Source organism: Streptomyces pimonensis (genome assembly GCF_041380215.1).
GTDB lineage: Bacteria > Actinomycetota > Actinomycetes > Streptomycetales > Streptomycetaceae > Streptomyces > Streptomyces pimonensis.
Genome location: NZ_JAHWZY010000048.1, coordinates 1 through 43,776 on the forward strand (window position 1 = coordinate 1; position 43,776 = coordinate 43,776).

Annotated in this window: 39 protein-coding genes and 6 pseudogenes; 32 read left to right on the plus strand and 13 right to left on the minus strand. The window is 71.2% G+C overall.

From position 1 onward, the window contains the following. Nucleotides 1-123: pseudogene (locus KYY02_RS30155) on the plus strand (IS6 family transposase); the annotation flags it as partial. A gap of 91 nt (nucleotides 124-214) precedes the next feature. Here the strand turns inward: KYY02_RS30155 and KYY02_RS30160 are convergent. Together KYY02_RS30160 and KYY02_RS30165 are read right to left on the minus strand one after the other, a co-directional pair. Continuing rightward, on the minus strand, nucleotides 215-934 hold the full coding sequence (locus tag KYY02_RS30160; RefSeq protein ID WP_371243507.1) for a DUF6461 domain-containing protein: 720 nt from the start codon (nucleotides 932-934) through the stop codon (nucleotides 215-217). 91 nt (nucleotides 935-1,025) lie between these two features. Beyond that, complete coding sequence (locus KYY02_RS30165) at nucleotides 1,026-1,457, minus strand: NucA/NucB deoxyribonuclease domain-containing protein (protein ID WP_371243509.1); 432 nt, start codon at nucleotides 1,455-1,457, stop codon at nucleotides 1,026-1,028. Between KYY02_RS30165 and KYY02_RS30170 the strand changes: the two genes are divergently transcribed. Beyond that, nucleotides 1,435-2,013 carry a class I SAM-dependent methyltransferase gene (locus KYY02_RS30170; RefSeq protein WP_371243511.1) on the plus strand — a complete coding sequence of 193 codons (579 nt, stop codon included), beginning with the start codon at nucleotides 1,435-1,437 and terminating at the stop codon, nucleotides 2,011-2,013. The genes KYY02_RS30165 and KYY02_RS30170 overlap by 23 nt on opposite strands. Before the next feature lie 307 nt (nucleotides 2,014-2,320). Then, complete coding sequence (locus KYY02_RS30175; protein ID WP_371243513.1) at nucleotides 2,321-2,512, plus strand: hypothetical protein; 192 nt, start codon at nucleotides 2,321-2,323, stop codon at nucleotides 2,510-2,512. A gap of 31 nt (nucleotides 2,513-2,543) precedes the next feature. On the opposite strand, the gene KYY02_RS30180 is transcribed toward KYY02_RS30175, so the two are convergent. Beyond that, complete coding sequence (locus tag KYY02_RS30180; RefSeq protein ID WP_371243515.1) at nucleotides 2,544-3,545, minus strand: LLM class oxidoreductase; 1,002 nt, start codon at nucleotides 3,543-3,545, stop codon at nucleotides 2,544-2,546. Nucleotides 3,546-3,800: 255 nt separating this feature from the next. Here KYY02_RS30180 and KYY02_RS30185 point away from each other — a divergent pair, with 255 nt between their 5' ends. The 13 genes from KYY02_RS30185 to KYY02_RS30245 all read left to right on the plus strand — a co-directional run bounded on the left by KYY02_RS30185 (nucleotide 3,801) and on the right by KYY02_RS30245 (nucleotide 18,920). Beyond that, entirely contained in the window at nucleotides 3,801-5,021 is a 1,221-nt protein-coding gene (locus tag KYY02_RS30185) for an IS701 family transposase (protein ID WP_371243517.1), read from the plus strand. A 205-nt stretch (nucleotides 5,022-5,226) separates the two neighbouring features. Continuing rightward, on the plus strand, nucleotides 5,227-6,861 hold the full coding sequence (locus tag KYY02_RS30190) for a carboxylesterase/lipase family protein (protein WP_371243518.1): 1,635 nt from the start codon (nucleotides 5,227-5,229) through the stop codon (nucleotides 6,859-6,861). A gap of 112 nt (nucleotides 6,862-6,973) precedes the next feature. Then, nucleotides 6,974-8,143: a 3-deoxy-7-phosphoheptulonate synthase gene (locus KYY02_RS30195; protein ID WP_371243520.1), complete on the plus strand. Its 1,170-nt coding sequence runs from the start codon at nucleotides 6,974-6,976 to the stop codon at nucleotides 8,141-8,143. A 56-nt stretch (nucleotides 8,144-8,199) separates the two neighbouring features. Next, complete coding sequence (locus KYY02_RS30200) at nucleotides 8,200-8,982, plus strand: 2,3-dihydro-2,3-dihydroxybenzoate dehydrogenase (protein WP_371243522.1); 783 nt, start codon at nucleotides 8,200-8,202, stop codon at nucleotides 8,980-8,982. 375 nt (nucleotides 8,983-9,357) lie between these two features. Next, nucleotides 9,358-9,981, plus strand: a complete 624-nt coding sequence (locus KYY02_RS30205; protein ID WP_371243524.1) for an isochorismatase family protein — start codon at nucleotides 9,358-9,360, stop codon at nucleotides 9,979-9,981. Then, entirely contained in the window at nucleotides 9,978-11,900 is a 1,923-nt protein-coding gene (locus KYY02_RS30210) for an anthranilate synthase family protein (RefSeq protein WP_371243526.1), read from the plus strand. Before KYY02_RS30205 ends, KYY02_RS30210 begins: the two co-directional genes overlap by 4 nt. Nucleotides 11,901-12,064: 164 nt before the next feature. Continuing rightward, the gene (locus tag KYY02_RS30215) at nucleotides 12,065-13,120 is read left to right on the plus strand and encodes a 3-oxoacyl-ACP synthase III family protein (RefSeq protein WP_371243528.1); all 1,056 of its coding nucleotides are present in this window, start codon (nucleotides 12,065-12,067) and stop codon (nucleotides 13,118-13,120) included. 10 nt (nucleotides 13,121-13,130) lie between these two features. Further along, entirely contained in the window at nucleotides 13,131-13,934 is an 804-nt protein-coding gene (locus KYY02_RS30220) for an arylamine N-acetyltransferase family protein (RefSeq protein WP_371243530.1), read from the plus strand. 5 nt (nucleotides 13,935-13,939) lie between these two features. Then, a complete protein-coding gene (locus KYY02_RS30225; protein ID WP_371243532.1) occupies nucleotides 13,940-15,559 on the plus strand; it encodes an FAD-dependent oxidoreductase in 1,620 nt (539 codons plus the stop codon). A gap of 80 nt (nucleotides 15,560-15,639) precedes the next feature. Beyond that, nucleotides 15,640-16,125, plus strand: a complete 486-nt coding sequence (locus KYY02_RS30230) for an RrF2 family transcriptional regulator (protein WP_371243534.1) — start codon at nucleotides 15,640-15,642, stop codon at nucleotides 16,123-16,125. Nucleotides 16,126-16,226: 101 nt separating this feature from the next. After that, nucleotides 16,227-17,711 (plus strand): MFS transporter, encoded by a 1,485-nt coding sequence (locus KYY02_RS30235; RefSeq protein WP_371243536.1) that lies wholly within the window; start codon nucleotides 16,227-16,229, stop codon nucleotides 17,709-17,711. Nucleotides 17,712-18,169: 458 nt separating this feature from the next. Continuing rightward, nucleotides 18,170-18,379, plus strand: a complete 210-nt coding sequence (locus tag KYY02_RS30240) for a hypothetical protein (RefSeq protein WP_371243538.1) — start codon at nucleotides 18,170-18,172, stop codon at nucleotides 18,377-18,379. After that, nucleotides 18,369-18,920: a hypothetical protein gene (locus KYY02_RS30245; protein ID WP_371243540.1), complete on the plus strand. Its 552-nt coding sequence runs from the start codon at nucleotides 18,369-18,371 to the stop codon at nucleotides 18,918-18,920. The genes KYY02_RS30240 and KYY02_RS30245 overlap by 11 nt, the downstream gene beginning before the upstream one ends. Nucleotides 18,921-19,175: 255 nt before the next feature. Here the strand turns inward: KYY02_RS30245 and KYY02_RS30250 are convergent, their stop codons facing one another. Both KYY02_RS30250 and KYY02_RS30255 read right to left on the minus strand, forming a co-directional pair. Further along, nucleotides 19,176-20,399, minus strand: a complete 1,224-nt coding sequence (locus KYY02_RS30250; protein ID WP_371243581.1) for a TolB family protein — start codon at nucleotides 20,397-20,399, stop codon at nucleotides 19,176-19,178. A gap of 176 nt (nucleotides 20,400-20,575) precedes the next feature. Further along, a pseudogene (locus KYY02_RS30255) lies at nucleotides 20,576-20,784 on the minus strand (IS1380 family transposase); the annotation flags it as partial. A 135-nt stretch (nucleotides 20,785-20,919) separates the two neighbouring features. Here KYY02_RS30255 and KYY02_RS30260 point away from each other — a divergent pair. Next, nucleotides 20,920-21,099, plus strand: a pseudogene (locus KYY02_RS30260) (IS5/IS1182 family transposase); the annotation flags it as partial. 28 nt (nucleotides 21,100-21,127) lie between these two features. Here KYY02_RS30260 and KYY02_RS30265 read toward each other — a convergent pair. Together KYY02_RS30265 and KYY02_RS30270 are read right to left on the minus strand one after the other, a co-directional pair. After that, complete coding sequence (locus tag KYY02_RS30265; protein WP_371243542.1) at nucleotides 21,128-21,469, minus strand: hypothetical protein; 342 nt, start codon at nucleotides 21,467-21,469, stop codon at nucleotides 21,128-21,130. 33 nt (nucleotides 21,470-21,502) lie between these two features. Continuing rightward, nucleotides 21,503-21,947, minus strand: a pseudogene (locus KYY02_RS30270) (transposase family protein); the annotation flags it as partial. 567 nt (nucleotides 21,948-22,514) lie between these two features. On the opposite strand from KYY02_RS30270, the gene KYY02_RS30275 reads away from it, so the two are divergent. The 4 genes from KYY02_RS30275 to KYY02_RS30290 all read left to right on the plus strand — a co-directional run bounded on the left by KYY02_RS30275 (nucleotide 22,515) and on the right by KYY02_RS30290 (nucleotide 28,733). Further along, a complete protein-coding gene (locus KYY02_RS30275; RefSeq protein WP_371243544.1) occupies nucleotides 22,515-25,637 on the plus strand; it encodes a Tn3 family transposase in 3,123 nt (1,040 codons plus the stop codon). A gap of 137 nt (nucleotides 25,638-25,774) precedes the next feature. Beyond that, a complete protein-coding gene (locus tag KYY02_RS30280; protein ID WP_371243547.1) occupies nucleotides 25,775-26,509 on the plus strand; it encodes a MerR family transcriptional regulator in 735 nt (244 codons plus the stop codon). Then, nucleotides 26,506-27,345 carry a hypothetical protein gene (locus tag KYY02_RS30285; protein ID WP_371243549.1) on the plus strand — a complete coding sequence of 280 codons (840 nt, stop codon included), beginning with the start codon at nucleotides 26,506-26,508 and terminating at the stop codon, nucleotides 27,343-27,345. Before KYY02_RS30280 ends, KYY02_RS30285 begins: the two co-directional genes overlap by 4 nt. Before the next feature lie 377 nt (nucleotides 27,346-27,722). After that, nucleotides 27,723-28,733 (plus strand): recombinase family protein, encoded by a 1,011-nt coding sequence (locus tag KYY02_RS30290; protein WP_327286462.1) that lies wholly within the window; start codon nucleotides 27,723-27,725, stop codon nucleotides 28,731-28,733. A 533-nt stretch (nucleotides 28,734-29,266) separates the two neighbouring features. On the opposite strand, the gene KYY02_RS30295 is transcribed toward KYY02_RS30290, so the two are convergent. Further along, nucleotides 29,267-30,205 (minus strand): alpha/beta hydrolase, encoded by a 939-nt coding sequence (locus tag KYY02_RS30295; protein ID WP_371243577.1) that lies wholly within the window; start codon nucleotides 30,203-30,205, stop codon nucleotides 29,267-29,269. Nucleotides 30,206-30,312: 107 nt separating this feature from the next. Here KYY02_RS30295 and KYY02_RS30300 point away from each other — a divergent pair, with 107 nt between their 5' ends. Further along, nucleotides 30,313-30,948, plus strand: a complete 636-nt coding sequence (locus KYY02_RS30300; protein WP_371243551.1) for a TetR/AcrR family transcriptional regulator — start codon at nucleotides 30,313-30,315, stop codon at nucleotides 30,946-30,948. Between the two features lie 119 nt (nucleotides 30,949-31,067). Here the strand turns inward: KYY02_RS30300 and KYY02_RS30305 are convergent, their stop codons facing one another. The 3 genes from KYY02_RS30305 to KYY02_RS30315 are packed head-to-tail and all read right to left on the minus strand — an operon-like array spanning nucleotide 31,068 to nucleotide 33,063. Further along, on the minus strand, nucleotides 31,068-31,298 hold the full coding sequence (locus KYY02_RS30305) for a tautomerase family protein (protein WP_189292379.1): 231 nt from the start codon (nucleotides 31,296-31,298) through the stop codon (nucleotides 31,068-31,070). 29 nt (nucleotides 31,299-31,327) lie between these two features. After that, nucleotides 31,328-32,239 (minus strand): SDR family NAD(P)-dependent oxidoreductase, encoded by a 912-nt coding sequence (locus tag KYY02_RS30310; RefSeq protein WP_371243554.1) that lies wholly within the window; start codon nucleotides 32,237-32,239, stop codon nucleotides 31,328-31,330. Nucleotides 32,240-32,280: 41 nt separating this feature from the next. Further along, nucleotides 32,281-33,063, minus strand: coding sequence for an SDR family oxidoreductase (locus KYY02_RS30315; protein WP_371243556.1), 783 nt, complete (start codon nucleotides 33,061-33,063; stop codon nucleotides 32,281-32,283). Nucleotides 33,064-33,222: 159 nt separating this feature from the next. Between KYY02_RS30315 and KYY02_RS30320 the strand changes: the two genes are divergently transcribed. From KYY02_RS30320 to KYY02_RS30365, 10 genes and pseudogenes are all read left to right on the plus strand, one after another. Beyond that, nucleotides 33,223-34,128: a helix-turn-helix transcriptional regulator gene (locus KYY02_RS30320; RefSeq protein ID WP_371243558.1), complete on the plus strand. Its 906-nt coding sequence runs from the start codon at nucleotides 33,223-33,225 to the stop codon at nucleotides 34,126-34,128. A 39-nt stretch (nucleotides 34,129-34,167) separates the two neighbouring features. Beyond that, nucleotides 34,168-34,704, plus strand: a pseudogene (locus KYY02_RS30325) (recombinase family protein); the annotation flags it as partial. Between the two features lie 47 nt (nucleotides 34,705-34,751). Beyond that, nucleotides 34,752-35,933, plus strand: coding sequence for an MFS transporter (locus tag KYY02_RS30330; RefSeq protein WP_371243560.1), 1,182 nt, complete (start codon nucleotides 34,752-34,754; stop codon nucleotides 35,931-35,933). A 117-nt stretch (nucleotides 35,934-36,050) separates the two neighbouring features. Beyond that, nucleotides 36,051-36,665 carry a flavodoxin family protein gene (locus KYY02_RS30335; RefSeq protein ID WP_371243562.1) on the plus strand — a complete coding sequence of 205 codons (615 nt, stop codon included), beginning with the start codon at nucleotides 36,051-36,053 and terminating at the stop codon, nucleotides 36,663-36,665. An 18-nt stretch (nucleotides 36,666-36,683) separates the two neighbouring features. Continuing rightward, nucleotides 36,684-37,067, plus strand: a complete 384-nt coding sequence (locus KYY02_RS30340; RefSeq protein WP_371243564.1) for a YybH family protein — start codon at nucleotides 36,684-36,686, stop codon at nucleotides 37,065-37,067. A 188-nt stretch (nucleotides 37,068-37,255) separates the two neighbouring features. Then, complete coding sequence (locus KYY02_RS30345; protein WP_371243566.1) at nucleotides 37,256-37,903, plus strand: NAD(P)H-dependent oxidoreductase; 648 nt, start codon at nucleotides 37,256-37,258, stop codon at nucleotides 37,901-37,903. A gap of 186 nt (nucleotides 37,904-38,089) precedes the next feature. Further along, the gene (locus tag KYY02_RS30350; RefSeq protein ID WP_371243568.1) at nucleotides 38,090-39,718 is read left to right on the plus strand and encodes a class I adenylate-forming enzyme family protein; all 1,629 of its coding nucleotides are present in this window, start codon (nucleotides 38,090-38,092) and stop codon (nucleotides 39,716-39,718) included. Nucleotides 39,719-39,748: 30 nt separating this feature from the next. Further along, complete coding sequence (locus tag KYY02_RS30355; protein ID WP_371243570.1) at nucleotides 39,749-39,913, plus strand: hypothetical protein; 165 nt, start codon at nucleotides 39,749-39,751, stop codon at nucleotides 39,911-39,913. A 159-nt stretch (nucleotides 39,914-40,072) separates the two neighbouring features. Beyond that, nucleotides 40,073-40,657 (plus strand): NADPH-dependent FMN reductase, encoded by a 585-nt coding sequence (locus KYY02_RS30360; RefSeq protein WP_371243572.1) that lies wholly within the window; start codon nucleotides 40,073-40,075, stop codon nucleotides 40,655-40,657. Nucleotides 40,658-41,080: 423 nt separating this feature from the next. Beyond that, nucleotides 41,081-42,217, plus strand: a pseudogene (locus KYY02_RS30365) (IS701 family transposase); the annotation flags it as partial. Between the two features lie 148 nt (nucleotides 42,218-42,365). On the opposite strand, the gene KYY02_RS30370 reads toward KYY02_RS30365, so the two are convergent. Beyond that, nucleotides 42,366-42,920: a TetR/AcrR family transcriptional regulator gene (locus KYY02_RS30370; protein ID WP_019711140.1), complete on the minus strand. Its 555-nt coding sequence runs from the start codon at nucleotides 42,918-42,920 to the stop codon at nucleotides 42,366-42,368. Between the two features lie 133 nt (nucleotides 42,921-43,053). Then, a complete protein-coding gene (locus KYY02_RS30375; protein WP_017568687.1) occupies nucleotides 43,054-43,521 on the minus strand; it encodes a nuclear transport factor 2 family protein in 468 nt (155 codons plus the stop codon). Between the last annotated feature and the right edge of the window lie 255 nt (nucleotides 43,522-43,776).

A 43,776-nucleotide genomic window follows, 5' to 3' on the forward strand; every position in this document is an offset into this window, starting at 1 on the left:
CCACCCCACTTTCGGCCCCGCCGCCATCTCATGAGCGCACCCGACTACCGGGCCGAGATGACCATTCGCTTCGCGATCTGGGACCACATCACCGGCCCCAGGAGCCCGCCCACCACAGCCTGAACACACGCCCGGGCCAAGGCCCACCAGGCCTCGACGCGCCGTCAGACAGTCGTCTACTCAACAACGTGACAACGCCTACGGGCCCGCTTCTCTACTCCTCGACTCTGACACCGTGGGTGCGCCGGGTGGTGGGGGCGTTGCCGGCTTGCCCTATGGCGGGTGGCAGGGGTGGCCCAGGTCGGGCGGGGCCGAGCCGCACACCCGCTGGAGGGCGGGGTACTTGTAGGCGAGTTGGAGGGTCAGGGGTCAGGTCGCTGTCTTCGAGCCGCAGGGTGAGCAGCGGGCCGTCGAGGGTGTCCGTGTCGAGTACGACCCCGGTGTGGTGCGCTGTCGCTTCCAGTACCGGGACCAGGCCGGGGTACTCCTCGCCCGTTGCGTCGAGCCGCTCCTGTACCGCATCCCACCAGGGGTGCGGGGGACGCGGTTTGGTGCTGGCGGCGCCCGGCTCGAACCACTCGGCGCACTGCCCGTCCCGCCAGCACTTGAAACCGTTCATGCCGTCCCCGCCCCGCAGGACGCTGAAGGTCTCCGTGCCGCGGGACAGCGCGGACAACGGGCCGGGCATGCACCCCATGACTCCGTAGTCCTCGAAGCAGAACGACCAGTCGCCCAGCTGTCCTGCCCGGAGTACCGACCCGTCCGGCCGGTCCATGCCGGCCAGCTGGGCGGCCTGCTGCCGGGTGAGAAGCCTGGCGGTGCGGGCGTCGGCCCCGTACCGGGCGAGCACCTCTTCAGGAGTGACGCCACGGGTGAAGGTCACGCACCACATCACGGCGCGCGGATCGTCGGCCCATGCCCACGGCCCTGTCATGGAGTCTTTCACTGGCGTCCCTTCGGGTTCTGCCGGGCGGGACCCCGAGCATCATCTTCGGGACCCCGGCGTGGTGCTGCTGTGTCCTCTGTCAGTCGACGACGGAGACGCTGTACTTCTCGGTGTCGAGAATGCGCGCGTTCCTCACGAGCGAACCGTACTTGCCGCCAGCAGACGTGTTGGCCTCCAAGGCGACATGGGCACGCACACACGGCTCGTCGTAGGTGATCGGCTTGTCAGCGCGAGCCGCATAGATCCACCACTGCCCGTCCTCGTACCGCGGGATGATGTCGGCGCACAGAGCGCCGTCGGTTCCCCCCTCGAAGGAACCGGCGAAGGGGAACTCGTCGCACGAGTCCGTCGGGATTTCGTCGTACATCTTCACGAACGGGTCGCTGCTTCCCTCCTCGCAGGTACGATACCGGTTGGCTTTGTTGAGGTCGTCCGCCCGGGACAGCGGAGCCCAGTCCCGCAGGTAGCCCTGAGCGAAGCTGTAGGTCGTGACGACTGGAGTCGGCGACATCCGCAGGGATCCGTGGCTCAAGGCGTCGATCGACGCCTTCGCTGACACCGTGCGCGGGCTCGGGCCTGTCCTCGATGTTGGCTGCGGGCCCGGAACAGTGACCGCCTACCTCGCCGAACGCGGACTCGACGTGTCCGGGGTGGATCTCTCTCCTCGCATGATCGAGAACGCACGCCGCCTTCATCCGGAGTGCCGCTTCGCTGTCGCTTCCGCCACCGAGCTCGACCTCGGTGAAGCGTCCCTGGGCGGCGTGCTCGGCTGGTGGTCGCTGTTCAACCTCCCCCGTGACGTCCTTCCCCAGGTCCTCGCCCTCTTCGCGCGCGCGTTGAAGCCAGGCGGACACTTCATCACCGGAACACACGTCGGCGACGAGGACGCGGTGCGCACCGAGGCCTACGGAGACGTACCCGTGCGCTGGACGACCCACAAGTGGCGGCCGGAACAACTCGTCAACCTGATCGAGCAGGCCGGCCTGAACCCGGTCGCCGAATTGCGGCTCCCCCCGACGGAGTACAGCGGGCCCGGTCTGGTCGTCATGGCCAAACGCCCCGGCTGACGATCAGGCGTCGAAGTGGCGCAGGGTCTTCGGCCGGGATCCATGACCTGAGGCCTACCGCTGTTTTCCGTTCGGATACTCCCCGAGGGCCGTCTCCCGGTCTCGGCAAAGCGGCGCGTCCGTGCTCCGTCCCGGGACGACGCGCCCCGCCACCGTCGCGGCCCTACGGCTCCCACGGCCACCGCACGTTCCGCCGGGCCAGGTCGTTGGTCGTGGCTTCACCGTGCCTGGACCGGACGGGTCCACTGTGGGCGAGGCGGTCCCGTCCGGACGCGCCGGTACGGCACGGTCCAGGTGAGGAGGCGGTATGCGGCACGAGGAGCACGAGAGGACACCGGCCCGCTGGCTGATGGTGCCCGCGGGGGTGGAGATCGACCTCGACCCGCCGTGCGGGTCCGCCCGGCCCGCGGGCCGGCACCCGGGCGAGGAGTACGCGGTCCGGCACGCGGCCGTCTGCCGCCGCTGCGGCGCACCGCAGCCGTCGCGCAACGGAACCTGAGCCAACGGAACCCGAGTCAGGGGCCCGGGCCTCAGGCGGCGGACGTCGCCGGCGCCTGCTCGCGCGTCCCGTGCGCGGGAAAGTGCGGCAGGACGTACTCGCCGAGTTCCTGCAGCACCTCGGCGGCCGGCCTGCGGCCGTGCCGGAGATTGAGCACGACGTGGTGCACTCCGGCGTCCCGCAGCCCCTGCAGATGACTGCGCAGATAGCGCCGCCCGGTCCGGTAGCCGAACGGGACGGCGCTGGGGCGGGCGTCGGGCCGGTCGACGAGGTCGAGGTGGAGCGACTGCGCGAACGGCTTGCGGGGCTCGCCCGCGTCGTGGACCGCCTTCTGCCACAGGGCCGTCGTACGGCACTGCTGGATCAGCGGGCGCGGCTCCATGAGCCAGCCGTCGGCGTGCTCGGCGATCCAGGGCACGCTCTGCCGGCTGTGGCCCGTCACCAGGACCGGGATGCGGCCGCCGGACGGCTTGGGCAGCACGTCCGCGTCACCGGAGGCGCCGTGGGGCGGGTCGACGGCCGGGAAGTCCTTCGTCCACAGGCGCCGCAGGGTGGAGACGGCGGTGCGGAACAGCGCCCCGCTGTCGTCGCGGTCGAGCCCGTAGGCGGGGAACTGCACGCCCCGGTCCCCGGCGGCCGCGCCGAGCACCAGGCGCCGTCCGCTGAGCAGGTCCAGGGAGGCGGCGGACTTCGCGGTGTCGATGGGATGGTGCAACGGCAGCACGGTCGAACCGGTGGCCAGGGCGATGCGTGAGGTGCGCGCCGCTATGTGGGTCAGCCAGATCCAGGCGTCGTAGATCTGCCCGGCGTCGCCGGACGCCGGGTCCAGCAGCGGGATGTCACGCGCCCACAGGGCCGCGAACCCGGCGCGCTCGGCCTGGACGGCGCGTTCGGCCTGCTCGGTGACGTCCATCCGGGCCACCGGCCCGTCGTACGACTCCAGCGGGAAGAACACGCCCAGGGTCAGGGCGCCGGGGCGGAACATGCGCGCGTAGCCGGGGCGCGATGCGAACCGTGAGTCGAAGCAGGACATACGGCCTCCGTGGAGAGTTCGCCCACCGCCACCAGTTTCCGTACGTCAACGTAGGGGCCGCTCCTGGCCCCGTCTGCCGAAACCGCGCACCGTACCTGGCCTGTCCGCGCACCGCGCCGCCGTGCCCGCCCGCTTCCGCCTAGCCTCGAAGCATCCTCTTGACCAGCACGTTTGCCGCGCCTTGGTCTCGTCTTGGACGCCCCGTCCGAGGCTGCCTGAGCACGCAGTCGGGAACGAGTGGCGAGGTGGGACGGAATGCAGACCAGGCTGCACAGGCGCACCATGCAGGACGAGCTGTTCCCCCCGGCACCGGGGGTCTCCCCCGGGAGTGTCCTGGAGGAGCTGAGCACGGTGCTCTTCGAGTCCCTGCCGCGCAGCGACCAGCGGCGCCGGGGCATGGAGTACGTACAGGGCCTGCTCGGTGTCGAGGGCCGCAAGTCGATACGGAACATCTCCTCGTTGTTCGGCGGTGAGGCGGCGGAGCAGAGCCTGCACCACTTCATCAGCGGTTCCACCTGGGACTGGAGCCCCGTCCGCCGCGCCCTCGCCCGCCACCTGGAGGAGATCGTGCCGGCCCGCGCCTACGTGCTGCGGCCGATGGTGATACCCAAGGCGGGCGACAGTTCGGTCGGTGTGGACCGGCGCTTCGATCCCGCCCGCGGCCAGATGACGAACGCGCAGCAGGCCGTCGGCGTGTGGGCGGTGTCGGACGAGCACAGCACTCCCGTCAACTGGCGTCTGCACCTGCCGGAGGCGTGGCTGGACGACGCCACCCGGCGCCGGCAGGCGTCGATCCCGGAGAGCGCCTCGCCCGAGACCATGGACCAGTGCTGCGTGGAGGCCTACTGCGGCACCGTCCGGGAGTGGGGCCTGCCGGCCCGCCCGGCCGTCATGGACGCCCGTGAGGCCGACGTCGCGGGCGTCGTGGGCGGGCTGCGGGCCGCGGGCGCGCCGATGCTGCTGCGGGTCAGCGCCAATCTGCGGCTGGCCGCGGTCGATCCGGGCCTGCCCCGTACGACCGCCGAGACGGAGATGACGGCGCACCAGCTGATGCTGGTGGCCCGTCCGCTGCGCCAGCCGGTCATCCAGCGCGGGCCGGACGGCGGCGGTGTGCACGCGGGTCTGACCGCGGCCGTCAAGGTGCGGCTGCCCCAGCGCGCCTCCCGCCGGCCCTCCCGGCACGGCGGCCTGGTGCTCCTGGGCGTCGGCGAGAACGGCGGGCGCTGGCCGGGTGAGCTGTGGCTGACCAACATCACCGACCTGCACCCCGCCCAGTTGCTGCGGCTGACCCGGGCGACCCGCCGCGTGGAGCAGGTCTTCGCGGGGATCGCCGAGCGGGTGGGCGTGAAGGACTTCTCCGGCCGCTCCTTCAACGGCTGGCACCGTCACGCCACCCTCGCCTCCGCCGCCCACGCCGTGGCGGTGCTGTCCGGCACGGCCGAGCCGGCGGCGGAGGTGACCTCCGTGCCCGCGTGAGCGCGGGGAGCGGCGCAGTGTACGGACGGGTCGAGGCCCTGTCCGGAAACCATCGCCCGTTGTGTCAGCTCACCGGCCGATCCGGCCGGTGAGCTGACGGACTCTGCGGGGCAGCTGACGGATTGCCGGAACGGTCTTTGGCGACCTCCGAAGCGGCGGAACAGGATCGGCGGACCGATCCGTCCGAGTGCCCGAGGAGTCCACCATGGCCAGCCAGCCGCAGGCCGCAGGCAAGCGTCCGGGGGTGTCCGCCGCCGTCGCGGACCCGTCCCGCGCCGCGACCGGGAACCGGGTCGTGGTGCGCACATCGGCCGGGCGGGTGGCCGGCGAACGCGCCGGCCGCGTCGCCGTCTTCCGCGGGGTCCCGTACGCCGCGCCGCCGGTGGGCGCCCTGCGTTTCGCCTCCCCGCGGCCCCCCGCGCCCTGGTCCGGCGTGCGTGAGGCCGTGCGCTTCACCGACGTCTCCTTCCAGAGCGTCATCCCCAACCGGCCGGTGCCGCCCAGCAGCGAGGACTCGCTGTACGCCAACGTCTGGACGCCCGACCCCGGCGGCAGCCGGCCGGTGCTGGTCTACGTCCACGGCGGCGGCTGGCAGGCCGGGGCCGGCAGTCTGCCCGCGTACGACGGGGCGCGGCTCGCGCACCGCGGCGACCTGGTCGTCGTCACCTTCAACTACCGTCTCGGCGCCCTGGGGTTCGGCCTGCACGAGGACCTGGCCGACCCGGAGACCGGGCACTTCGCCAATTGGGGGCTGCAGGACCAGGAGGCGCTGCTGCGCTGGGTGCGCGCCAACGTCGCCGCCTTCGGCGGGGACCCGGGCAACATCACCGTGTGCGGCACCTCGGCGGGCGGGGCCACGGCCTGGCAGCTGGCGCTGCTGCCCGCTCTGCGCGGCCTGATCCGGCGCATCGTGTCGATCAGTCCCAGCCACGTCACACCGCCCGCCACCTCCCTGACGCCCCAGGACTCCCGTACCGCCTACGAGGCCGTGGCCCGCCGGCTGGGCACCACCGTCGCCGGGCTGCGGGCCGTGCCGGCCGCGGCGCTCGCCGGGGCCTGGGAGGAGATCTTCGCCCCGCGGCCCGAGGACCGGATCGTCGGCAGCGGCCGCTGGTACCGCGGCCCGGTCGTGGACGGGCGCACCATGCCCACGTACGACCACCGGCTGCCGACGCCCGACGTGCCCGTGCTGTCGGTCCACACCAGCACCGAGGGGTCCTTCTACACCGGCCCGAGCTCCCCGCAGCCCGCGCCCGCCCCGCGCGACGACGCAGAGCTGGTGCGGGTCGTGCGCGAGGTGCTGGACCTGGGCCGGCCGGGCGCCGGTGACGATCTCGCGGACGCCTGCGCCACCGCCTACCGGGCCGCGGCCCGGGACGCCGGCCTGCCGGCCGATCCGCTGTCCCTGTGGACCGAGGTCCTGGGGGACGCGTTCTTCCGGCACCAGGTCGTCCGGTTCGCCGAGCGCCACGCCCGGCTCGGCGCCACCCCCCTGTACGCGATGGAGTTCGCCCACCCGGCGCTGCCGCCCCACTTCGGCACCCCGCACGAGGCGACCTCGCCGTTCCTGTTCGGCACCCACCGGCTGCCGCAGTTCGCCCCGGTCTTCGGCGACGGGCCCGTCGAGCGGCTGCTGTCCGACATCTTCGTCGACGCCGTGGCCGCCTTCGCCCGTACGTCCGCCCCCCACACCCCGAACACGGCCGACTGGCCGCCGTTCACCCCCGGGGCACCCAGCACGCTCGTCCTCGGCGGACCCGGCATCGCCGAGGTCGCCCGCACCCCGAAGCTCGCCCAGCTCGGCTTCTGGGACACCGTCGGCTGGGAGCCCCGCCTCTGACCCGCCGTCACGCACGGCGCATGGACCGGCTCCGTTTCCGGGCCGGTCTCCCCACCACCCGCGTGCCCGTATGCGTGGGCGCACTGCCCACTTCTTGCGTCTGGAGAGATTCGTGGACAACTCGCTCGTTGATATCGAACTCAAGTTCGCTCCCCAGCAGCCGCCCTGGGACGACCCCGATCAGGTGCGCCGGGTCCGGTCGGACCTCGCGAGCCGGCCCCCGCTGGTGCGCGGTGACGACGTGCGCACCCTGCGCCGCCAGCTCGCCCGGGTCGCGGCCGGCGAGGCCCTGGTGGTGCAGGCCGGGGACTGTGCGGAGGACCCCAACGAGAGTTCCGCCGGGCACGTCGCCCGCAAGGCGGCCCTGCTCGACCTGCTGGCCGGCGCGCTCCGGCTGGTCGCCGCCAAGCCGGTGATCCGCGTGGGCCGCATCGCGGGACAGTTCACCAAGCCGCGTTCGCAGTCCACCGAGCAGGTCGGCGGTCTCGAACTGCCCGTCTACCGAGGTCACATGGTCAACGAACCCGATCCCACGCCCGAGGGCCGCCGCCCCGATCCGCTGCGCCTGCTGACCGGTTACATGGCGGCCGACGACATCATGAGCCACCTCGGCTGGAACCGGACGTCCGGACCGGACCGCATCGACCCCGCGATGTGGACCAGCCACGAGGCCCTGCTGCTCGACTACGAGGTCCCGCTGCTGCGGAACGAGGAGGACGGGACCCTGCTGGCCTCCACGCACTGGCCGTGGATCGGCGAGCGCACCCGGCAGCCGGACGGCGCGCACGTCGCCCTGCTGGCCGGCGTGACCAACCCCGTGGCCTGCAAGGTGGGCCCGCGTACCACCACGGACGAGGTGCTCCAGCTGTGCCGGCTGCTGGACCCGCGGCGCGAGGCGGGGCGGCTCACCCTCATCGCCCGCATGGGAGCCGACACCGTCGCCGACGCCCTGCCCCCGCTGGTCGAGGCGGTCCGCGAGGCCGGCCACCCGGTGATCTGGCTGACCGACCCGCTGCACGCCAACACCGTCACCACCCCCGGCGGATTCAAGACCCGTTACGTGGAGGCGGCCGAGCGCGAGGTCGTCGCGTTCCACCAGGCGGTCGTGGACCACGGCGGCGTCGCCGGCGGTCTGCACCTGGAGGCGACCCCCGACGCCGTCCTGGAGTGCGTGGCCGACGAGACGGAGGCCGCGAGGGTCGGCGACGCCTACGAGAGCTTCTGCGACCCGCGGCTCAACGCCGGCCAGGCCATCTCCGTCGTCTCCGCGTGGCACATATGAGCCGCCCCGGGCGTGGCGGTCCGCACCCGCACGGCAGTGAAGGAGGAAGGCACGACATGCAGCACACGAGCGAGAGCAGACTGGCCCTGGTCACCGGCGCCGCCGGCGGCATCGGCACGGCCGTGGCCCGCGTCCTGGGCGAACGGGGTGTCGCGGTGGCCGCGGTGGACCGCGACGCCGGGCAACTCGACGAGGTGACCGAGAAGATGGGCGCGGACGGGCTGCCGGTGTCGCCCTTCGCCGCGGACGTCACCGACAGCGCCGCGGTGGAGACCGTCGTCGCGGAGATCGAACAGCGCCTCGGCCCCGTCGACTACCTCGTCAACGCCGCCGGAGTGCTGCGCCTCGGCGAGGTGAGCACCTTCAGCGACGACGACTGGAACAGCACCTTCGCCGTCAACACCACCGGCGTCTTCCACCTGTCGCGCTCCGTGGTGGGCCGCATGGTGTCGCGCGGCCGCGGAGCCGTCGTCACCGTCGCGTCCAACGCGGCCGTGACGCCCCGTTCGGGGATGGCGGCGTACGCGGCCTCCAAGGCGGCCGCGGAGATGTTCACCAAGAGCCTCGGCCTGGAAGTGGCCCGGCACGGCATCCGCTGCAACATCGTCGCGCCCGGCTCCACCGACACCCCGATGCTCAGCTCGATGTGGCAGGACGCGTCCGGTCCGCACGCCACCATCGCCGGGAACCCGGAGGCGTTCCGGGTCGGCATCCCGCTGGGCAAGCTAGCCCGGCCCGCCGACGTCGCGCACGCCGTCGCCTTCCTGCTCTCCGACGAGGCCTCCCACATCACCCTGCACACCCTGACCGTCGACGGCGGGGCCGCCCTGGGTGCGTAGGGGGTGCCGTCCGGATCCTGTCGGGGGCGCGGGCCCTGGCACCGCTCCCCCACGCCCGGCTTCGCTCACGCGGGAGAACCCCACCGCCGCGTCGTCGTCGGCTGCCAGGGCTCCGCCCCGGCGCCCTCCCCCGCCTTGCGATGCTCCCCCACCGCCTGAAGGGCGTGGGGCACCCCACCACCAGCCCCCGCTCGGCCCGGCTGCGAGGCACCACTCACCGGAGCCGACCTGATCCGAACGACGTCCCCCGGCACCCGCCGAGCACGGCCGGGGAGGAACGCGGTCCGGCGGACCGCGGACCCCACCGGCCGTGCTGCTCCCCCGCGCCCCCTCGGGGCGCGGTCCGCACCGACGAGATAAGGACACCGAACCCGCATGACCGGCCTCCCGCCCATCGAGTCCTACCCCCTGCCCACCGCCTCCGAGCTGCCGGCGAACACCGCTCCGTGGATCCCCGATCCCGCCCGCGCGGTGCTGCTCGTCCACGACATGCAGCGCTACTTCCTCCAGCCGTTCCCCGAGCCGCTGCGCGGCCAGCTCGTGCACAACGCGGCCCACCTGCGCGAACGCTGCGCCGACCTCGGCGTCCCCGTCGCCTACACCGCCCAGCCCGGCGGCATGACCACCCACCAGCGGGGTCTGCTCAAGGACTTCTGGGGGCCGGGCATGCGTCCGGCGCCCGCGGACCGCGCCGTGGTCGACGCCCTCGCCCCCCGCGACGGGGACTGGCTGGTCACCAAGTGGCGCTACAGCGCCTTCCACCACACCGACCTGCTCACCCGGATGCGCTTCCACCAGCGCGACCAGCTCATCGTCTGCGGGGTCTACGCCCACGTCGGCGTGCTGATCACCGCGGTGGAGGCGTTCAGCCACGACATCGAGACGTTCCTGGTCGCCGACGCCGTCGCCGACTTCGAGGAGAGCCGCCACCGGATGGCCGTCGAGTACGCGGCCGCGCGCTGCGCGGTCGTCACCACCGCCAAGGAGGTCTTCGCATGACCGGCACCCGCGCCGGACGCCCCCACGAGGGCGGTCTGCTCGACGAGATCCTCGGTCCCACGCCGCCGCCGTTCGCCCTGCTGCACCGCCCCGAGGCCACCGGCCCCGGCGTGCTCGACGTCCTCGTCGGCGAGGTGTCGCACCCCGGGACCCTGGCCGGCGTCCCGTTGCCCGGGCCGTCCGGGGCCACCGGCGTCCCCCGGCACGAGGTGCTCGCCCTCGTCCCCTACCGGCAGATCACCGAGAGGGGCTTCGCCGGCCACGACGACGGCACCCCGCTGGTGGCGCTGAGCGTCGCCCGGCAGGAGACCGCCCCGCTGGCCGCCGTACTGCAACGGCTGCCCGACGAGCCCATCCGCACCACCGGAGCCCGCTTCGACGTCGACGACGACGCCTACGCCGGGACCGTCCGGCGGATCATCGAGGACGAGATCGGCACCGGCGAGGGCGCGAACTTCGTCATCAAGCGGACGTTCACCGTCGACATCTCCGGCTACACCCCGCGCAGCGCCCTGACCTTCTTCAAACGGCTCCTGGAGAACGAGAAGGGCGCGTACTGGACGTTCGTCGTGCACACCGGCGAGCGCACCCTGGTCGGCGCCACGCCCGAACGGCACATCAGCGTGCACGGCGGCACCGCGGTGATGAACCCGATCTCCGGCACCTACCGCTACCCGGCCACCGGCCCCACCCTCCCGGAGGTGATGGACTTCCTCGCCGACCGCAAGGAGGCCGACGAGCTGTACATGGTCGTCGACGAGGAACTGAAGATGATGGCCCGGATCTGCCCCGGGGGCGGCCGGGTGACGGGCCCCTTCCTCAAGGAGATGGCCCGGCTCGCGCACACCGAGTACTTCATCGAGGGGGAGACGGCCAGCGACCCGCGCGAGGTGCTGCGCGAGACCCTGTTCGCGCCGACGGTCACCGGCTCCCCGCTGGAGAGCGCCTGCCGGGTCATCGGCCGGTACGAGCAGGAGGGCCGCGGCTACTACAGCGGCGTCCTCGCCCTGATGGGCCGTGACGCCGAGGGCGGCTCGGCCCTGGACTCCGCGATCTGCATCCGCACCGCCGACATCGACGCGCGGGGCACGGTGCGCATCGGCGTCGGGGCCACCCTGGTGCGCCACTCCGACCCGCTGTCCGAGGTGGCCGAGACCCATGCCAAGGCCGCCGGGCTGCTCGCCGCCCTCGAGGGCGGGGGCGCGGCCCGGTTCGCGGCCCACCCCGAGGTGTGCCGGGCGCTCGAGGCCCGCAACGCGACCATCGCCGGGTTCTGGCTCGCGGACGGGGCGCGGCCCGCCGGGCGGACGGCGCCGCCCTCGGGCCGCCGGGTCCTGGTGGTGGACGCCGAGGACACCTTCACCTCGATGATCGGGCACCAGCTGCGCTCGCTGGGCCTGGAGGTGACCGTCACGCGCTTCGACGAGCCGTACCGCGTCGAGGGGTACGACCTGGTGGTGATGGGTCCCGGCCCCGGTGACCCGCGCGACCTGTCCCACCCCAAGATCGCCCACCTGGACGGCACGATCGCGAGGCTGATCGGGGAACAGCGGCCGTTCCTGGCCATCTGCCTCAGCCACCAGGTGCTCAGCCGCCGTCTCGGCCTGGACCTGGTGCGCCGGTCCGTGCCCAACCAGGGCGTCCAGCGGGACGTCGACCTGTTCGGGCGGCGCGAACGCGTCGGCTTCTACAACACGTTCGCGGCCTCGAGCGCCGAGGACAAGGCCGAGGCGGACGGGGTCGGCATCGTCGAGATCGCCCGCGATCCCGGCAGCGGGGAGGTCCACGCGATGCGCGGCACCCACTTCGCGTCGATGCAGTTCCACCCGGAGTCCGTGCTCACCCAGAACGGGGTCGCCATCACCGGCGAGCTGGTGCGCGGCCTGCTGAGCGGATCCCCGCTGGCACCGGTCGCGTGACGCCCCGGCGGCCGGCCCGGCGCGCGAGGCGCCGGGCCGGCCGTCATCTGACGTACTCCCCCGCGACCTGACGGCTTCGGCGTCCGGCCTTTGCCCGGGACGGGGCGGGCTCGGGAGCATCGGCCTGCGCGGAAAGGCCCGAACTCTGACGGAAGGGTCACACAATGATCACCACGGGCATGGCCCGGTCCGGACGGACGAGCGCAGGCATCGCGATCCTGGGAACGGGGTCCTGCCTGCCCTCGCACGTCGTCGGCAACGACGAGGTGGGAGCCGCCGCCGGGGTCACCGACGAGTGGATCCGGCGCAAGACCGGGATACGCAACAGGCGCCGGGTCAAACCGGACGAGGCCACCTCGGACCTGGCGATCGCCGCGGGCCGGGCCGCGATGGAGGCCGCCGGCGTCGTCGCCGCCGACCTCTCGCTGATCGTGGTGGCGACCTCCACCCCCGACCAGCCGCAGCCGCCGACCGCCAGCGTGGTCGCCGACGGCCTCGGCGCGGGCCACGGCGCCGCCGCGTTCGACGTCAACGCCGTCTGCAGCGGCTTCGTGTTCGCGCTGAACGCCGCCCAGCACGTCCTGGCGGGCTCCGACTCGCCGTACGCGCTGGTCATCGGCGCGGACGTGTACTCCCGCATCCTCGACCCCGCCGACCGGCGCACCGCCATCCTCTTCGGCGACGGCGCCGGGGCGGTGGTGCTCGGCCCGGCCCGGCCCGGACGCGGCGTGCTGGCCGGACGGCTGGCCGGATTCGGCGCCGAACGCGACCTGATCGAGGTGCCGGCCGGGGGCAGCCGCCTGCCGGCGAGCACCGAGACCCTCGCCGAGGGCCTGCACTACTTCACCATGAACGGGCGCGGAGTGCGCGACTTCGTGAACGCCACGGTCGCCCCGGCCATCACCGCCTTCGTCGAGGAGGCCGGCTTCACCGCCCGCGACGTCGACCACTTCGTGCCGCACCAGGCCAACGGGCGGATGCTCGAGGACCTCTCGGCCACGATCGGCATCGCGGACGGCCACACCCGCTTCAGCTACGAGGACTTCGGCAACACCGGAGCCGCCTCGGTCCCCGTCACCCTCGACCGGGCGGCCCGCTCGGGAGAGCTCGACGACGGGGACCTCGTCCTGCTGGCCGCCTTCGGCGGCGGCATGGCGATGGGCCTGTCACTGCTGCGCTGGCAGCGCCCCCACCCCTCACTCAGCACCACGTACGCCTAAGGAGACGGTGATGTTGGACGGCATCATGGACGACTACCTGCGCCGGATCGGCGCGACACGGCCCGAGCGCGCGGACCTCGAAGGGCTCCGCCACCTGATGGAGCGCCACCTCCTGTCGGTCCCCTTCGAGAACCTCGGCTACCACCTCGGCGAGGACATCTTCATGGACGAACGCGTCCTGCAGAAGATCGTGCGCGACCACCGCGGCGGCGGCTGCTTCGAGGTGAACCCCGCCTTGTCGTTCCTGCTGACCTCGCTCGGCTACGAGGTCGACATCCTGCCGGGCTGGGTGCACCGCCCGGGCGGGGTCCTCGGCCCCTTCCTCGGCCACCTGGCACTGCGCGTCAAGGCCGACGGCGAGGAGTGGCTGGTCGACGTCGGCTTCGGCCGCAACAGCCGTTTCCCGCTGAACCTGGCCTCGCGCGAGGTCCAGCACGACCCGCACGGCGACTACCAGCTGCACGACGTGAGCGACGGCGTCGTCGACGTCCACCTCGCCGGCAAGCCCCTGTACCGGGTCGCCGACCGGCCGGTGACGGTCGCCGACTTCGCCCCCGCGCTGTGGTGGTACCGCACCTCGCCCGACTCGTCGTTCCTGCAGGGCCTGTTCTGCTCCATGCGCACCCCCGACGGCCTGGTCACCCTCAAGGGCAACCGCCAGGTGAGCATGGTCGCCGGCGAGGAGCGCTCCAAGTTCGCCCTTGACGGCGGGCCGGACGCCCTGGAGGCGTACAAGAAGTACTTCGGCATCACCCTGGACCGGCTGCCCGACGAGCCCGCCGGGGGCGTCACCGCCGGCGTGCGGACGGATTGAGCACAATGGCCGAGAACACCGAGAACACCGAGAACACCGAGAACCCCCAAACCCCCGCGACCGCGGCCGGCACGTCCGACCTGGACGTGCTGGTCGTCGGCGCCGGGCCCACCGGGCTGCTGACCGCAGTGGAACTGATGCGCCGCGGCATACGGGTGCGCGTCATCGACCGCGCCGAGAAGCCGTCGACCACCCCCAAGGCGCTGTCCGTGTGGCCCCGCGCCCTCGACATCCTGGAGGACGCGGGACTCGCCGACGGCGTCATGCGCGAGTCCGGCCTGGTCAACCGGCTCAGCTACTTCTCCGAACGCAAGCCGCTCGCCTCCTTCGCACTGACCGAGGACACCGCCTGCCGCGTGCTGCCGCAGCACGTGACCGAGCGGCTGCTCGCCGAGCGCTTCGCCGGGCTCGGCGGCAAGGTGGAGCGCGGGGTGCGGCTGCTGGCACTGGAGGGCGTGGACTTCTCCGGCGACATCGGCGCGAGCGACGGCGTCACCGCCGTCGTGGAGCTGCCCGACGGAGGCCTCGACCGCATCCGGGCGCCCTTCGTGGTCGGCGCCGACGGCGCCGGCAGCGCGGTGCGCGGCCAGCTCGGCATCGGCTTCCAGGGCAGCACGTACGAGATGGCCTTCGCGCTCGTGGACGCGCGGATCGAGGGCGAACTCCCTTCGGACGAGTGCCTGTTCTACCAGGCGCCCAGCGGCGCCCTGGTCGTCGTGCCGATGCCCGGCGGCGTCTACCGCTTCCTGTCCGTCATGCCGCAGGGCCGCCACGAGGTCTCCCTGGAGATGATGCGGGGGATCCTCGAGGAGCGCGGACCGCGCGGGGTGCGGCTGACCGAGGCCGTGTGGCAGGCGGTCTTCCGCGTGCACGCCCGGCACGCCTCCGACTTCAGCGTCGGACGCGTCTTCCTCGCCGGCGACGCCGCGCACGTGCACAGCCCGGCCGGCGGCCAGGGCATGAACAACGGCCTGCAGGACGCCCAGAACCTGGGCTGGAAGCTGGCCGCCGTCGTCCGCGGCGAGTCACCGGTGTCGCTGCTCGCCGGCTACGGCGCCGAGCGCTCGGAGGCCACCCGCCAGATCGTGCGCGACACCGACCTGCAGACCCGTGCCTGGGTGGCGAACAGCCGGGCCAAGGTGCTCGCCCGGGACGCCGCCTTCAGACTGCTCGACCGCACCGGAGCCGTTTCGCGGTTCTACACCCCGGTGATGGCCGGACGGCGCCTGGCCTACCCGCCGGTGCGCGACACCCAGCTGCCCTCAAGGCTCGCCGGCTGCCGCGTGCGGAGCCGGATCCCCGGCGGGCTGAAGGACGGCGCCGTCTTCCCGCGGCGGCATGCCCTCGCGTACGGTGTCAGCGGGCCCGACGTCGACCCGCACGCCTGGACCCTGGTCCTCGCGCCGCCGTCGAAGGCCTGGAGCGCGGAGGCCGGGCACGCCGTGGCCCGCCACGGCGAGGTGGTGCGCACCGTGGTGCTGCGACGCCGCGAGAGCGCCTTCGCCACCGGCTGCCGCAGCGCCGGGTACTGGCTGGTGCGGCCGGACGGACATGTCGCGGCACACGGCCACGAGGCCGATCTCGGCCGTCTGGAAGCCGAGCTGAAACAGGTCCTGAACAGCTAGAACGGGTGCACCCGGGGCGACTTGACATTAAAAGAGGCGGGCCCTTCTGGTGGACATTGCCGATGCGTAATGTCCACAACATGAAGCTGCGAGAGGGCGTGGAGTGGGCGGTGCACTGCTGCATCAACCTGTCCTGGATGTCGCCTGACAGGGCGGTTCCGGCCGCCCGGCTGGCCGAGTTCCACGGCCTGCCCGCCGCTTACCTGAACAAGCAGCTGAACGCACTGGGACGGGCCGGCCTCGTCTCGTCCCGCTCCGGACCTCGCGGCGGATTCCGTCTGGGACGCGAACCGGAGGAGATCACCCTGATGGACGTGGCGGTGGCCATAGACGGTTCGGCACAGGCCTTCCTGTGCACGGGCATCCGCCACCAGGGTCCGGCCGCCGGCATCACCGGCCCGGCCGCCCACCGCACCCCCTGCACCGTGGCCCAGGCCTTCTCCCACGCAGAACTGGCCTGGCGGCACAACCTGGCGAGCCGGACCATCGCCGATCTGGCGGACCTGGTCCGGCGGGCCACCCCCGCAGCACCGGACCAGGTACGCCGCTGGTTCGACCGGACCTGAACCGGAACCGAGAGCGCACCCCCCATACGTGCCGGGGCCTTCCCGGCGGTGGCGCCCAGCGCGCCCGTCCCATCCATGACCCCGTAGTGAAAGGCACAGTCATGCCGTCTTCGGCCACAGGCGCCGCCACCGAGGCACCGCGTCGGCGCCTTGGACTTCTCCTGGCGCTGCTGGCGTTCGCCCAGCTGATCATCTCCATCGACTACAACATCGTCTACGTCGCACTCCCCGAGATCGGCGACGGACTCGGCTTCTCCGCCCACACCCTGCAGTGGGTGATCAGCGCCTACGCCGTCGCGTTCGGCGGGTTCCTGCTGCTCGGCGGCCGGGCCTGCGACCTGTGGGGGCCCCGCCGCATCTTCATCCTCGGCCTGGCCCTGTACGGGGTGTCCTCGATGCTCGGCGGCCTGGCCACCGACCCCTGGGTGCTGGTCATGGCCCGCGCGGTGCAGGGCATCGGCGGCGCGTTCCTCTTCCCGGCCACGCTGACCCTGGTCTCCACCAAGTTCGCCGAGGGCAAGGAGCGCAACCGCGCCTTCGCCGTCTGGGGCACCGCCGGCGGTTCCGGAATGATCCTCGGCTCCCTGCTCGGCGGCGTCCTCACCGAGGCGTTCGGCTGGGAGTCCGTCTTCTACGTCAACGTCCCGCTGGCCGTCCTCGCGATCCTGGCCGCCCTTCCGCTGATCGCCCCCGACGCCAAGAGCGGCAGCCGCCGCTCCTTCGACCTGGCCGGTGCGCTGACCTCCACCGTCGGCACCACCTCCGTCGTCTTCGCCCTGGTCCAGGGTCCGGAGTCGGGCTGGGGCTCGGGTCTGATCATCGGCGCGCTCGTCTTCGGCGCGGCCCTGCTGGCGGCCTTCGTCGTCATCGAGAAGCGCAGCAGCGACCCGCTGATGCCGCTGCGCCTGTTCCGCAACCGCAACCTGAGCACCGGCGCCGGCGTCACCTTCTTCTACATGGCGACCTTCGGCACCCTGCTCTACTTCCTGACCGTCTACTTCCAGGGCGTGCACGGCTACAGCGCTCTGGAGACGGGCCTGGCGTTCCTGGTCCCGATGGTCGCCATCGCCATCGGTGCCCAGACGGCCGGCCGCCTGGCCACGAAGTACGGCCTGCGCGCCATCATGATCGCCAGCCTGGTGGTGGGTCTTGTCGGCACCGTGATCCTGGGTCTGACCCTGGCCACCGACGGCTCCTACGTCGCGCTGATCCCCGGCATGGTCGTCATGGGCCTCGGCCAGGGCGCCGGCTACACCCTGATGTTCGGCGCCGCCACGGTCGGCATCGACCCGATGGAGCAGGGCATCGCCTCCGGTTGGGCCTCCACCACGCAGCAGATCGGCGGCGCGGTCGGCCTCGCCGTCCTGGTCGCCGTCGCCAACTCCGGCCTCGATGGCCTCACGGGCGAGGCGCTGCGCTCCGCCACCACCGACGGCCTGCGCACCGCGGTGCTCATCGCCGCGGCCGGCATCGCGCTGACCGCGCTGGTCGCCCTCGGCCTGGAGAAGCCGAAGAAGCGGACCGTCTCCCAGGGCGGCGAGGCCACGCCCGTCGTCTCCGAGAAGCCGCAGGCCGCCCAGGTCTGACCCCCACTCCGGCACGCCCACCCGGACGTGCCGGCCGCCGGCCCCTCGCACCGACCATTCCCCCGCGGGTGCGGGGGTCCGGCATGTCCGCCCCCTTCGGACGGCGAGCCCCCGCCGAGTCCCGTTCCGGATCAGCCTTCCGGAACGGGACGCGGCGGGGGCGCCCCTGTCGGAGGGGGTCTCAAGGGCGTCCCCCGCTCGGGGGCAGGTCACCTGTCAGGTGTGACACCCGGCAGCGGTGTTGGGCCGGTCAGCCGGCTGGACCGCGGAGCCCTTGTCCGCAGTCGCCCGACGGGGGCGGTCGTTCGTCGCCGTAAAGCGCTTCCTGTCACCCCGAAGTTGGTAACTATTCCATCATTCGGGGCATACCAATAGCGAGATCTGTCCTGTGTGGTTCACGCTGTCAGACCTGTGCGACACACTTGCTACGCCACATGCCGTCTGGGGGGACAACAGCGATGGCTGTGATCGAGCAGTGGGCGACGGACCATGACGACGAGACCGTGATCGTCGTGTCTGCGGAGGATTTCCGCGCAGCAGCACGTCAGGCTCTCGATGAGCTGGGGCTGACGTATGCGGAACTCGAGGAGCAGGCCCGCGAGCGGGACTTCACGTCCGCGCGTGCGCACGCGCTGTGGGTGTCGATCGGCGGCACGGTTGACCTCTGACCTGGAGCGGAAGGCCTACGAGTTCGCCCAGGAGTTGCAGAGCACGCTGAACGCCACGATCTGCCGTGACGTGCGGATCAAGGCTGTCCAGCGGCCGTTCGAGATCACTCCGGTGTTCACTGTGGGCAGTGGTCCGTCGCGGCAGAACCTGACCCAGCCAAGGGGCTTTCCCGTACGGATCGACCACAAGAAGCTGCGGGTCTGGATGAACCTGAGCCACCAGGTGCGTCTGGACGCCGAAGCGAAGTACCTGACCGTCTACAAGTCCTACTGCGGCATCTTCTCCGACGAGGAACTGGAGACCTGCCTCTGCCACTTCGACTACGAGCGCGAGAAGGACAAGTACACCAGCGCTCACCTACAGGTTCACGGCCGTTCGCCGGCGCTCGAGGTGTTGAACCGGAGGGGGACGAGAAGCGTCCGCTGGAGAAGCTGCACTTCCCCGTGGGCGGGAAGCGCTTCCGGCCCACCCTTGAGGACATCATCGAGTTCCTGGTCTGCGAACGCCTGGTCGACGCCCGTGAAGGCTGGCAGCAGGTGATCGAGGAGGGCCGCGACCGGTTCCAGCGCCGGCAGTTGCGGGCCGCGATGCGGCGGAACACCGCACTGGTGGCGGAGTTCATGCGCGAGCAGGAACCGCAGGCCTGACCGTCCACGGCGGACGCCCCGCACCCCGGGTCGGGGTGCGGGGCGTCCGCCGTGGGCTACGGGACGACTCCAGCCGTCCTCTTCGAAGTGCCGGCGCACCGGTACGGCTCAGGCGCGATGCCTCGCACGTCCTCGTGCCGCGGGTGTCTCAGGACGCGGACGGAAGGGTCCGCACGAAGATGTCCCAGGTGCGGTTGGTGTCGCCGGGAACGATGTCGGAGTCGAGCGATCCGAAGGCGAACGTGCGGCCGTCCCCGGTCATCGCCACCTTCCCGGGATAGCCGGTGGCCGGACCGCCGTCCCTCGTGACGGTCACGAGCTCCTTCCGGTCCGTCTCCCGGTCCCACTGGAAGACCGGTGGAAGCGGCGTGCTGGGACCCACGGCGCCCGCCATGAAGAGCACGAAACGACCGTCGGCGCTGAGCGATCCGTGGCTGGTGGGCTGGCTGAACGGGATCGGCCGGGTGGTGCCGGTCGACAGCTCGCGGACGAAGGTGGTCGACTTCTGGTCGTTCGCCGTCACCGGACTTCCGTCGGAACGGTGGAAGAGCACCAGGCTGCCGTCCGCGTTCAACGACAGCCCGCCCACGGCTCGCTCCGGCGTCGATCCGTCGTACGAGACGTCCACCGTCTGCCGTTCGCCGGTGCTCCGGTCGATGAGGTAGGCATGGCCCTTCCCGGGGCCCTTGGGGAAGTACCTGATGTCGGTGTACGCGATGCGCTGCCCGTCGTCGCTGATGACGGGCCAGCCCGCGTAGTAGGTCTCGGCAGCAGTGTTGGGGTGGCTCACCCACTGCGTCGTGCCGTCCAGCAGATCGCGCACGTAAACCCTCGAGCCCTCGGCCGCCGTCGACCCCAGGGGGCGGCTCTGCGTGAACACGACGTAGCGGCCGGAGCCGCTGATCCGGGCGCCGGACGGGGAGCCGCCGGTGAACTCACCGAGGTCGAGGTCCACCCGCTGGGTGAGGCCCGTCGGCAGATCGCGCACGTACAGGCCGTTGAGCGACCTGATCAGCATCCGGTCCCCCGAGGCGCTGAAGTCGTACACCTCCGCCGGGGCGCCGTCGAGGGTCACCCGCTCCAGCAGGCCTTCGTGCAGGTCGCGCAGGTACGTCTGGTGAGGAACGGACGGGACCGGATCGGAGGGCACGAGGTTCGTCGCCCGCGAGACGAAAGCGATGTAGCGGCCGTTCCTGCTGATCACCGAGTCGAACGACGTGTCGTTGCTCTGCGTCCCGTCGACGGCCACGCTGATCCGCGCCGTCCCGGTACCACTGTCCCCGGTGCCGGCGCTCGCCGTCCCCATCGGCAGCAGCGCCACCAGCAGACCGGTCCCCAAGGCGCCCGCCACCGCGGGTAAAAGTCTTCGCACGTCCCCTCCTGGACATTCGTGGACCCCACCCCCTGCGAGGTACTCCGCGATACAAACCCAGCAGGCCCGGCGCGGGCAATCAGTTCGATTACGTACAACCCTGGACGCGCTTCCGGCGTCGGGGTCGCCAGGGCCGTTGGATTCTCGGTGACCAGGACCGGGATCCCCGCCCAGGGGGCGGTCGCGAGCGCGATGTCCAGCAAGACCTTGCCTGGGCCGTGCGCCGCCCGCGGCTTGCACACGGTGCCGGCGCCGCCGATGTCGCCGCATCCAGCCCGGTCCTGCGGACCGTCTCCATCAGCAGCGCGGCCCCGGCCTGCGGGACCACCGAACGGCCACCGCCCTCGACGCGGACACGCGGGTAGGACCCGATACGCTTCCTCATCTGGGAAGTGCTTCTCCCCCGCAGCCGACAGGACCCTCAGCACGTCCTATCGCTGCAGGTCAGGGGCGTTTTCCGGGTTCTGATCAGCCCTTGGACAGCCCACCTCGTGAAAACGCGAGGCCAGCGCCCCGAGTCATGTCCCACCCATCCGGGCTGCATCTGTCCACTCCCGCGCTGCGGCGGGGACTGGCCGCCCGGCGACGTCGGATCGGCACCCGGCGGCGGCTGACCTGCGACCGCCAGGCGCTGACGCCCCCGGCCCACCTGGGCTGCGGCCACACCTTCGCCGAGTTCGCAGCCAGATTCCGCGAGGGCCCGCCCCCAGCCGTACCGCCGCGCGAGGTCAGGAATCAAGCTGCGGAGGAATGCCTGATCGCACGAGGCGGACTCGCGCGGCTGGTATGCGGCTGGGCAGGTAGAAGAATCCGTCGCCGTTGTCGAGGAGTAACCCCTCATCGACGCCGTCCACGGACCAGAGATCAACCGGCCCGCCGGTGTTGTTGATGTGAAGGAAGAACTCTGCTGCCGCCTCTCCCTGACAGACGAAGATCCCCTCCACCTCAGGGCGGTGGCTTCCGGCGATTCCCGGTGCGGCGCCCATCCGGGTCCAATCCAGGCCATGCTGTGCGATCGACCGCCGATTGAGCACGGACGAAACGTGGAAGAAGTTCGACGTATCAGACACGCCAGGAGTATAGGAGGCAGTGAGGCTTCCTCCTCAGGTCGAGGCGGTCAGCTCCAGGGTGAGGACGGCCTTGACCAGGTCGGTGGACGCGGGTGGTGCCGCAGCGGAGCTTCCGCGGCAGGCGCCAGGACTTCAGGGTAGCCATGGCCTGTTCGCCGAGTGCGCGGATCTTCACATGGGCGCGGTTGACGGCCTTCTTCCCGGCGGAGAGCTTGTTCCGGCGGCCGCGGAAGGGGACGCGGACGGCGGGGCCGGAGCCCTGGCACACCGTGTCGGCCCAGCATCGGATGCCGCCGGTGTCGAGGGCGTCGAGCAGGCCGTGGGAGCGGGCTGCCCCGATGTCGTGGACCGCGCCCGCCAGGGCCGGCGAAACCCGGATGAGCTTCCCGAACGGGCCGGTGGGGACTTGGACGTTCATGCCGTGCCCATGGTGCTTGCCGGAGCAGAAGGGGCGGTCGGCCGCGACACGGTCGATGGGCGGCTGAAGCACGCGAAGCTCCGGGCGGGGAAGGTTGATCTCGGTCGACCACCATCCACCAGGAGCTTCGACGTTCCGCCACGCCCCCAGCCGTGCTGGAAAGGGCTCACTGCCCGCTGCCCTTCTGCGCCCACTTCGCAGCGTCGACGGTCTTTGAGCCCTGGCGGGCCCTCCTGGGTGACCCGGTCACGCCGCCGGCGCACGGTGTCCGAACTCGGACCCGTCTCCCGGGCGACGCCTGCGTGGGAGCGTTCATGCGCGGCGTGCCGCACCACCTGTGTGCGCACCCTCGGCCGGTGCTCGGTCCTGTGGCGTGAGCCGCCTTCTTCGACCGCACGCGTTCGGCGGCACTCGGGGCTGTCGGGCAGGGGGCGGGCGGGCAGGGCGAACGAACGAGCCGATCGGCCGGAGCGGATCACCGGTGCCCTGCAGCCTCGGCCTTGGGGAACATCGGTACAGCCGTTGGCGCTGAGAACGATCAGGTCGGCTAGCACAGCGATCGTGCCCAGAACGGGGGTTCGCCGAAAGATCGTCGATCACGGGTGGGGCCTGGCTACGGTCCGCGTCATGCCGGTGGAGTTCTTAACTGATGATCAGGCCGAGGCGTACGGGAAGTTCGCTGAGGAGCCGACGAGACCTGAGCTGGAGCGGTTCTTCTTCCTGGACGATGTCGACCGGGATCTGATCGCGCTGCGGCGTACGAAGTATCACCAGCTGGGCTTCGCCCTCCAGATGTGCACGGTCCGCTACGTGGGGCTGTTCCTGGAGGACCCCCTGGCGGTGCCGTGGCCGGTAGTCGAGCACCTGGCCGCGCAACTCGGTGTCGAGGACCCGTCGTGCGTGAAGCGGTACACCGAGAGGCTGAAGACGGCGTACGAGCACGCGTGGGAGATCCGGGACGCCTACGGCTACCACCCGTACGACGATCCGGAGTGGGGTCGGAAGTTCCGTACGTTCCTGCACGGCCGGGCGTGGACGCACGCGGAGGGGCCGGTAGCGCTGTTCAACCAGGCGGTGGGCTGGCTACGGCGGAACAGGGTGCTGCTGCCGGGTGTCTCGGTGCTGGCCCGGCAGGTGTCGGAGGTTCGCACGAGCGCGGAGAAGCGGCTGCACGCCACCGTGGCCAGGGCGGCTCACCGCGCGGACCCGGCGCTGCCGGCGGACCTGGTGGCCACGCTGGTGACGCCGGAGGGCGGCCGGTACTCGGAGTTGGAGCGGCTGCGCCGGCCTCCGACGCGGACGACGGGCACGGCGTTCGCACGGTCGCTGGAGCGGGTCGATGAGATCGGCGCGTTCCAGCTGGGGCGGTTGAAGCTGTCGCAGATCCCGCCGAACCGGCTCGCGTCGCTGGCCCGGTACGGGCTGGGGTCAAAGGCCGCGAGCCTGGAGCGGGCCGCGGAGCCCAAGCGCACGGCGATGCTCACTGCGGTGATGCGCCACCTTGAGGCCAAGGCGATCGATGAGGCGCTGGACCTGTTCTCGGTGCTGATGGCGACGAGGCTGATCAGCACGGCGAAGCGGGCCACCGACAAAGAACGGCTCTCGACGCTGCCGCAGCTGGAGAAGGCGTCGCGGACCCTGGCGCGGGCGGCGAAGGTGCTGTTCGAGGAACTGGAGCTGGTCGAGGCACACGGCACGGATCTGGACGCGGCGGCACTGTGGCGGGCGTTGGAGGAGGTCGCGCCCCGGGCCGTGGTGATGAGTGCGGCCGCGTTGGTGGTTTCGCTCGTGCCGGAGGACGAGGACTCGGCGGCCGTCGCGATGCGGGCGGCGTTGGCCACCCGGTACAACACGGTGCGGCCGTTCCTGTCGCTGCTGGGCGAGTCGAAGGCGCTGGACGCGGCGACCGGTGGGAAGCGGGTGCTGGCCGGGGTGAAGCGGCTGCCCGCTCTGGCGCGGCGGCGGGTGAAGGAGAAGCCGCTGCTGCCGCGCGAGGTCGATGACAAGCTGGTGCCGGCTGCGTGGCGCAGGGTGGTGTACGCCAACGCCGAGCTGCCGCCGGGGTCCGTGGACCGGGACGCATACGTGGTGTGTGTGCTGGAGCAGCTGTACCGCGCGCTTCAGCGCCGGGACGTGTTCGCCTCTCCCTCGCACCGCTGGTCCGACCCGCGCGCCCGGCTGCTGGACGGCACGGAGTGGGAGGCCGTGCGGGAGGACGTCCTGGCCGGGCTGAGTCTGGACATGCCGGTCGAGGAGCATCTGGCCGCGCTGGTGACGGCGCTGGATGCGGCGTGGAAGCAGATGGCGGAGCGGCTGGAGACGGCCGGGCAGGACACGAAGGTCATCATCGAGGTCCCGCCGGGCGGCCGGGCGAAGCTGAACGTGTCCAAGCTCGGTGCCCTGGGCGAACCGAAGTCCCTGACGTGGCTGCGGGGGCGGGTGGAGAAGATGCTTCCGAAGATCGACCTGCCGGAGCTTTTGTTCGAGGTGCACGGCTGGACCGGGTTCCTGGATGCCTTCGTGCACCTGGGCGACGGCACAACCCGCATGAAGGACCTGACCACCTCCCTGGTGGCCCTCCTGGTATCGGAGGCGTGCAACATCGGCATGACACCGGTCATCAACCCCGCACATGAGGCGCTTCACCGTTCCCGGCTGGTGCACGTCGACCAGTTCTACCTGCGGGCCGACACCATCGCCGCGGCGAACGCCGCACTGATCGAGGCGCAAGGTCAGGTGCCGATCGTGCGGTATTGGGGAGACGGGCTGTTGGCCTCGGTCGACGGACTGCGGTTCGTCGTCCCCGTCCGCACTATCAACGCCGCCCCGTCGCCGAAGTACTTCGGGTTCAAGCGCGGCATCACCTGGCTCAACGCCGTCAACGACCAGGTCGCGGGCATCGGGCAGATGGTGGTGCCGGGCACCCCTCGCGACTCCCTGCACATCCTGGACGCCCTGCTGAACCTCGACGGCGGGGTGAAGCCGGAGATGGTTGCCACCGACAACGCTTCGTACAGCGACATCGTGTTCGGCATCTTCCGCATCCTGGGCTACAACTTCAGCCCCCGGTTCAAGGACCTGGACGACCAACGATTCTGGCGCGCGTCCCTTCCCGGAGTAGAGACAGGCACGTACGGGCCGCTGGAGCCGCTGGCCCGCAACCGGGTCAACCTGAACAAGGTGATCACTCACTGGCCGGACATGCTCCGGGTCGCCGGTTCTCTGGTCACCAACCAGGTTCGCGCCTACGACCTGCTGCGGATGTTCGGACGCGAAGGCCACCCGACCCCGCTGGGGCAGGCATTCGCCGAGTACGGCCGGATCGCCAAGACCGAGCACCTGCTCCGCGTTGTCGACCCGGTCGACGACACCTACCGCCGCCAGATGAACCGCCAGCTCACCGTGCAGGAGTCCCGGCACAAGCTGGCCCGCGACGTGTGCCACGGCAAGCGCGGCACCATCCATCAGGCGTACCGGGACGGGATGGAGGACCAGCTCGGCTCACTGGGCCTGGTCCTCAACGCCGTGGTGCTCTGGACCACCCGGTACATCGACGCCGCCGTCGCCCGGCTCCGTGCCGAGGGCCACGAGGTCCGGGACGAGGACATCGCCCGCCTGTCCCCGCTCAAGCACCGCAACCTCAACGTCCTGGGCCGTTACAGCTTCACCGCCTCCACTCCGGCTGGCGGCGCCCTACGCCCGCTTCGCGACCCGGACACAGTGGAACTCGACGAGGACGACGAGGGGTAGCGGGAGTGGACCCTGGCCAGATACTTGCGCTGGCGAGGACATACCACTCCGGTGTGTAGACGCGCTTGAATCGTTTTGCGCCCGACGATACTTTCAGCGCTTGACCTTGACGCAACGGCAGGGTTTCTACTGGCGGCATGCGAATCGGAGAGATCGCCGCGCTCGTGGGGCTCACCACCCGGGCGATCCGGCACTACCACCATGTCGGGCTGCTTCCGGAACCGGAGCGGCGCCCCAATGGCTACCGGGCCTACAGCGTCCGCGACGCCGTCCTGCTCGCCAGGGTGCGCAGGCTCACCGAACTCGGCCTCAGCCTCGATGAAGTGCGCGATGTCCTCGCCAACGATGCCGGGCGCGAACTGATCGAGATATTGGAAGAACTCGACGCCGACCTGGCCCGCCAGGAAGCCGACATCAGGGAGCGCCGCTGCCGGCTCGGCGCCCTGCTCGCCGAGCCGCCCGGCGCGACCGGGCCCGTCTCACCCGCCCTCGCCGCACTGCTGGCACAGGCCCCCCGAACAGACTCGCCAAGCGCGGCCAAGGATCGCGAGTACCTCGCGCTGCTGGACGCCACCAGCACCGGTAACCAAGAGATGCTCGGGCTGCTCGGGACGCTGGTCGCCGATCCCGCGGTTGTCGAACTGTATGAGCGCCTCGACGCTCTCGCCGAAGCCCCCACCGACGATCCGCGGATCGCACCCCTGGCAGCTGACCTGATGGCAGCCGTCCCCGCGGAGTTGTTCGCCGCGATCCCCGAGGACGGGGTGGTCGTGACCGGGTTCAAGGAGGCGCTGCTCGCCGAGTACACCCCCGCGCAAGCGGAAGTCGTGGGCCGGCTCATGGAGGCTTTCGTTGAAAGGGGCCGGGGATGAGCGGCCGGCCAAGGGGCGTACGGGCGGCGCGGGTCGCGGTCGCCGCCGTGCTGCCGGGGGAACTGGCCCTGGCGGCCTGCCTGGTGGCTGGGGTGCGGCCTCCCGGGTGGGCGCTGGCGGGCGCCGAGGCGCTGGTGCTCGCGGTGCTGCTGTTGGAGGCATGGGTGCTGCGCTCGCTGTACGTCGCCGCGCGCGCCCGCGGCGCGGACCGCCGGGCGGCGCGGCGGTCCGCCGTGCAGGAGGCGGTGCCGGTGACGGTCCGCCGCCTGGTCCTCCACGAACTGCGCGCCCTCGCCTCCCTGGGGCGGTGGGTCCGGCGCGGCACGCACGGGGTGCGCCCCGGGGACCACGCTGCCGCGTACACCGGGCCCCAGACCGCGATGATGTACGGGCTGCTCTTCGTGATGGTCATCGAGACGGTGGTCCTGGCCTTGCTCATCCCTTGGCCGGTGGTCCACCGGGTGATCCTGGTACTCGACCTGTATGGCGTCGTCCTCGTGCTGGCCCTGCACGCCGCCTGCGTCACCCGACCGCACGTCGTGCGCCCCGACGGCTCTCTGCGGATCCGCTACGGAGCCCTCTTCGACCTCGCCGTACCGCCGGACGCGGTCGCCTCGGTCCGGGTCGACCGGCGCTACCCCGAAGGCAGCCTGATCACCCTCTCCGAGGACGGGGTCCTCGACCTCATCGTGGGCAGCCAGACCTCGGTGACCCTGGAGCTGAACCGGCCACTCCCTTTCACCCGCCCGCTCGGTGCAACGGAAGAGGCCCACACCATCCGCTTCCACGCAGACGACCCGCGCGCACTGGTCAGCGCACTCCGTCAGCCCGCCTGAGCACACAAATCGGTTCCGACCACACAGACAGAGCGGTAGACAACTTCGCCCTCTGTTAACCAATTCCGCGAAGCCGACGACTCCTGGCAGACCCTCCAGCCCAACGACACTCCCTGGCCACCATCACACTCACCATGCATGAGCAGCACTACGGCGACGTGCAGGAGGTCGGACGCCCGCGGCCTTCGCCGCGACGTGGCGTCCGGCAAGGCGCTCCGATCGGGCGCCCGCGTTCGACTGCTCGGCATTCTCACAAATGAACATCTGTGAGAGTTCTGCGAGAGCGCCGGAAGCGATCACGTTTCCGCAGGTCGCCACTCGCAAAAGCCCTCTCGAAACCCGCATGTTGTGCGAGGCACTTCTGAGAGACTGCCGCCATGGATCTCACGCCCGATCAGGCCGCATTGGCGGTAGAACGTCACGACTGCCCGAACTGTGACGCGCCCGCCGGTAGCCCCTGCCGCACCCGGGGCGGGAAGACCGCCGCGAAGTACCACACCCCGCGCTTCGTCCTCGTTCCCGCGCTCCGCGAAGAACTGGAGATCCCCGTCCCCGCCGACCGGCACCCGGGCCGCGCGTGGAAGCAGGGCCCGGCGCTCGCCATCGTGCCCGCGCCCCGTACCGAGCGGCCGGTCCGGATCGGGTACGCAAGGACATCGACCGCCCGGCAGGAGCTGGCGAGCCAGCTCGAAGCTCTCCATCGGGCGGAGTGCCACAAAGTCTTCAAGGAGCAGATCAGCACCCGCATCAAGGTGCGGCCCGAGCTGGAGAAGGCGCTTGCCCTGGCCCGCCAGTTCAAAGAAGCCGCACCCGAGACGCCGGTCATCTTCACCGTCCACGAGCTCAAGCGCCTCGCGCGCAACGCCGCCGAGCTGATGACGCTGTCCGCCGAGCTTCAGGCCGGCGGCATCCAGCTCGAACTCCTCACAGGCCCGCTCACCGGCATCTACGACCCCAACGGCATGGGCGCCATGTTCTTCGCCGTGCTCGCCGTGGCCGGGCAGATCGAGCGCAACTACATCCGGGAAAAGACCCTCGAAGGTCAGGTCACCGCTGCGGCCAAGGGCAACCACGGCGGAAGGCCGAAGGTCATCGACGACGACATGCTTACCTTCGCCATCGCACTCAAGGAAAAGGGCGTCCCCGTCCCGGAGATCGCCAAGAAGCTGGTCATCAAGACCGGGAAGAACGCGGGCAAGAACCCCTCGGTCGCCTCGCTCTACCGAGCGTTGGCCGAAGCTGAGGAAGCCGCCGCGGACGACAGCCTGCCGGTGCGGCCCAAGCCCGTCCGCATCCGTCGGCCCGGGGACCCGCTCACTCCCGAGGAGATCGACCTCCGCGAACGCCTCCAGGCCCAGCCTCACCCGAACACGGAGATCCGCAGCTAGACCTCATGATCAATCTCAGCGCCAACGGCTGTACCGATGTTCCCCGAGGCCGAGCCTGCCCCGCCGGTCACCGCCCCAGCCTCTGCGATGATCGGTGCGGGAGGCCGCTTGGACAGGGAAAACGCAACTTCGACATGGCCCGCGCGGACAGCTGCCTTCACCTGGTCTTCGGCGATCGCCCACGGTCGCGCAGGAGTTCCCTCGGCCTGAGCCCTCCGCGACGGGATGAGTCGGCGTGCCCCACGAATCCTCGCCCCGGGCGCAGACCACCGAACCGGAAACCTCCCTCTGGGCTGGGCGGGGTCCGTTCCGGCTCTCCGGGTGTGAGGGTCCGCCGTTCGGTGAGCGGTCACCGTGACCGGTTGCCGAACGGCTCATCGGTCGAAACGGCCACGAGCTGCCGCGGACGAAGCGGCCGGTCCGGGGCTGCTCGGCCCGGCCTCTTCACCGCGGGGGTCAGCACAGTGGTGGTGGTCGCTGTCCTGCTTGCGGGCGGCAGAGGATCGGCGACTGGCGAGGCCGTGCAGGCCGGGTCAGTTGAAGGCCGCGGCCACGGCGTCCGAGAGCTGGTTCAGTATGTCCCGCGAGAGTTGCACCGAGCCGGTGAACGAGAGGAAGCCGTGAACGGCTCCCTCGACCGGGAGGTGCTGGACCGGCACGCCGGCGTCGGCCAGCTTGCGGGCGTAGTGGGCGCCCTGATCGCGCAGGGGGTCGTTCTCGGCGGTGACGATGACGGCGGGAGCGAGTCCGGCCGGTTCGTCGAAGCGCGCCGGCGAGACCCGCGGGTCGGCGCCCTGGTCAGGGGTGCTGAGGTAGGCGCCCCAGAACCACTCGAGGTAGGAACGGGAGAGGACCGGTCCCGCCATGTTCTCGTACATCGAGGGGCTGTCGTCGAACCGGTCGACCGCCGGGTAGGCGAGCACCTGGAGCGTGATGCGCGGTCCCCCGCGGCGCAGGGAGTCCTGTGCGAGAACCGCGGCGAGGTTGCCGCCGGCGCTCTCGCCGAACACGGCGATGCGCTCCCCGTCGCCCCCGAAGCCGGCGGCGTTGTCCGCGACCCAGGTCAGCGCGGCGTAGGCGTCGTCGACCGCGGCCGGGAAGCGGTGCTCGGGTGCCAGCCGGTAGTCGACGGAGACCACGATCGTGCCGGAGCGGCCGGCCACGGTGCGGGCGATGTTGTCCTGGGTGTCCAGGTCACCGAAGACCCACCCGCCGCCGTGGAGGAAGAGCGTCACGGGCAGCGGCCCGGCATCCGGCCCGGTGGCGGGCCGGTAGATACGGACGGGTGTGTCACGGCCGTCGGCGACGGCCGTGGTGTCCCGGACGTCGGCGACCGGTACGGGAGCCCCGGCCAGGCCGCCGAGGGCGCGCCCGAACGCGCGGTTCTCCGCCACCGTCAGAGTCTCGGGCGCGGGTCCGCCTTCTGCGGCCACTTGCTTGAGCAGGGTCTCGATCTGCGGGTCGAGGTGCATGGCACTCACCTATCCGAAGAGACGGCCACTCGGTATGGAATGACCTTTCCAGGATCATCGACGGCACATAGTTGGAATGTCAATTCCAACTTTGGTAGCGTGGGCGCATGGACACATCAGTGAAAGCCGGAGGTCCGGAGAGGCAGCGGCTCACCAAGGGCGGTCGCAGGACTCGCGAACGCATCATCGAGACCGCTGCGGAGCTGATGTTCCACCGGGGCGCGAGGGGCACGAGCATCCCGGACATCCAGGCAGCCGCCGGGGTCAGCGCGTCGCAGATCTACCACTACTTCGGCGACAAGCAGGGCTTGGTCCTGGCGGTCATCGACCATCAGACGGACACCCAGCTCGCCCGGCAGCGTCCGCTGCTGGACAGCCTGGACAGCATCGAGGCCCTGCGCGAGTGGTGCGACGGGGCAGCGAGCCGGCAGGACGACAGAGGATGCGAAGGCGGCTGCGAGATCGGCTCGCTCGCCAGCGAACTCGCCGACAGCGACCAGTCGGCACGGACCAGGCTCGTCTCCGCCTTCGACCGGTGGGAAGGCCCCATCAGGTCGGGACTCGCACGCATGCAGGCGCGCGGCGAGCTGAGCGAGCACGCTGACACCGCCGCGCTCGCCACCGCTCTGCTGGCCGCCATCCAGGGCGGCATGCTGCTGTCCCAGGTCCGCCGGTCGAGCACCGCCTACCGGCAGGCCGTGTCAGCGGTGCTCGACCACATCGAGAGCCACCTCGTCCGATAGCGGCTCAGGGGTGTCAGCTCCCCGCCGGCCCCCGGATGAACGAGGCCGTGTGGCCGGACGCCCGACCCGGCGGCCCTCGGTTTCAAGGTGCTGTCTCGGCCGGATGACGGCCGGTGCGGTCAGGCGTCGCTGGTGTCGGTCGGTGCCGCCTCGCCGAGCATGGCGAGGGTCAGCACGTTGCCGGAGATGCCCCAGCCGCCGTCGGCGACCTCCTCGACCAGAACCATGGTGTTGTTACGGGCGCGCTCGCCGTAGATCTCGACATATAGCTCGGTGGTGCGGGTGACGATCTCCTCCTTCTGCTTCGGGGTGAGGGTCTTCTCGGGGACCTTGAAGTTCGCGAAAGGCACGGCTGGTTGTTCCTTCTCTCAGTGGGGCGTTACGGGGAGCTGCCTGCGGTGAGCAGGCTGTCCAGTCCGATGCGGCGGAAGAAGTCGGCGCGGAGGCGGTCGGCGACCGCGGAGACGACTTCGCTGCCGTCTCGGCTGGGGTCCATGTGGGTGTGCAGAGGCCGAGCGCCACGCTTCATCGCGACCAGTCGCGCGACGGCTTCAGCGACCTCGGTCACATCGGCGTCCGAAGGGATGAGCGCGGCCAGGCGCTTGCCCAGATCACCCGTCAGGGGTCGGTGACGCAGGTCGTAGGCTTCCGCACGTCGACGTTGGCGGGGGCGCCCGCGTTGGCGAAGTGGTTGGTGCCGGTGGTGAACGCACCGGGCACCACGATCGCGGTGCCCGGTGTCGAACGGGAGCACCTCGGCGGCGTAGCTGACGGCCAGGGTGCCCATCGCGGCCTTGGCGGCGAAGTACGGGGCCAGGAACGGGGAGCAGCCACCGCGGGTGCTGGAGCTGCCGATCCACACCAGCAGTCCCGAGCCCTGCTCACGCAGCTTCGGCAGGGCGGCGCGGTTGACGCGCTGGGTGTGCAGAACATTCACGTCGTACAGGTCCGCGAACTGCTCTGCGGTGAACGCCTCGGCGGCGCCCAGAACCATGTGCCCGGCGTTGTGCACGACCGCGTCCAGCCGGCCGCGCTCGGCGAAGATCCGGTCGACTGCGGCGTCGGCGGAGTCCTGGGAGGTGACGTCCAGCTCGACGGTGTGCACGTCGGCCCGGTGGTCGGTGCCGTAGCGCGTCGGGCCGGCCGCCGCGGTCGCGTTGCGGGTCGCGATCTGGCGGATGACCGCGTACACGGTGTGACCGGCGAGGGCCGGTGCACGCACGGACAGTGCCCCGATGCCGCTGGAGGCCCCGGTGAAGAGGACGGCCTTCTCTGTTTCGTCGTTCCTCATGACAGGGCCTTTCGTTGACCGACGGGGTGGCTGCGGGCGGTTCAGATGATTCCGCCGTTGGCGCGGATGACCTGTCCGTTGATCCAGTGGCCGGCCGGGGAGGCCAGGAACACGACGACCTCGGCGATGTCGGCCGGGGTACCGAGGCGCTCCAGCGGGGGCTGGGCGGCCAGGCGGGCGATGATCTCCTCGTCCTTGCCGTCCAGGAACAGGTCGGTGGCCGTGGGGCCGGGCGCGACGGTGTTGGCGGTGACGTCCCGGCCCCGCAGCTCCCGGGCCAGGATCAGCGTCAGCGCCTCGACCGCGCCCTTGCTGGCGGCGTACGCGCCGTAGCCCGGGAAGGCCAGCCCCACCACGGACGTGGAGAACGTCACGATCGCGCCGCCGGGGCGCACCCGACGGGCGGCCTGCTGGACGACGACGAACGTGCCGCGGATGTTGGTGCGGTGCAGGTCGTCCAGGACGGCCAGGTCCAGCTCGGCGATCGGCGCCAGGTGCATCCGCCCGGCCGCGTGCACGACGACGTCGACCCCGCCGAACTCCGCTTCGGCAGTGTCGAACAGGGCCGCGACCGCACGTTCGTCGGCGACGTCTGCGCGCACTGCGACAGCCCGGCCACCGCCGGTGACGACCTCCTTCACGGCGGCTTCGGCCTCGTCCTGGTTGTTGGCACAGCCGACCACGACGGCGTACCCGTCGGCGGCCAGCCGGCCGACGGTCCGGCGGCCGATGCCGCGCGAGCCGCCGGCGACGATCGCGACACGGGGTGAGGCGGAGGGCTGGGCCGGGGCAGCGGTCCCGTCGAGGGAAGCGGGGATAGGCATAGCTGACTCCTGTGGTGGATGGGGGGCCGGGCCGCGGCCTTGCCGTCGCCCTGCCGCGTCCTCCACGATCGGCCGGTCCCCCATCCCCAGCCAGGGCTGCGTCTACCCAGGGGATGCCACCCCCTGGCTGCGCTCCGGCGTACGAGCGACCATGGAGGGGTGAACCTTCCAGAACTCGGTGCCTTCCTCAGGACCCGCCGCGACCGTATCCGCCCCGCCGAGGTCGGTCTCCCCCAAGGCCCGCGCCGACGCGTCCCCGGACTGCGCCGCGAGGAAGTCGCGCAGCTGGCAGGGCTGTCAGCCGACTACTACACCGAGCTGGAACGCGGCAGCGCAAAGAACGGCGTGCAGCCCTCGACCCAGACACTGGCCGCCCTCGCCCGAGCCCTGCGCCTGAACGGCGACGAGCGCGACCACCTGTTTCACCTGGCCGGACGGCCGGTCCCTCCGCCCGCACACGGAACATCGGCACACGTGCAGCCCGCGCTCCTCGGACTTCTGGACCGGCTGTCCAACACCCCCGCGCGCGTCATCACCGACCTGCACGAAACCCTGGTGGAAAACGACCTGGCGCTGACCCTGCTCGGCAAGTCCCCGGCACACCGCGGCCCGGCGGCGAGCTTCGTGTACCGCTGGTTCACCGACCCGCAGGCGCGCGAGATGTACCCGCCCGAGGACCACCCGCACCACTCCCGGGTGTTCGTGGCCGACCTCCAGGCAGCGGCCGCCCGGCGCGGCCGGGACGCGGAGGTCACGAAGATGGTCGCCGTGCTGCGCCGCCGCAGCCAGGAGTTCGCAGCCCTCTGGGACACCCACGACGTCGCGGTGCGCCGCATGGACCACAAGAGGATCGTCCACCCCATGCTCGGCGTCATCGAACTCGACTGCCACAACCTCCTCAGCGAGGACGGACGGCAACGACTGCTGTGGTTCACCGCCCCGCCCGGAAGCCCGGGAGCCGAGCAGCTGGAACTGCTGTCCGTCGTAGGGACCCAGGAGCTGAGCCTCACGGAGGGCACGGCACCGGAGAGGCTGTCCGCAGCGGAATCCGGATCGCAGCGCTGACCCGCGCCGCAGAGGAAGGACCGCCTTCCCGGCACCTTCCAGCAGCAGATCAGCACCCGGGTCGGGGAACGCCCCGAGACGAAGGCCGCCCTGGCGGTGGCCCGCGAGTACCGCTCGCTGGGCGCGAAGGTCACGCTCGTGGTGCACGAGACGAAGCGCCTGGGCCGCGGCGCCCTGGAGCTGCCGAAGGTCGCCGAGGAGCTGCGGGACGCGGAGATCGAGCTGGAGTTCCTTACCGGCCCCCTGGCAGGGAAGCATGACCCGGCCGGGTACGGGGCCGCCCTATTCACCTTCTTCGCCGCCATGACGGAGTCCGAGCGCGACCACATCCGCGACAAGACCCTCGAAGGCCAGAGGACCGCCCGTACGAAAGGCAGGGCGATCGGCGGCGTCAAGGTCTGCGACGAAGACCTGCTCGCCACCGCCCTCCGGCTGCGCGACGAGGAACACCTGTCACTGCGCGAGATCGCTGGCACGGTTCCGTTGTGCACGCCGTCCTCGAACAGGAGCGGCGGCCGGCTCCCTGGACAGCCGGGCCGGAAAGCACCGGCGCGCGGAGCGGGACTTGACGGATAGCCAGGCGAGCGGTTGCCGGGGGCCGGGGGGCCTCCGAGGGTAGGTGTATGTCGAAATTATCGGTCGCCGAGGCCCCGCCCTCGGTGACGCCGGGGACCGCACCGCTCGTCGCGACCGTCGCCACCGTGTCCGTGATGGGCGTGCTCGTGGTCGGCCAGATGTACGTCACCATCCCGCTCATGCCGGAACTCGCCGGCGCCTGGGGCGTGTCGACCGGAGCGGCGGCGGCCTCGACCACCGCGTTCGCCTTCGCCCACGCGGTGGGCTCGCTGCTCAGCGGGCCGCTGTCCACCCGCTGGGGGCGGCGCACCGTGATGGTGGCCAGCGTCCTCGCCACGGCCGTCGTCACCGCCCTGCTGCCCCTGGCGGCCTCCCTGACCGACGGGGTCGTCCTGCGCGCCCTGCAAGGCCTGTTCGCGGGCTCGTTCATCCCCATGGCGTACGCCTACATCAACGCCCGCGTCGCCCCGCACCGCGCCTCCCTGGCCCTGACCGTGGTCTCCGCCTGCATGGGGGCCACGGTCGTGATCGGCCAGGTCGAGGCGCAGCTGGTGGCGGCGTGGTTCGGCTGGGTGTGGACGTTCTGGGGGACCGTGCCGCTGCTGCTGGCGGGGGCCGTCGTCTCCTGGCGGGTCCTGCTGCCCGAGGAGCGGCAGAACGGGGGCGGCCTCTCCGGCGTGAAGACCGCCCTGGGCTCCCGGATGATCCCGCTGTACCTGGTCATCCTGGTCGGCGCGGGCAGCCTCACCGCCCTCTACACCGGAGTCCAGCTGTACGGGCCCGACGAGGTGACGGACGGCGGCGGGCCGCTGCTCGCGCTGCGCGCCAGCGCCCTGCCGGCGCTGCTGGGCGCCGCCCTGGTCGCCCCCTTCCTGGCCCGTTTCCCCGCCTCCCGCCGCGCCACCGGGGCGCTCCTGGTGACCGTCGCCGCGCTGCTGGCCGCCGCCCTCGGCGGGAACGACGCCGTCGCGCTCGGGGCCGCCCTGTTCGCGTTCATGGCGGGCTTCTCCACGCTCGGTCCCGCGCTCATTCAGTCGGTCGGCGCCCGGGCCGGGGCTGCGGCCCAGACCACGGCGATCGCCCTGTACGGCTTCACGCTCAACGTGGGAGCCGGGGCGGGCGCCCAACTCGCCGCCCACTTCGATCGGTTCGCCTCGCTGGCGCTGTTCCTGGCGCTGGCCCTGGCGGTCGCCGTCTGCGGCGTCGTGCGCGGCGGGCGTACGACCTGACGCACTCGCGGGCCCTTCGTTGCGGCGCCCCCGCCCGGCGCAGAACGATGTGGCCGGCGGCCGCACATTCCACCGCCCACGTACTCATGACCCCGTACGCCCAGGGAGCGCCCGACCATGACCAACGTCGCCGTCATCTACTACTCGTCCACCGGCTCCACCCACCAGCTCGCCCAGGCGGCCGCGGACGCCGCCGCCGCGGAGGGCGCCGAGGTGCGGTTGCGCCGGGTGCCCGAACTCGCGGCCACCGGACGGCCCGGCTCCCAGGAGCACGCCGCCAGCGTGGCGGACATACCCGAGGCGACGCTGGACGACCTGGAGTGGGCCGACGCGGTCCTGCTCGGCTCGCCCGTCCACTTCGGACTGGCCGCCCCGCAGCTGATGCAGTTCATCAACACCTCCTCGTCGCTGTCGATCCACGGCAAGCTGCTCGACAAGGCCGTCTCCGCCTTCGCCTCCGGCTCCGCCGAGCACGGCGGCCAGGTGACGGCGATCCTCGCGCTGCACAACGCGATCTGCCACTGGGGTTCGGTCATCGTCGCCACCGGCTCCGCCGACCCGGTGCTGTACGAGAAGAACAACGGCAACCCGTACGGCGCGAGCACCGTGACCGGCAACCGCGCCGGCTTCATCCACGACGAGAACGCCGGCGCCATCGCCTACCAGACCCGCCGCACCATCCAGGTCGCCGCGGCGCTGAAGGCCGCCGCCGCCGCTCCCGCCGCCGCCTGACCCGAGGGGAGAGAGATCATGGCAGTCAGTGACCCGGCCCGGTTGCCCTCGGTCTTCGTCGAGGCCTTCAACGCCAAGGACCTCGGCGCCATCGACCGGCTCTTCGAACCGGAGGCGGTGCGGGTACTGCAGCCGGGCGTGGTGGTGACCGGTGACGGCCGCCGCCGGGCGACCAGCAGCTTCCTCGCCCTGGGCGTCCCGATCGAGATCAGCCTGCGGCACACGTACGTCTACGACGACACGGCCCTGCTGATCGGCGACTTCGTCATCGACGGCACCAAGCCCGACGGGGAGCACGTCCACATCGAGGGCACCGCCACCGACGTGGCCCGGCGCGGTGCCGACGGCCTCTGGCGCTACATCATCGACAACCCGCCGGGCGTCGAGGCGGGCGGGGAGTGACCCGCCGCCGGCCTGCCGCAGCACCGCCGCGCAAGGCCGGGAAACCGGCCGACCGGCCGGAAGAGGAGGGAACTTGACGGACTATCGGATCCCGGTGGCCCATCTGCCGTGCCCGCGACACCATGGAGCGCGAACTCGCAGCCGGAAGACGGCTCGAGCACTCAATCCGATGAGGGAGCAGTACAGGCATGACCAATGTCGCCATCGTCTACTATTCGGCCACCGGAAACATCCACAAGCTGGCTGTCGCCGCCGCCGAGGCGGCTGAGAAGGCCGGGGCCGAGGTACGGCTGCGGCGGGTCGCCGAAATCACCGACGAGCCGCTCGCGCCCAACTACAAGGAATGGACCCAGGCGAACAACGAACACGCGGCCGCCGCCGGCGAGGTACAGGTGGCCGCCATCGACGACCTGGACTGGGCCGACGCCGTCGTCTGGGGCACGCCGGGCCGCTACGGCCTGCTGGCCGGACCGCTCAAGCACTTCATCGACCAGACCTTCGAACTGCACGCGCGGCGCGGCCTGATGAACAAGGCGATGTCCGCGTTCACCTCGACGGGAACCCCGCACGGCGGCCAGGAGTCCACGATCCTGTCCCTGAGCAACGTCTTCTACCACTGGGGGGCCGTCATCGTGCCGCCCGGCGTCACCGACGACATCCTGCTCACGCCGAGCAACGGCAACCCCTACGGGGTCAGCGCCACCTCGGGCCTGCAGGCCATCCCCGGCCACCTCGCGCAGAACGTCACCGACGACAACCTCGCCGCCGTCGGCTACCAGACCGTGCGCACGATGCAGGTGGCCGAAGCGCTCAAGCAGGGGCTGAAGAAGGGCTGACGCCCTTTTTCGATCCCGTGTGCCGCACACGGCCGGCCGGACCGCGCTCTCCGCGCGGCCCGGCCTTTCCTTTTCCCCGCGATATGACACATTGACGGACCTCCCCTTTCTCGCGACGCATTCGCATGGGAGATTTTCCGGAGGAATTCCCGTTTTCGCGTGTCGGTTCTCGGAGGAAGAGTCCTGATGTTCAAGGTGCCGAAAAGCAAGAAGTTCCTCTACCTCGGAGTCGTCTCCGAGCGTGCCGCGCAGAAGTACGGCGACACCCCGATCACGCTCGACCACGACATGGAGGCATTCCCGGAGGTGGGCCAGAAGCTGACCGTCCGGGAGTTCGCCCGGCTCGTGGCCGACACCGCCGACCGGCTGTGGGCCGCGGGCGTGCGCCCCAGCGAGCACGTGGCCGTGTACAAGAAGTCGAGCTTCGACATCACGGTGCTGGCCTGCGCGGTGGCCCGGATCGGCGCGGTGCCGGCGATGCTCTCCCCGCATCTGGACGGCGAGACGATCGGCAAGCTGCTGGAGCGGCTCGAGCGCCCCACCCTGCTCACCGACGAGGCGAAGCTGAACGGCTCGCTGGCCGGCCTGCCGCTGCGCGAGCTGACCGAGCGGGTCCTCAGCGCGACGGGCCCCCACCCGGACGCCGTCACGCTCGCGGACCTGGCGGGCGCGCCGGAGCGCAGGCCGGTGCTGCTCGACCCCGACCAGCCGGCCCTGATGACGCACACCTCCGGGACGACCGGCGTGCCCAAGCTGGTGGTGCACTCGGCCCGTTCGCTGGGCGCCCGCGGCAACTGGCAGGACAAGGTCGTCTCCTTCATCCGCAAGCGGGAGACGGTCGCCATGCACGTGTCGTACGTGCACTCGCGGATGTACCTGGGCCTGGCCGTGCTGCAGACGCGCGGCATGCCGATGGTCTTCATGGACGACGGCAGCCCGGCGCACGTCGCCGACATGCTGGTCCGCCACCGTCCGGGCGTCCTGGAGACCCACCCCAACTCCTTCCTGGAGTGGGAGGAGATGCTCGAGGACCCGCGTCGGCCGATCTCCAACGTCAAGTACTTCAACAGCACCTTCGACGCGATCCACCCCAGCACGATGCACAAGTTCCTGCACGCCACGGACCGCCGCAGCCCGGTGTTCCTCCAGGTGTACGGGCAGAGCGAGTGCGGTCCGCTGGCCGGCCGCACCTACCGGCGCCGCAACGCCCTGAAGGCCGACGGCCGCTGCCAGGGCTATTCCACGCCCGGCATGACCAAGTACCGGCTGGTGTCGCGGGGCGGCGCCCGGCCGTCGAAGGAGAACCCCGGCTACATCGACGTCGCCACGGCCGGCCGCGCGCTGACGTACTACGGCGAGCAGGAGCGCTTCGACAAGCAGGTCATCGGCGAGTGGTGGCGGGGTGGGGACGTCGGCTACCGCACCAAGTGGGGCTGTCTGCACCTGCTCGACCGGGAGGTCGACGTCATCCCGGGCATCGACTCCACCCTGGAGATCGAGGACGCGGTGCTGCACAAGCTGGACGAGCTGACCGAGCTGGTCATCGTGCCCGGCCCCGACAAGCAGCCCGTACCGGTGGTGTGCACCCGCGGCGACAAGCCGCTCGACCCGGAGCGCTGGAAGGCCGCCGTCGCGGGCGGGCCCGTCCTGGGCACGCCCGTCCAGCGCCGGCTGTCCGACCTGCCGCGCACGGCCACCGCGAAGATCCGGCGGCTGGAGCTGGCCAGGCAGCTGGCCGAGGCCCTCACGTCCGGGGAGACGGCCGGCGAGCCGCAGAGCACTCCCCCGGTACGGACCGGGGCCGCCGCACGCTGAACCACCCCACCGGGAGAAGGGAGAGAGCGGATGGCAGCACAACGGACGCCCGAGCGGCCGGGGCAGGGCGCGGGACGGGGCCCGCTGCCCCCGGATCCGGGGTTCCTGGAGGTCTGGGGGAGGTCCGCTCCGATCCGCCTGGCCGGTTACGAGGAGGACCTCGCCGAACCCCACATCCTGCAGAGCGTCGACTGACCGGCCCTCCTGAGGGCCCTCCCGACTGCCGGGCCCGCCCCTTGGGCGGCGGGCCCGGCAGCGGTGCGTCCCATCGGATTCTTCGATACGACTTGAAAACCAGCGTGCAGGTTTGTTCTTCTATGGGTGGAGGAAGTGAACCGCCGTGAAAGGGCTGACATGTCGAGTGACCGCATCCGCGTGGCCGTGATCCTGTCGAGTGTGCGCAAGGGCCGATTCGGGCCCACGATCGCGAACTGGTTCGTCGGCACCGCCGACGGACGCGACGACATCGAGGTCGACCTGGTCGACCTCGCGGACTTCCCGCTGCCGACCGCCCTGACCGACGAGCCGTCGCCCGAGGTCGCCGAACTGCTCGCGGCGTTCTCCGCCCGGCTGTCCGCGGCGGACGGCTTCGTCGTGGTGACGCCGGAGTACAACCACAGCTTCCCGGCCGCGCTGAAGGCCGCCGCGGACTGGACCCAGTACGAGTGGCACGCCAAGCCCGTCGGCTTCGTCGGCTACGGCGGCCTCGCCGGCGGTCTGCGCGCCGTCCAGCAGCTGCGGCACATCTTCAACGAGCTGCACGCCGTCCCGGTCCGTGACGCCATCAGCTTCCACGGCCCCTGGGCGCAGTTCGACGCCGAGGGCAACCTGACCGACCCCACGGACGCGGAGGCGGCCGCCAAGGTCCTCTGGGACAAGCTGAGCTGGTGGGCGCTGGCCACCAAGGAGGCCAAGGCCCGCCGCCCGTACGACAACTGACCTGCGCGGGTCACCCCCGCACCTCACCGGCCGCCCCACCACCCCGGGCGGCGGCCGGGCCGCGACCTTCACCGACCGCCCCGCGCCCACCCGGCGCCGGCGGGGCGGCACCGCACCACCCCAGGACCGCGGGCCCGCGCCCACCCCCGACGCGGCCCCGCGCGGAAGACCCTGCCGAGGCACACCGGTTTCCTCCATGTCCGGGCCGGCAGGGTCTGGGCCGTGTGTGCCGGCGCACCGAACGAGGGTGCGTGCGCCGGCACACCGGAGCAGTGGGACCCGGCACGACGGGGCGGTTCGTGCCGGGCCCGGCTCTCGGGGAGTGTCCGAACGGAAAACAGCGGTAGGCGTCAGGTCATGGATCCCGGCCGAAGGCCCTGCGCACTTCGACGCCTGATCGTCAACCGGGACGTTTGGCCATAGCGGCTGTTGCGCTACGCCCGCTGGGACGCCGACGCCGTCCGTGACGATATCCGGGCCTACGCCGTCGAACACCTCGGCACCGAGGGCGCGGTGCTGATCGTGGACGAGACCGGCTTCGTGAAGAAGGGCCGCGCCTCGGCGGGCGTCCAGCGCCAGTACACCGGCACCGCCGGGCGCATCGAGAACTCCCAGGTCGGCGTCTTCCTCGCCTACGCCACCAGCCGGGGACGGGCTCTGATCGACCGCCGCCTCTACCTGCCCGAACTGTCCTGGTGCACCGATCCCGAACGCCGCCGGATGGCCGGGATACCCGACGAGACCGAGTTCGCGACCAAGCCCCGCCTGGCCTGGGAGATGATCGCCGCCGCGCTGGACTCCGGGGCGCCGGCACCGTGGGTGACCGGTGACGAAGCCTACGGTCAGGACCCGCGACTGCGTGCCGCCCTGGAGGCACGCGGGACCGGCTACGTTCTCGCGGTCGCCTGCTCGACCAGGGTGCGGATCAACTCAGGCCGCACCCCCATCCGCGCCGACACCCTCGCCGCACGCCTGCCCGCCACCGCCTGGCAGCGGCACAGCGCGGGCAGCGGCGCGAAGGGCCCGCGCCACTACGACTGGGCCTGGAGCCACATCGGCACCGACGAACACCGCCACCTGCTCATCCGTCGCAACCGCACCACCGGCGAACTCGCCTTCTGCCTGTGCTGGTCACCCGCCGAAGTGCCTCTGGCCGAACTGGTCCGCGTCGCCGGGATCCGCTGGAGCATCGAGGAGTGCTTCCAGGCCGCCAAGGGCCAGGTCGGACTCGACCACTACCAGGTCCGCAACTGGACATCACGGCACCGGCACATCACGCTCGCCATGCTCGCGCCGGCGTTCCTGACCGCCCTTGCCGCCGACCCGGCACCACAACGGCCCGTCGATCCACTCCACCCCACCCGCGGCAGCGACCCGATCACGTTGACCGTCCCCGAGATCCGCCACCTGCTCGCCGCCGTCCTCACGGCACCGGCCGTGACCGCGGGCAGACTGCTGCACTGGTCCCACTGGCGCAGACGCCACCAGGCAACAGCCCGCCGCAGCCACTACCGACGACGATCCTGCTGGACAGATCACGAAACCGCACTGGAGTACTAATCCGGGACGCACTTGTGGCACAACTTCTGGGACGGTCCTGACCTGGGCAGTGTCGATCGACGTCGACACCGTCGGACGGCGTCCCAGTTCCAAGGAAGTGGGACGGCCTGGCCGGCCGCCTACATAGCCGCCTGTTTTTCGGCGGAAGCTACGGCGACTCCCGGTGGGCGAAGCTACCGCCGTCCGAACGAGACCGTTGTCCGCTGAGGGTCCGCGCCCAGGGCTCGTCGACGTCGGCCAGGCCGAGGGTCAGCGTGACATTTTCGAGCATACCGGCGCCGAACCAGTGCCGGACCGCAGCGTCGTCGTGGTTCAGGAGCTCACTGACGAGTTCGACCTGCCTGGCATAGCACGTGCGCAACGCCTCAGCCACGAGCGGCTCATCGGCTGCGCAACTGGCCTGCATGAGGAACCGCATGACGTCCCGGTCCTCGATCAGGGTGCTGTAGGCGGACCGGATCGCACGCATCACCGCCTCCGGCTGCCGGTGCGGCCCGGCCTCATCGGCGCCGGCTTCGGCGCCGGTCAGAGCATCCGAGATCAGCTCGGACACGTGGAGGATGGCACCGGCGAACAACGCCTCCTTGCTGGCGAACAGGCGGTAGACGTAGGGCTGAGAGATTTCGGCCCGTTCGGCGATCTCACCAGTGGTCGTGCCGTAGTAACCCTTGCGCGCAAAGCAGGCCACGGCAGCGTCCAGCACGACTCGACGGCGTTGATCGCTCTTCACTCTGGAGCCAGGGGCGGGCATGTCTCCCAGTCTCTCACTGCGGAGTGGGACAGGGTGCGACGGGGTGAGACGGGTGGGCGACCCGTCTCACCCCGTCGCACCGGGATCAACGCTCCGAGGGCCACGACACGTCTTGGCCGCTGGCCGCCTCGTCGGGGGTCATGGCCTCGATGACCACGAGAGGATTCCAGTAGTCGACGAACTGCTCGACCAGGCCCGCCTCGTCGAGGCGGATCACCGTGATGACTGTCTGCTCGTACGGCTTGCCGGTGCTGAGGGCGATTCCCTCCGAGCGGTATTCGGCGACCGCGGTCCGGGGGTTGGCCGTCTCGATGAACTTCACGTCGACGAACTTCACGTCGAAGGTCTGCGGGAAGCCGCGCATGTGGGCGATCAGCGCCTCGCGTCCCTGCACCAGGGTAGGCACACCGGCGGGGGCGAAGGGGAACTCGACCGTGCCGTCCGCGGCGTACAGCTCGATCCACTCGTCGATCTGGCCGGACGACACCAGCCGAAGGTGCTCTGCCAGGGCGTGCTGTGCGGGGGTGAGCTCGCGGGTCGGGTTGACGCTCATGAATACTCCTCTGTTAGTGGTTGAACAATAACAAACGTAACAGGGAGACCTCCGAGGAGCAAGGGTGAGGGCCGCCACGGCCCAGCCAGGACAGACGTCGGTAGTCCGACTCTGGTTTGGGAGGTGCAGCGCAGGAGCGGCACCGTTTGGATGACGGCTGTGTCCCGGGAAGTCACCACGTCCGCGCACGTGCACGACCTCGGGCGTACTGCTCTCGTGGCCCATCTCATGGGCGTCGATCACGACTCGGACCTA

Excerpts from the sequence above, each read along its gene's own strand:
- KYY02_RS30345 (WP_371243566.1), top strand. The coding sequence starts at position 37,256 with ATGACCAATGTCGCCATCGTCTACTATTCGGCCACCGGAAACATCCAC.
- KYY02_RS30180 (WP_371243515.1), bottom strand. The coding sequence starts at position 3,545 with ATGTCCTGCTTCGACTCACGGTTCGCATCGCGCCCCGGCTACGCGCGC.
- KYY02_RS30220 (WP_371243530.1), top strand. The coding sequence starts at position 13,131 with ATGTTGGACGGCATCATGGACGACTACCTGCGCCGGATCGGCGCGACA.
- KYY02_RS30165 (WP_371243509.1), bottom strand. The coding sequence starts at position 1,457 with ATGTCGCCGACTCCAGTCGTCACGACCTACAGCTTCGCTCAGGGCTAC.
- KYY02_RS30160 (WP_371243507.1), bottom strand. The coding sequence starts at position 934 with ATGACAGGGCCGTGGGCATGGGCCGACGATCCGCGCGCCGTGATGTGG.
- KYY02_RS30310 (WP_371243554.1), bottom strand. The coding sequence starts at position 32,239 with ATGAGGAACGACGAAACAGAGAAGGCCGTCCTCTTCACCGGGGCCTCC.
- KYY02_RS30315 (WP_371243556.1), bottom strand. The coding sequence starts at position 33,063 with ATGCCTATCCCCGCTTCCCTCGACGGGACCGCTGCCCCGGCCCAGCCC.
- KYY02_RS30210 (WP_371243526.1), top strand. The coding sequence starts at position 9,978 with ATGACCGGCACCCGCGCCGGACGCCCCCACGAGGGCGGTCTGCTCGAC.
- KYY02_RS30290 (WP_327286462.1), top strand. The coding sequence starts at position 27,723 with ATGGATCTCACGCCCGATCAGGCCGCATTGGCGGTAGAACGTCACGAC.
- KYY02_RS30335 (WP_371243562.1), top strand. The coding sequence starts at position 36,051 with ATGACCAACGTCGCCGTCATCTACTACTCGTCCACCGGCTCCACCCAC.
- KYY02_RS30280 (WP_371243547.1), top strand. The coding sequence starts at position 25,775 with ATGCGAATCGGAGAGATCGCCGCGCTCGTGGGGCTCACCACCCGGGCG.
- KYY02_RS30200 (WP_371243522.1), top strand. The coding sequence starts at position 8,200 with ATGCAGCACACGAGCGAGAGCAGACTGGCCCTGGTCACCGGCGCCGCC.
- KYY02_RS30340 (WP_371243564.1), top strand. The coding sequence starts at position 36,684 with ATGGCAGTCAGTGACCCGGCCCGGTTGCCCTCGGTCTTCGTCGAGGCC.
- KYY02_RS30360 (WP_371243572.1), top strand. The coding sequence starts at position 40,073 with ATGTCGAGTGACCGCATCCGCGTGGCCGTGATCCTGTCGAGTGTGCGC.
- KYY02_RS30235 (WP_371243536.1), top strand. The coding sequence starts at position 16,227 with ATGCCGTCTTCGGCCACAGGCGCCGCCACCGAGGCACCGCGTCGGCGC.
- KYY02_RS30185 (WP_371243517.1), top strand. The coding sequence starts at position 3,801 with ATGCAGACCAGGCTGCACAGGCGCACCATGCAGGACGAGCTGTTCCCC.
- KYY02_RS30330 (WP_371243560.1), top strand. The coding sequence starts at position 34,752 with ATGTCGAAATTATCGGTCGCCGAGGCCCCGCCCTCGGTGACGCCGGGG.
- KYY02_RS30205 (WP_371243524.1), top strand. The coding sequence starts at position 9,358 with ATGACCGGCCTCCCGCCCATCGAGTCCTACCCCCTGCCCACCGCCTCC.
- KYY02_RS30240 (WP_371243538.1), top strand. The coding sequence starts at position 18,170 with ATGGCTGTGATCGAGCAGTGGGCGACGGACCATGACGACGAGACCGTG.
- KYY02_RS30300 (WP_371243551.1), top strand. The coding sequence starts at position 30,313 with ATGGACACATCAGTGAAAGCCGGAGGTCCGGAGAGGCAGCGGCTCACC.
- KYY02_RS30230 (WP_371243534.1), top strand. The coding sequence starts at position 15,640 with ATGAAGCTGCGAGAGGGCGTGGAGTGGGCGGTGCACTGCTGCATCAAC.
- KYY02_RS30275 (WP_371243544.1), top strand. The coding sequence starts at position 22,515 with ATGCCGGTGGAGTTCTTAACTGATGATCAGGCCGAGGCGTACGGGAAG.
- KYY02_RS30215 (WP_371243528.1), top strand. The coding sequence starts at position 12,065 with ATGATCACCACGGGCATGGCCCGGTCCGGACGGACGAGCGCAGGCATC.
- KYY02_RS30375 (WP_017568687.1), bottom strand. The coding sequence starts at position 43,521 with ATGAGCGTCAACCCGACCCGCGAGCTCACCCCCGCACAGCACGCCCTG.
- KYY02_RS30190 (WP_371243518.1), top strand. The coding sequence starts at position 5,227 with ATGGCCAGCCAGCCGCAGGCCGCAGGCAAGCGTCCGGGGGTGTCCGCC.
- KYY02_RS30355 (WP_371243570.1), top strand. The coding sequence starts at position 39,749 with ATGGCAGCACAACGGACGCCCGAGCGGCCGGGGCAGGGCGCGGGACGG.
- KYY02_RS30350 (WP_371243568.1), top strand. The coding sequence starts at position 38,090 with ATGTTCAAGGTGCCGAAAAGCAAGAAGTTCCTCTACCTCGGAGTCGTC.
- KYY02_RS30175 (WP_371243513.1), top strand. The coding sequence starts at position 2,321 with ATGCGGCACGAGGAGCACGAGAGGACACCGGCCCGCTGGCTGATGGTG.
- KYY02_RS30295 (WP_371243577.1), bottom strand. The coding sequence starts at position 30,205 with ATGCACCTCGACCCGCAGATCGAGACCCTGCTCAAGCAAGTGGCCGCA.
- KYY02_RS30225 (WP_371243532.1), top strand. The coding sequence starts at position 13,940 with ATGGCCGAGAACACCGAGAACACCGAGAACACCGAGAACCCCCAAACC.
- KYY02_RS30285 (WP_371243549.1), top strand. The coding sequence starts at position 26,506 with ATGAGCGGCCGGCCAAGGGGCGTACGGGCGGCGCGGGTCGCGGTCGCC.